50 protein-coding genes (2 of these 50 running past the window's edge) are annotated in these 55,719 nt (G+C 70.3%); 21 read left to right on the top strand and 29 right to left on the bottom strand.

Annotated elements, in window-relative coordinates; all coding sequences use genetic code 11:
• The 3 genes in view from egtB to egtD are tightly spaced (each overlapping or abutting the next) and all read left to right on the top strand, a layout consistent with a single transcriptional unit that may run on beyond the window.
• Positions 1-1,148, top strand: partial view of an ergothioneine biosynthesis protein EgtB gene (gene egtB, locus ACFU8W_RS01705; RefSeq protein WP_384031252.1) — the 3' portion only. The gene continues 187 nt to the left of window position 1, outside the view; the window shows 1,148 of its 1,335 coding nt (coding positions 188-1,335); the start codon falls outside the window, past its left edge; its stop codon occupies positions 1,146-1,148.
• Positions 1,148-1,903 carry an ergothioneine biosynthesis protein EgtC gene (gene egtC / locus ACFU8W_RS01700; protein ID WP_345519201.1) on the top strand — a complete coding sequence of 252 codons (756 nt, stop codon included), beginning with the start codon at positions 1,148-1,150 and terminating at the stop codon, positions 1,901-1,903. The genes egtB and egtC overlap by 1 nt, the downstream gene beginning before the upstream one ends.
• A complete protein-coding gene (gene egtD / locus ACFU8W_RS01695; protein WP_384031249.1) occupies positions 1,900-2,862 on the top strand; it encodes an L-histidine N(alpha)-methyltransferase in 963 nt (320 codons plus the stop codon). The genes egtC and egtD overlap by 4 nt, the downstream gene beginning before the upstream one ends.
• Here the strand turns inward: egtD and ACFU8W_RS01690 are convergent.
• From ACFU8W_RS01690 to ACFU8W_RS01680, 3 genes are all read right to left on the bottom strand, one after another.
• Positions 2,805-3,662 carry a lysophospholipid acyltransferase family protein gene (locus tag ACFU8W_RS01690; RefSeq protein ID WP_384031247.1) on the bottom strand — a complete coding sequence of 286 codons (858 nt, stop codon included), beginning with the start codon at positions 3,660-3,662 and terminating at the stop codon, positions 2,805-2,807. The two genes, egtD and ACFU8W_RS01690, sit on opposite strands and share 58 nt — an antisense overlap.
• On the bottom strand, positions 3,659-4,516 hold the full coding sequence (locus ACFU8W_RS01685; RefSeq protein ID WP_384032034.1) for a GNAT family N-acetyltransferase: 858 nt from the start codon (positions 4,514-4,516) through the stop codon (positions 3,659-3,661). The genes ACFU8W_RS01690 and ACFU8W_RS01685 overlap by 4 nt, the downstream gene beginning before the upstream one ends.
• A 199-nt stretch (positions 4,517-4,715) precedes the next feature.
• The gene (locus ACFU8W_RS01680) at positions 4,716-5,972 is read right to left on the bottom strand and encodes an extracellular solute-binding protein (RefSeq protein ID WP_384031245.1); all 1,257 of its coding nucleotides are present in this window, start codon (positions 5,970-5,972) and stop codon (positions 4,716-4,718) included.
• A gap of 199 nt (positions 5,973-6,171) precedes the next feature.
• Between ACFU8W_RS01680 and ACFU8W_RS01675 the strand changes: the two genes are divergently transcribed.
• The gene (locus ACFU8W_RS01675) at positions 6,172-6,387 is read left to right on the top strand and encodes a dodecin (RefSeq protein ID WP_266978241.1); all 216 of its coding nucleotides are present in this window, start codon (positions 6,172-6,174) and stop codon (positions 6,385-6,387) included.
• A 15-nt stretch (positions 6,388-6,402) separates the two neighbouring features.
• Here ACFU8W_RS01675 and ACFU8W_RS01670 read toward each other — a convergent pair whose 3' ends face one another.
• Together ACFU8W_RS01670 and ACFU8W_RS01665 are read right to left on the bottom strand one after the other, a co-directional pair.
• Positions 6,403-6,891, bottom strand: coding sequence for a hypothetical protein (locus ACFU8W_RS01670; protein ID WP_384031243.1), 489 nt, complete (start codon positions 6,889-6,891; stop codon positions 6,403-6,405).
• Between the two features lie 519 nt (positions 6,892-7,410).
• On the bottom strand, positions 7,411-8,034 hold the full coding sequence (locus tag ACFU8W_RS01665; RefSeq protein WP_384031241.1) for a TetR/AcrR family transcriptional regulator: 624 nt from the start codon (positions 8,032-8,034) through the stop codon (positions 7,411-7,413).
• A gap of 274 nt (positions 8,035-8,308) precedes the next feature.
• Here ACFU8W_RS01665 and ACFU8W_RS01660 point away from each other — a divergent pair, with 274 nt between their 5' ends.
• The 5 genes from ACFU8W_RS01660 to ACFU8W_RS01640 all read left to right on the top strand — a co-directional run bounded on the left by ACFU8W_RS01660 (position 8,309) and on the right by ACFU8W_RS01640 (position 17,381).
• Complete coding sequence (locus ACFU8W_RS01660; protein WP_384031239.1) at positions 8,309-9,364, top strand: aldo/keto reductase; 1,056 nt, start codon at positions 8,309-8,311, stop codon at positions 9,362-9,364.
• 301 nt (positions 9,365-9,665) lie between these two features.
• On the top strand, positions 9,666-11,078 hold the full coding sequence (locus ACFU8W_RS01655) for a polysaccharide pyruvyl transferase family protein (protein WP_384031237.1): 1,413 nt from the start codon (positions 9,666-9,668) through the stop codon (positions 11,076-11,078).
• A 247-nt stretch (positions 11,079-11,325) separates the two neighbouring features.
• Positions 11,326-13,749 (top strand): excinuclease ABC subunit UvrA, encoded by a 2,424-nt coding sequence (gene uvrA, locus ACFU8W_RS01650; protein WP_345519183.1) that lies wholly within the window; start codon positions 11,326-11,328, stop codon positions 13,747-13,749.
• 161 nt (positions 13,750-13,910) lie between these two features.
• Positions 13,911-14,087 carry a hypothetical protein gene (locus ACFU8W_RS01645; RefSeq protein ID WP_384031235.1) on the top strand — a complete coding sequence of 59 codons (177 nt, stop codon included), beginning with the start codon at positions 13,911-13,913 and terminating at the stop codon, positions 14,085-14,087.
• Between the two features lie 105 nt (positions 14,088-14,192).
• A complete protein-coding gene (locus ACFU8W_RS01640; RefSeq protein WP_384031233.1) occupies positions 14,193-17,381 on the top strand; it encodes a glycoside hydrolase N-terminal domain-containing protein in 3,189 nt (1,062 codons plus the stop codon).
• Between the two features lie 366 nt (positions 17,382-17,747).
• Here ACFU8W_RS01640 and ACFU8W_RS01635 read toward each other — a convergent pair whose 3' ends face one another.
• From ACFU8W_RS01635 to ACFU8W_RS01625, 3 genes are read right to left on the bottom strand one after another with little or no spacing between them, the layout of a single operon-like run.
• On the bottom strand, positions 17,748-18,494 hold the full coding sequence (locus ACFU8W_RS01635; RefSeq protein WP_345519177.1) for a succinate dehydrogenase/fumarate reductase iron-sulfur subunit: 747 nt from the start codon (positions 18,492-18,494) through the stop codon (positions 17,748-17,750).
• A complete protein-coding gene (locus ACFU8W_RS01630; RefSeq protein ID WP_384031231.1) occupies positions 18,491-20,440 on the bottom strand; it encodes a fumarate reductase/succinate dehydrogenase flavoprotein subunit in 1,950 nt (649 codons plus the stop codon). Before ACFU8W_RS01630 ends, ACFU8W_RS01635 begins: the two co-directional genes overlap by 4 nt.
• A gap of 1 nt (position 20,441) precedes the next feature.
• Complete coding sequence (locus ACFU8W_RS01625; protein WP_266978248.1) at positions 20,442-21,149, bottom strand: succinate dehydrogenase; 708 nt, start codon at positions 21,147-21,149, stop codon at positions 20,442-20,444.
• Positions 21,150-21,244: 95 nt separating this feature from the next.
• Here ACFU8W_RS01625 and ACFU8W_RS01620 point away from each other — a divergent pair, with 95 nt between their 5' ends.
• Complete coding sequence (locus tag ACFU8W_RS01620) at positions 21,245-22,165, top strand: LysR substrate-binding domain-containing protein (protein ID WP_345519171.1); 921 nt, start codon at positions 21,245-21,247, stop codon at positions 22,163-22,165.
• A gap of 28 nt (positions 22,166-22,193) precedes the next feature.
• Here ACFU8W_RS01620 and ACFU8W_RS01615 read toward each other — a convergent pair whose 3' ends face one another.
• The 3 genes from ACFU8W_RS01615 to ACFU8W_RS01605 all read right to left on the bottom strand — a co-directional run bounded on the left by ACFU8W_RS01615 (position 22,194) and on the right by ACFU8W_RS01605 (position 26,363).
• Positions 22,194-24,368 carry a putative bifunctional diguanylate cyclase/phosphodiesterase gene (locus ACFU8W_RS01615; protein ID WP_384031228.1) on the bottom strand — a complete coding sequence of 725 codons (2,175 nt, stop codon included), beginning with the start codon at positions 24,366-24,368 and terminating at the stop codon, positions 22,194-22,196.
• Complete coding sequence (locus ACFU8W_RS01610) at positions 24,365-25,183, bottom strand: SAM-dependent methyltransferase (protein WP_384031226.1); 819 nt, start codon at positions 25,181-25,183, stop codon at positions 24,365-24,367. The genes ACFU8W_RS01615 and ACFU8W_RS01610 overlap by 4 nt, the downstream gene beginning before the upstream one ends.
• A 202-nt stretch (positions 25,184-25,385) precedes the next feature.
• Positions 25,386-26,363: an SCO0930 family lipoprotein gene (locus tag ACFU8W_RS01605; protein ID WP_384031224.1), complete on the bottom strand. Its 978-nt coding sequence runs from the start codon at positions 26,361-26,363 to the stop codon at positions 25,386-25,388.
• 202 nt (positions 26,364-26,565) lie between these two features.
• On the opposite strand from ACFU8W_RS01605, the gene ACFU8W_RS01600 reads away from it, so the two are divergent.
• The 5 genes from ACFU8W_RS01600 to ACFU8W_RS01580 all read left to right on the top strand — a co-directional run bounded on the left by ACFU8W_RS01600 (position 26,566) and on the right by ACFU8W_RS01580 (position 30,211).
• Complete coding sequence (locus ACFU8W_RS01600) at positions 26,566-27,048, top strand: hypothetical protein (RefSeq protein WP_384032072.1); 483 nt, start codon at positions 26,566-26,568, stop codon at positions 27,046-27,048.
• 15 nt (positions 27,049-27,063) lie between these two features.
• A complete protein-coding gene (locus tag ACFU8W_RS01595) occupies positions 27,064-27,828 on the top strand; it encodes a hypothetical protein (RefSeq protein WP_384031222.1) in 765 nt (254 codons plus the stop codon).
• A gap of 228 nt (positions 27,829-28,056) precedes the next feature.
• The gene (locus ACFU8W_RS01590) at positions 28,057-28,587 is read left to right on the top strand and encodes a hypothetical protein (RefSeq protein WP_384031220.1); all 531 of its coding nucleotides are present in this window, start codon (positions 28,057-28,059) and stop codon (positions 28,585-28,587) included.
• 492 nt (positions 28,588-29,079) lie between these two features.
• Positions 29,080-29,505 carry a hypothetical protein gene (locus ACFU8W_RS01585; protein WP_384031218.1) on the top strand — a complete coding sequence of 142 codons (426 nt, stop codon included), beginning with the start codon at positions 29,080-29,082 and terminating at the stop codon, positions 29,503-29,505.
• A gap of 244 nt (positions 29,506-29,749) precedes the next feature.
• Positions 29,750-30,211, top strand: coding sequence for a universal stress protein (locus ACFU8W_RS01580; protein WP_266978258.1), 462 nt, complete (start codon positions 29,750-29,752; stop codon positions 30,209-30,211).
• A gap of 40 nt (positions 30,212-30,251) precedes the next feature.
• On the opposite strand, the gene ACFU8W_RS01575 is transcribed toward ACFU8W_RS01580, so the two are convergent.
• The 4 genes from ACFU8W_RS01575 to ACFU8W_RS01560 all read right to left on the bottom strand — a co-directional run bounded on the left by ACFU8W_RS01575 (position 30,252) and on the right by ACFU8W_RS01560 (position 35,096).
• A complete protein-coding gene (locus ACFU8W_RS01575; protein ID WP_384031216.1) occupies positions 30,252-31,892 on the bottom strand; it encodes a hypothetical protein in 1,641 nt (546 codons plus the stop codon).
• Between the two features lie 55 nt (positions 31,893-31,947).
• On the bottom strand, positions 31,948-32,868 hold the full coding sequence (locus tag ACFU8W_RS01570; protein ID WP_384031214.1) for a carbohydrate ABC transporter permease: 921 nt from the start codon (positions 32,866-32,868) through the stop codon (positions 31,948-31,950).
• Positions 32,865-33,734 (bottom strand): ABC transporter permease, encoded by an 870-nt coding sequence (locus ACFU8W_RS01565; RefSeq protein ID WP_384032032.1) that lies wholly within the window; start codon positions 33,732-33,734, stop codon positions 32,865-32,867. Before ACFU8W_RS01565 ends, ACFU8W_RS01570 begins: the two co-directional genes overlap by 4 nt.
• Positions 33,735-33,956: 222 nt before the next feature.
• Positions 33,957-35,096 carry an ROK family protein gene (locus tag ACFU8W_RS01560; protein ID WP_384031212.1) on the bottom strand — a complete coding sequence of 380 codons (1,140 nt, stop codon included), beginning with the start codon at positions 35,094-35,096 and terminating at the stop codon, positions 33,957-33,959.
• A 97-nt stretch (positions 35,097-35,193) separates the two neighbouring features.
• Here ACFU8W_RS01560 and ACFU8W_RS01555 point away from each other — a divergent pair, with 97 nt between their 5' ends.
• Both ACFU8W_RS01555 and ACFU8W_RS01550 read left to right on the top strand, forming a co-directional pair.
• Entirely contained in the window at positions 35,194-38,094 is a 2,901-nt protein-coding gene (locus ACFU8W_RS01555) for a glycoside hydrolase domain-containing protein (RefSeq protein WP_384031210.1), read from the top strand.
• Positions 38,095-38,338: 244 nt separating this feature from the next.
• The gene (locus ACFU8W_RS01550) at positions 38,339-38,905 is read left to right on the top strand and encodes a sigma-70 family RNA polymerase sigma factor (RefSeq protein WP_266978263.1); all 567 of its coding nucleotides are present in this window, start codon (positions 38,339-38,341) and stop codon (positions 38,903-38,905) included.
• Here the strand turns inward: ACFU8W_RS01550 and ACFU8W_RS01545 are convergent.
• Positions 38,839-39,036: a zf-HC2 domain-containing protein gene (locus ACFU8W_RS01545; protein WP_384031208.1), complete on the bottom strand. Its 198-nt coding sequence runs from the start codon at positions 39,034-39,036 to the stop codon at positions 38,839-38,841. The genes ACFU8W_RS01550 and ACFU8W_RS01545 overlap by 67 nt on opposite strands.
• 124 nt (positions 39,037-39,160) lie before the next feature.
• Here ACFU8W_RS01545 and ACFU8W_RS01540 point away from each other — a divergent pair, with 124 nt between their 5' ends.
• Positions 39,161-39,697, top strand: a complete 537-nt coding sequence (locus ACFU8W_RS01540; RefSeq protein WP_384031206.1) for a hypothetical protein — start codon at positions 39,161-39,163, stop codon at positions 39,695-39,697.
• Positions 39,698-39,704: 7 nt separating this feature from the next.
• Here the strand turns inward: ACFU8W_RS01540 and ACFU8W_RS01535 are convergent, their stop codons facing one another.
• From ACFU8W_RS01535 to ACFU8W_RS01520, 4 genes are all read right to left on the bottom strand, one after another.
• The gene (locus tag ACFU8W_RS01535; protein ID WP_345518609.1) at positions 39,705-40,895 is read right to left on the bottom strand and encodes a histidine kinase; all 1,191 of its coding nucleotides are present in this window, start codon (positions 40,893-40,895) and stop codon (positions 39,705-39,707) included.
• A complete protein-coding gene (locus ACFU8W_RS01530; protein ID WP_384031203.1) occupies positions 40,892-42,373 on the bottom strand; it encodes a cation acetate symporter in 1,482 nt (493 codons plus the stop codon). Before ACFU8W_RS01530 ends, ACFU8W_RS01535 begins: the two co-directional genes overlap by 4 nt.
• On the bottom strand, positions 42,370-42,732 hold the full coding sequence (locus ACFU8W_RS01525) for a hypothetical protein (RefSeq protein ID WP_266978268.1): 363 nt from the start codon (positions 42,730-42,732) through the stop codon (positions 42,370-42,372). Before ACFU8W_RS01525 ends, ACFU8W_RS01530 begins: the two co-directional genes overlap by 4 nt.
• Positions 42,733-42,795: 63 nt before the next feature.
• Complete coding sequence (locus ACFU8W_RS01520; RefSeq protein ID WP_345518603.1) at positions 42,796-43,548, bottom strand: LytTR family DNA-binding domain-containing protein; 753 nt, start codon at positions 43,546-43,548, stop codon at positions 42,796-42,798.
• A gap of 36 nt (positions 43,549-43,584) precedes the next feature.
• Here ACFU8W_RS01520 and ACFU8W_RS01515 point away from each other — a divergent pair, with 36 nt between their 5' ends.
• Positions 43,585-44,289: an anti-sigma factor family protein gene (locus ACFU8W_RS01515; RefSeq protein ID WP_384031200.1), complete on the top strand. Its 705-nt coding sequence runs from the start codon at positions 43,585-43,587 to the stop codon at positions 44,287-44,289.
• On the opposite strand, the gene ACFU8W_RS01510 is transcribed toward ACFU8W_RS01515, so the two are convergent.
• From ACFU8W_RS01510 to ACFU8W_RS01470, 9 genes are all read right to left on the bottom strand, one after another.
• Positions 44,282-45,142 carry an Fpg/Nei family DNA glycosylase gene (locus ACFU8W_RS01510; RefSeq protein ID WP_384031198.1) on the bottom strand — a complete coding sequence of 287 codons (861 nt, stop codon included), beginning with the start codon at positions 45,140-45,142 and terminating at the stop codon, positions 44,282-44,284. The genes ACFU8W_RS01515 and ACFU8W_RS01510 overlap by 8 nt on opposite strands.
• 42 nt (positions 45,143-45,184) lie before the next feature.
• A complete protein-coding gene (locus ACFU8W_RS01505; RefSeq protein WP_384031196.1) occupies positions 45,185-46,039 on the bottom strand; it encodes an amidohydrolase family protein in 855 nt (284 codons plus the stop codon).
• Between the two features lies 1 nt (position 46,040).
• Positions 46,041-46,352, bottom strand: coding sequence for an L-rhamnose mutarotase (locus ACFU8W_RS01500; RefSeq protein WP_358861331.1), 312 nt, complete (start codon positions 46,350-46,352; stop codon positions 46,041-46,043).
• The gene (locus tag ACFU8W_RS01495) at positions 46,349-47,338 is read right to left on the bottom strand and encodes an aldo/keto reductase (protein WP_384031194.1); all 990 of its coding nucleotides are present in this window, start codon (positions 47,336-47,338) and stop codon (positions 46,349-46,351) included. Before ACFU8W_RS01495 ends, ACFU8W_RS01500 begins: the two co-directional genes overlap by 4 nt.
• Positions 47,339-47,459: 121 nt before the next feature.
• Positions 47,460-48,869 (bottom strand): wax ester/triacylglycerol synthase family O-acyltransferase, encoded by a 1,410-nt coding sequence (locus ACFU8W_RS01490; RefSeq protein WP_345518593.1) that lies wholly within the window; start codon positions 48,867-48,869, stop codon positions 47,460-47,462.
• A 160-nt stretch (positions 48,870-49,029) separates the two neighbouring features.
• On the bottom strand, positions 49,030-51,096 hold the full coding sequence (locus ACFU8W_RS01485) for a SpoIIE family protein phosphatase (protein ID WP_384031191.1): 2,067 nt from the start codon (positions 51,094-51,096) through the stop codon (positions 49,030-49,032).
• 109 nt (positions 51,097-51,205) lie between these two features.
• A complete protein-coding gene (locus ACFU8W_RS01480) occupies positions 51,206-51,919 on the bottom strand; it encodes an FAD:protein FMN transferase (protein WP_384032030.1) in 714 nt (237 codons plus the stop codon).
• A 34-nt stretch (positions 51,920-51,953) separates the two neighbouring features.
• Complete coding sequence (locus tag ACFU8W_RS01475; protein WP_384031189.1) at positions 51,954-52,394, bottom strand: FMN-binding protein; 441 nt, start codon at positions 52,392-52,394, stop codon at positions 51,954-51,956.
• A 23-nt stretch (positions 52,395-52,417) separates the two neighbouring features.
• A complete protein-coding gene (locus ACFU8W_RS01470) occupies positions 52,418-53,770 on the bottom strand; it encodes a ferric reductase-like transmembrane domain-containing protein (protein ID WP_384031187.1) in 1,353 nt (450 codons plus the stop codon).
• 196 nt (positions 53,771-53,966) lie between these two features.
• Between ACFU8W_RS01470 and ACFU8W_RS01465 the strand changes: the two genes are divergently transcribed.
• Both ACFU8W_RS01465 and ACFU8W_RS01460 read left to right on the top strand, forming a co-directional pair.
• Positions 53,967-54,701 carry a response regulator transcription factor gene (locus ACFU8W_RS01465; protein WP_384031185.1) on the top strand — a complete coding sequence of 245 codons (735 nt, stop codon included), beginning with the start codon at positions 53,967-53,969 and terminating at the stop codon, positions 54,699-54,701.
• On the top strand, positions 54,698-55,719 hold the 5' portion of the coding sequence (locus tag ACFU8W_RS01460; protein WP_384031183.1) for a sensor histidine kinase. The gene runs 403 nt beyond the window's last position; 1,022 of the gene's 1,425 nt are visible here — the first part of the coding sequence; it begins with the start codon at positions 54,698-54,700; the stop codon falls past the right edge of the window. Before ACFU8W_RS01465 ends, ACFU8W_RS01460 begins: the two co-directional genes overlap by 4 nt.

Raw genomic sequence — 55,719 nt, 5'->3', positions numbered from 1 at the left:
GCAACCAGGAGGAGCTGTGGCTGTTGCGGGGCGTCGCCGGGCGGGAAGCGATGCGGCCCGAGATCGACGGGTTGTACGACGCCTTCGAACATCCGCGGGCGAGCCGTCCGTCCCTGCCGCTGCTGCCGCCGGCCGAGGCCCGCTCCTACGCGGCGGAGGTACGGGGCCGGGCCCTGGACATCCTCGACAGCACGACCCTGACCGGCGGCCGCCCGCTCGTGGACGCGGGTTTCGCCTTCGGGATGATCGCCCAGCATGAACAGCAGCACGACGAGACGATGCTGATCACTCATCAGCTGAGGTCGGGTCCGGCCGTACTCACCGCACCGGAACCGCCGCGACCCACCGAAGCGGCCTCCCTGCCCGCCGAGGTCCTGGTGACCGGCGGCCCGTTCACCATGGGAACGTCCACCGAACCCTGGGCCCTCGACAATGAGCGGCCCGCCCATGTGCGCGACGTCCCCGCGTTCCTCATCGACACGACACCGGTCACCTGCGGAGCGTACGAGCGCTTCATCGAGGACGGCGGCTACACCGAACGGCGCTGGTGGGCGCCGGAGGGATGGGCCATGGTCCGCGAGCACGAGCTGACCGCCCCGCTGTTCTGGCACCGGGACGCAGGGCAGTGGCTGCGCCGCCGGTTCGGGGTGACCGAGCCGGTGCCCGCCGACGAGCCGGTGCTCCATGTGAGCTGGTACGAGGCGGACGCGTACGCCCGCTGGGCGGGGCGCAGACTGCCCACCGAAGTCGAGTGGGAGAAGGCGGCGCGCCACGACCCGGGCTCGGGCCGCTCGCGCCGCTACCCGTGGGGCGACGAGGACCCGACCGCGGACCGGGCCAATCTGGGCCAGCGCCATCTGCGTCCGGCGCAGGCAGGCGCCTACGCTGCGGGCGAATCACCGCTCGGCGTACGCCAGTTGATCGGCGATGTGTGGGAGTGGACGTCGAGCGACTTCCTCCCCTATCCGGGCTTCGCGGCGTTCCCGTACCGGGAGTACTCGGAGGTGTTCTTCGGGCCCGACCACAAGGTCCTGCGCGGTGGTTCGTTCGCCGTGGACGCGGTGGCCTGCCGGGGCACGTTCCGCAACTGGGACCTGCCGGTGCGGCGCCAGATCTTCGCCGGATTCCGTACCGTGAGGGATCTCTGATGTGCCGTCATATTGCTTATGTCGGGCCGCCGGTTGCGCTCGGCACTGTGCTGGCGCAGCCGTCCCACGCGTTGGTCCGGCAGTCCTGGCAGCCCCGGCAGCAGAAGTACGGGACGGTCAACGCGGATGGTTTCGGGGTGGGCTGGTACGCGGACGGCGACCCGGTGCCCGGTCGCTACCGGCGCCAGGGGCCCATCTGGGCCGACCTGTCCTTCGCCGATCTGGCCAGAGTGGTGCGGAGCACGGCGCTGCTGGCCGCCGTACGCGACGCCACCGAGCCGGGGGCGGACGGCGAGGCGGCAGCCGCACCGTTCACCTCGGGCCGACTGCTGTTCAGCCACAACGGCGCGGTGAAGGGCTGGCCCGGGTCGCTGGCACCCCTCGCCGCCACGCTGCCCCCGGCCGAACTCCTCACCCTCACCGCCCGCTGCGACTCCGCCCTGGTCTGGGCACTCGTACAGCACAGGATCGCCCAGGGGGACGACATACCGCAGGCCGTCGCCGACACCGTGGGCGAGATCGCGGAGGCGGCGCCCGGTTCGCGACTGAACCTGCTGCTCACCGACGGCACCACCATCGTGGCGACGGCCTGGGGAGACACCCTCTGGTACCTCACCGAGCCGGGCCGCAGCGCGGTCGTGGCCTCGGAGCCCTACGACGACGATCCGCACTGGCGCACGGTCCCCGACCGCACTCTGCTCGTCGCGACCTGCACCGACGTTCTGCTCACCCCGCTCAAGGAGCCCACCGAGTGAGTCCCATTCAGCTGACCCGCACCCTGCCGGCGGACGCGACGGACGCGGCGCTGCGCGCCGATGTGCTGCACGGCCTGACCAGGCACCCGAAAACCCTGCCGCCCAAGTGGTTCTACGACGCACGCGGCAGTGAGCTGTTCGAGGAGATCACCCGGCTGCCCGAGTACTACCCGACTCGCGCCGAGCGGGAGATCCTGGTCGCCCGCGCGTCCGGGATCGCCGCGGCATCCCGGGCACAGACCCTGGTCGAACTGGGTTCCGGCTCGTCGGAGAAGACACGGCACCTGCTGGACGCGCTGCCCGCGCTGCACAGCTATGTGCCGGTCGACGTGAGCGAGAGCGCGCTGCGCGGCGCGGCCGAAACCCTGCTCGCGGAGCGGCCGGACCTTTCGATCCATGCGCTGATCGCCGACTTCACCGAGGGACTCACCCTGCCGGACACACCGGGGCCGCGGCTCGTCGTGTTCCTGGGCGGCACGATCGGCAATCTGCTGCCGGACGAGCGGGCGGTGTTCCTGAAGTCGGTACGGTCGCTGCTCTCGCCCGGCGACGCGCTGCTGCTCGGCACGGATCTGGTGAAGGACGAGGAGACGCTCGTCGCGGCGTACGACGACGCGGCCGGGGTGACAGCGGCGTTCAACAAGAACGTGCTGACGGTCGTCGACCGGGAGTTGGGAGCCGACTTCGACCCGGCGGACTTCGACCATGTGGCGCTGTGGGACCCGAAGCGGGAGTGGATCGAGATGCGTCTGCGGGCCCGCAGAGCTCTCACGGTGAAGATCCCGGAATTGGATCTGGTGGTGCCGTTCACGGCAGGTGAGGAACTGCGTACGGAAATCTCGGCGAAGTTCCGCAAGGAGGGGATCCGGGCCGAACTCGCTTCGGCCGGACTCACGTTGACTCAGTGGTGGACGGACTCCGCGGACCGGTTCGCGGTGTCGCTGGCCACGGCGGTCTGAGCGGTACGGGCGAGAGCACGGCGGCCGGGCCGGGCGCCCGCGGGGATCGGCGGCAGGACGCGGATCTCGGCGGTCAGCCCGGCCGCCGTGACCACCCGCCACAGCGAGGCGGCGAGCGGATCGTCACCGACGAACGCGGCGGCGCCGGCCGCGGTCCCGTCCGTCCGCGCGGTGCGGTAGGTGATGCGTACCGGGCGGACCTCGGCGCCCGCGTCGATCGCCGCCTGAAAGACAGCGGGCCGGAACCGGCCACCGGATCCACGCCCGCACCAGGTGCTGCCTTCGGGGAAGACCACCACCCGTGAGCCGCCGCGCAGTGCCCCCGCGATGGTGCGCACGGTCGTGGGCAGTGCCCGCAGCCGGTCGCGCTCGACGAACAGCGTGCCGCCGAGCACGGCGAGCGGGCCGAGCACCGGCCAGCCCCGGATCTCGCTCTTGGCGAGCATCCGGCCCGGGAACACGGCGGCGACGAGCGGGATGTCCAGCCATGAGATGTGGTTGGCGACGACCAGCGCGCCGGGGGCACCGGCGCGATCCGCCCCGGCCGTCGGCGCAGGGTCGCCGGTCACCTGAATCCGCACGCCGAACGCCCGCACGACCGCGTACGCCCACCACCGGATCAGCCGGTCGCGCTGCCCCGCGCCGAGGAGCAGCACGGGAGCGGCGCACAGCGCGCCGACGAGCACGAGGGTGCACCCGGCAAGCAGCAGGGCCGTGGCCGGAAGGGCGCCGCGCACCGGACCGTCGTGACCGGCGCATGTGTGTGGCGTGCAGGGCGCGGTGGGCAGCCAGGCGCTCATGTCAGCGGGGCGAGAGACAGGAAGTGGCGCAGGTAGCGCGGGTCGGTGCGGCGCAGCGACAGCAGGACGTAGAGGTCGGCGACGTTGAAGTCGGGGTCGTGCGCGGGCGCCCCGCAGACCCAGGCGCCGAGCCGGAGGTAGCCACGGAGCAGCGGCGGGAGGGCAGCGAGTCCGGTGCGCGCGGAGGTCCTGGCGGCTCGGCCGGCGCGGGTGGCGGCGTGGGGCTGCCAGAGGCGGTGCGGGGTGACCCAGTATTCCTCGGGGGCCAGGTACTTCGCCCGTACGGTGTCCCAGGTGTCGGCGGCCAGGACGCCGCCGTCGGCCAGGGGTATCGAGCAGCAGCCGGCCAGCCAGTTGTGCCCGCTGCGCTCCATGTAACGGGCGAGCCCCGCCCAGATCAGGGCGATGACGGCGCCGTCCCGGTGGGCCGGGTGGACGCAGGAGCGGCCCACCTCGATGAGGTCGTCGCGGATCGGTCCGAGCCGGCCGAGATCGAACTCGCTCTCCGCGTAGAGACGTCCGGCAACACGGGCCCGGTCGGGCGGCAGGAGGCGGTAGGTGGCGATGACGTCGCCGGTCGCCACCTCCCGTACCAGCAGGTGATCGCAGTACGCATCGAAGGCGTCGCTGTCCAGACCGGGTTCCGGCCCGTCCAGCCGGGCACCGAGTTCACCGGCGAATACCTGGTGGCGCAGCCGCTGGGCGGCCCGCACCTCGTCCTGGGTGACGGCGAGGGAGACGCGGTAGAGCGGCGGCGCGGGAGCTTCGGACCGTGCCGGGGCGGGCTGCTCCGGCACCAAGGAGGTGGAGGTGAGAGGGCCGGCGACGAGCGGTGGGGTGGGCAGCGCGTTCATGGCGGTCTCCGGGGACGGATCGGCAAGGGCGGCTGCCGGGCTGCCGCACTGCTGCGACATCCCGGCCCCTTACTTCTTCCGTGACCGGCTGGATTCGACATGACCGCTGCGGAGAGCCTGGATGTGCGACGGCTGAATCCCGAGGTGTTCGGGCAGTGGATCGGGCGGGCCCGGTGGCCCGTCCGGCGACCCGGCCCGGTCAGCTGCCCGCGAGCTCGGCGGTGATCCGTTCCGAAGCGGACTTCGCCTCGGCCAGCGGGTCACCGCCCAGCAGAACGGCCGACATGTAGGGCTTGATCGGGTTCTCGGCCTCGACCGCCGCCCACTGCGGCGAGTTGGGGGTCGCGCGACCGCGTCGGGCGCCCTCGGCCATGGCGGCGGTGCCCTCCTGGCCCTCGATGACATGTGCGAGGCTCGTCTTGTTCGGCACATAGCTCATGGTCCTGGCGAGGTCCGCCTGCCATTTCGCGCCCGCCAACGCCTTGATCACCTCGATACCGGCCGTAACGTTGTCCGCCTTCTCGGGAACGATCAGATCGGAACCGCCGGTGAAAACGGAACCCGGGTTCTTCGCGGTCTTGCCGGGTATCGGGAAGTAGCCGAGTTTTCCCTTGAGTTCGGGATTCTTCTGCTCGATGAGCTTGGCGCTGCCCGGCACGGAAATGATCTGCGCGACATCACCCTTGGCGAACACATCGGTCTGTGGAGGGTGCTCTTCGTCGGCGTTCTTCGGGCCGCTGCCGAACGACTGGATTTCCTTGTAGAAGTTCATGCCCTTGATCGCGGCGGGCGTGTCGAGGGTCCCCTCCCAGTCGCCGCCCTTGTCGGACGCCAGATCGCCGCCCTCGTCCCAGATGAACCCGGCGAGCACGTACCAGTTCTGGCCCGCGAGATAGATGCCCTGATTGCCGTTGCGGTTGAGCAGACGGCTGTCCTCGATCCACTCGTCCCGGGTCTTCGGCGGGCTCGTGATGCCCGCCTGCTCGAAGAGATCCTTGTTGTAGATCACCACACGGTTGGCCGCGTACCAGGGAATGCCGTACTGGGCGCCGTCGATGCTGCCCGGATCGGCGAGGCCGGGCAGCCATTCCTCGCTGCCGAGATCGCGCATCGATTCGAGGGTCAGATCGCGCAGTTCGCCGCTCTCCGCGTACTGGGCGACCTGGGTGTTGCCGACCTCGATGACATCCGGGGTGTCGTCCCCCTGCAGGGCCGCGGAGACCTTGGGGCCGATTCCACTCCAGCTCTGAATCTTGAACTCCAGTTCGATGGAAGGATGCTCCTCTTCATACGACTTCTTGAAACGGTCCAGGAAATCGGCGGAAACACTGTCCTTCATCAGCCAGATCGTCACCGTCTTGCCGCCGGGGCCACCCAAGCCCGGGAGGTAGCCACAGCCGCCCAGTGCAACGGTGGAAACGAGCGCGACGGCTCCGATGAGTACACGGTTCTTCACTGGGCCACCTTCTGCGAAACGGCACGACGAAATCAGGACCCGGTGTGGGGGACTGCGGGCAGCGCTCGCACGGGCGTGGCTGGATTTTGGTATGGACCAATCATTTGGTCAAGGGTCGTTCGCGCCACCTCCCTCCATTCGACCCCTCGCGTACCCGCGCCAAGTGGGGCACCGTGGTATGGACGAAAGGGGATAGAGGATGTCCAACAACACGTATCGGGTCACCGAAATCGTAGGAACCTCCCACGAGGGCGTGGACGACGCCATCCGCCGGGGCATCGCAAGGGCGGCGGAAACGTTGCACAATCTCGACTGGTTCGAGATCACCCAGGTGCGCGGGCAGATCGTGGACGGCCGGATCGAGCACTACCAGGTCGGCCTGAAAGTCGGCTTCCGGCTCGACGAGACCACCTGACCCGGTACGCCGCGGTCAGGTACGCCCCTCACGCCCCTGAGCGTCCTTCAACGCGGGCGAGGCCACTGCCCAGCGAGCCCGCACCACGGTGAAACCGGCCAGCTCGGCCGCGTCGCAGACCAGCTCGTCGTCATCGACCAGCATCCGCACGAGACGCTCCCGGCCCAGCCGCTTCAGGATCTCCAGCTTGGTGTGGCGGGCCGGGCGACGGTCGTCGTTGCGACGCATGTACACCCGCCCCTCGGGCAGGCCCTGCTCGGCAAGCCACGCCATGGTGTCCCGACGGCAGCGCTCCGGCCGTCCGGTGAGGTACCTGACCTCGCACTCCTCGGCGCTGCTCAGCACCAGCCGCACGCCCTCGTCGAGCGGCGGATCGTCCACCGCCGCGGCAAAGAAGCTCCCCCAGTCGCGCCGAGCCCCCTCAAGGAAGTGCTGCCGGTGCCCGCTGTCCGCGAGCGTGCCGTCCAGGTCGAATACGGCCAGCGGCCGGGCTTCATATGTCACGCGCCCAGCCTAAGAGGAGCTCACAAAATGAGGGGCGGTGACGCCTGCCGGCCGTGATGGACACCGAGTCCGCCACCGTCGTGCGCACCACCTCCGCCGCGACGCCGGCATGCCGACGCTCGCGGCACCGGGAGCGGCCCGGATCGCCTTGCTGGGCACGGGAGTTCAGGACGTCGCACAGATGGACCTGCCGGCCCACAGGACCCCGCGACCCCCGCGGTGGTCGGCGGCCGGGACCCCGGCCGGGCCAAGGCATTCGCCGCCCGGCACCCGCACGCCACCGCCGACAGACTCGAGGGCGCGGTGCGCGGATCGGACATCGTGCTCTGCTGCACCGGCGCGCCCGAGCCCGTGCTGCGCCGCACCTGGCTGACCGAAGGCGCGGCCGGCGGATCACGGCGGAGCCGGGGGAACGGGGCTCCCGCCGCCGGAGACCGGACCACCCCGGACGCGCGCGAGCGCAGCCGGTTGCAGGCGCCTCTCACCGGCGAAACGGACCGGGCCGCCCAGAAGGCGCTCTCAGCCGGTGACCGATTCGTCCGTCCCGGGGGTGTCTTTCCGTTCGTCGCCACCGACGGCGGAGTCGATCAACAGCAAGGCGACGGAACGAGCCGACGCCCCGGGGCGGTCGCTGTTGAGTGCCGTCCCACGGGCAACAGCACCGTCGAAGATCAGGGCCAACTGCTCGCCGAGGGCCTCGGGGTCCCGCGCCCCGGCCCGGCGTGCGAGAGTCGCGAGACGACGGGAGAATTCCCTCTTGTACGCGGCCGCCAGCCGGTGGACGGGGTGCGCCGGATCGGGCACCTCGACGGACGCGTTGAGGAACGGGCAGCCCCGGACCGGACCGGCGGTGTCCTGCGGCCGGTGGTCGAAAACGGCCAGCAGTTGCCGGCGGGGGTCGGGACCGGCCTCGATCGACGGCAGCAGACCGTCCTCGAGCTCCTGCAGATAGGCGTGGACGAGAGCGTCCTTGCTGTCGAAATGCGCATAGAGGGTGCGTTTTGACACACCTGCGACCGACGTCAGCTGCTCCATCCCGGTCGCATTGATCCCCTGGGCCGTGAACAGCTCGGTTGCCGCGGCGAGGATGCGCTCCCGGGCGCCCCGGCCGCGCCGTCCGCCCGAGGAAGAGGTTTCAGTCATGCCTCAAGGATACCGATCGTTTTACTTTGCGCCACGCCTGCCCTAAGCTCACCGAAATAAGTAAACCGATCGGTTTCCTTTTGGTGTGAGCGATGCGGCCCGGCGACAGGCCTGCTCGCCGTGGAAGACCTTCGGGGCCGACTCGGCGCCTGCACCCCATCGGAAGCGGTCGGGGCAACGGGTCCACCGGCCCCATAGCGCTCACCGACCGCCGATCCTGCTTCGGAGCGCAAGAACCGACCTGCGGAAGCACTCGATCTCCAAGGAGAACTCCATGCGATACACGACCTTCGGCCGCCGTACCGGACTGCGTGTCTCCCAGTACGCACTCGGCACCGGCAATTTCGGCACCGGCTGGGGCGCCGGCGCCGAGCCCGACGAGGCGCGCCGCATGTTCGACCGGTTCGCCGAGGCCGGCGGGAACTTCCTCGACACGGCGGACAGCTACCAGTTCGGCGAGTCGGAGAAGCTGCTGGGGCAGTTCCTCGGCGCAGACCGCGAGGACTTCGTCCTGGCCACGAAGTTCACCAACGGCGCCGCACCGCAGTCGGGCCTGTCCCGGACCGGCAACAGCCGGAAGAACATGCGCAACTCGGTCGAGGCGAGCCTGCGGCGCCTCGACACCGACTACGTCGACCTGCTCTGGGTGCACTTCCCTGACGACCTGACGCCGATCGAAGAGATCCTGCGCGGCCTCGACGACCTCGTCAGCCAGGGCAAGATCCTGCACGCGGCACTGTCCAACTTCCCCGCTTGGCGTGTCTCCCGCGCCGCAACGCTGGCGGACCTGAAGAACTGGGCGCCCGTCGCCGGAATCCAGGTCGAGTACAGCCTGGTCGAGCGGACCGCCGATCGTGAGCTGCTGCCGATGGCCGAGAGCCTCGGACTCGGCGCCGCCCTGTGGTCTCCGCTCGGCGGAGGGCTGCTGACCGGCAAGTACCGCGGCAGCACGGAAGGCCGACTCAGCGACCTGAAGACCCTGGTGCACACCGAGAGCAGCAATCAGAAGACCGCGATCGTCGACACCGTCCTCGCCATTGCCGAGGAGACCGGCGCGACCCCGGCCCAGGTCTCGGTCGCATGGATCAACGAGCGGGCCGCACGCGCGAGCACCTCGCACATCCCGATCATCGGCCCGCGCAGGCTGAACCAGCTCGACGACTATCTGGGCGCCCTCGACGTCGCCCTCACACCCGAGCAGTACGCCCGCCTCTCCGAGGTCAGTGCCGTTCCGCTGGGCGTACCGCACGAGGCGAGCGCAGGTGTCCGGGACGCCGTCCAGGGCGGGGACGCCTCGCTCTTCGCCGCGCCCGCTGTGCCCGTCGCCTGAGCGGTCGCCCCTCATCCCATGGTGCAGGTGAGGAGCGTGCCGAGGGGGCAGCCTGCGTGCCGGGGCCGGTCCGGAGGAAGAAGTGGCCGACCGGCACCGGGGCCGGGGCGCGCACCCTCAAGGGCACTTCATCCGGGCCGAGTTGGCTACCTGCGAGGTCACACAGGAAGGGCGGGCGCGGAGCCTTTTGCCCGATCCGCGACCGACGACCGGGTAGCCGGATGGTCACGTTCCGCGTTCATGGAAAAGGTTGTAGGGATCCAGATGGAAACTAAAACGTACGTAAAGCTAACCTTAATTCGTGGCATCTAACGTTACCGATGTGAAGCGAATACTCCTGCGCTCAGGGAAGAGCCCTTACGACGTCGTTCCTGTTGAGCGCGCCCTCCACGAGGACGTGTTCGCGACCAACTCAGGCAACCTGATCTTCAGCGATGCCGCGCACAAGATCCTTGAGACGCCGCGGACCAAGGTGGTCTCCAACGGCATCCGGACCAGGGTCGCCGCCGCCGAGCGGATCAACGAGGAGTACGACGCTTTCGTCATTCCGCTCGCCAATGCCTTCCGGCCGTCCTTCGAGCCCCAGCTCAAGCGGCTGACCCAGCTCATCTCGAAGCTGAAGATCCCGGTCATCGTGCCGGGCGTCGGCGCGCAGACCAGCACCAACTACTCCGCGGACCGGTTGCGGCCCATGGCGCCCACCGTGCACGCGTTCGTCTCCGCGGTGCTGGACCACAGCGCTTCCATCGGGGTGCGCGGTGAGTTCACCGAGCGCTACCTGCGGGACATGGGCTTCCGTGACGTGGAGGTCATCGGTTGTCCGTCGATGTTCATGGGCGGCCGCGATCTCTTCATCCGCGAGAACACCCGGCCACTGGGACCCGAGTCGCGGATCGCGATCAACGGATCGCACGACGCCGTGAAGAAGTACAAGCTCGGGCGGATCATCGACCACACCCATGCGCGCTATCCCCATCTGCGCTTCATCGGGCAGAACCTGTCCGATGCCCGCCAGCTGCACTGGCGTGACCTGAGCCACGTGAACGCCGCCGTCACCGACATCCCCACCCACCCCGACCACCCGATGTTCGCGGAGGGCAAGGTCAGGGTCTACATAGACCCCAAGACATGGGTGGACGACCTGCGGGGCTTCGACTTCTCGTTCGGCTCCCGGATCCACGGCAACATCGCGGCGCTGCTCGCCGGAACGCCGGCGACGGTGCTCTGCAGCGACTCGCGGACGTTGGAGCTGTGCCGCTACTTCGAGATTCCGCACCGGATGCTCGCCAAGGTGCCCGAGAACGTGGATCCCGCGGACCTGTATGCCGAGGCGGACTTCGGGCCTCTGATGCGCGGCCACCAGGAGCGGTTCGACCGGTTCATGAACTTCCTGGACAAGAACGGCCTGGAGAACACCTTCACCCACGGTGACGGGGGTGCGGCCTTCGAGTCCCGCATGAGCGAGCTGGCTTTCCCGGCGGGCGTCCGTCCCTGGACCGGCAGCGGCGTCTCCGAGATGAGCACTCGCCTCAACTGGCTCCAGTCCCAGATGACCGAGCTCACCGACCGGAACACCCTGCTGGAACGGCGCCTTGCGAAGGCCAGCAGGCTGCCCGTCCCGCGCGAGAGCGAGGGCCCCGAGCGGCGGCCGTACCAGCGTGCCCGCCGGGTGATCCCGGGCCCCATCAAGCGGGCGCTGCGCAACGCCCGCTAGAGCGTGCGCGCCAGGCGTCGCGGGGCAGGCGGGACTTCCGACACACGCCCTGGTGCCCCTCCCGGCAAGCTTTGCCGGTCACGGCACCGGTAGGGCTTTGTCCGGCGGTGTTCCCCTCCCTGACCTGAGGGATGTGGAGGGGAACATCGGCGTCGGCGTTGCGGACCCGGGCATCACCGACGCCTAGAATCCGACTGTTTGTCGCCATCTGTCGGCCCCGCCACCATCCGTACGGAGTTCCGCGCGCATGCCCACCCCCCACGATCCGTACGTCCGGGTGCGCGGCGCCCGTGAGCACAATCTGCAGGATGTCCACGTCGACATCCCGCGCGACACCCTCACCGTCTTCACGGGCGTCTCGGGCTCCGGGAAGTCCTCCCTCGCCTTCGGAACGATCTACGCCGAGGCCCAGCGCCGCTACTTCGAGTCCGTCGCCCCGTACGCCCGGCGGCTCATCCACCAGGTCGGCGCGCCGAAGGTCGGCGAGATCACCGGTCTGCCGCCCGCCGTCTCGCTGGAGCAGCGGCGTTCGGCGCCCGGCGCCCGTTCCTCGGTCGGTACGGTCACCACGCTGTCCAACTCGCTGCGGATGCTGTTCTCGCGCGCCGGGGAGTATCCGGCAGGGGCCGAGCGGCTGGACTCCGATGCGTTCTCGCCGAACACCGCCGCCGGAGCCTGCCCCGAGTGCCACGGTCTGGGGCGTATCCACCGCACCACCGAGGAGCTCCTCGTCCCGGACCCGTCGCTGTCGATCCGGGACGGCGCGATCGCCGCCTGGCCGGGCGCCTGGCAGGGCAAGAACCTGCGCGACGTCCTGGACACGCTGGGGTACGACATCGACCGGCCGTGGCGGGAGCTGGACGCGCAGGACCGGGAGTGGATCCTCTTCACCGACGATCAGCCGGTGGTGACGGTCCACCCGGTGCGGGAAGCGGGCCGCATCCAGCGCCCGTACCAGGGCACGTACATGAGTGCGCGGCGCTATGTGATGCACACCTTCGCGGACTCCAAGAGCCGCACCCTGCGGGCCAAGGCCGAGCGCTTCCTGACCAGCGCCCCCTGTCCGGTCTGTGGCGGCACTCGGCTGCGTCCGGAGGCGATGGCTGTCACCTTTGCCGGCCGTACGATCGCCGAGCTCACCTCGCTGCCCCTCGCGGGCCTCGCCGACGTGCTGTCGGCCGCGGGCGGCAATGACACCGCGCGGCTGCTGACGACGGATCTGCTGGCCCGGATCGGGACGGTGACGGAGCTGGGGCTCGGCTATCTCAGTCTCGACCGCACGGCTCCGACGCTGTCCTCCGGCGAGCTGCAGCGGCTGCGGCTCGCCACCCAGCTGCGCTCGGGACTCTTCGGGGTCGTCTATGTGCTGGACGAGCCGTCGGCCGGCCTGCACCCGGCGGACACCGCGTCGTTGCTCGCGGTCCTCGGCCGGCTGAAGGAGGCTGGGAACTCGGTCTTCGTCGTGGAGCACCAGATGGATGTGGTGCGGCAGGCGGACTGGCTGGTCGACGTGGGGCCGCTGGCCGGTGAGCACGGGGGCATGGTGCTGCACAGCGGGCCCCCGGCCGGACTCGCGGACGTCGCGGAGTCGGCGACGCGGCGGTTCCTCTTCGGCGGGGGTCCGGCGCCTGCCCGGGAGCCGCGTACGCCCTCCGGGTGGCTGAAGCTGATCGGTGTCGACCGGCACAATGTGCGCGGGGTGGACGCCGCGTTCCCGCTCGGGGTGTTCACCGCGGTCACCGGGGTCTCCGGCTCCGGAAAGTCGACTCTGGTCGGTCAGGTGCTCGCCGGGGTCCTCGCCGACCGGCAGGCGTCCGCCACCGCCGGCCTTCCCGCCGAGCAGCCCATGGCCGGCTGCGCATCGGCGCAGGGGCTGGAGGCGGTGGACCGTCTCGTCCAGGTCGACCAGAAGCCGATCGGCCGTACCCCGCGCTCCAATCTGGCCACGTACACCGGGCTCTTCGATGTCGTGCGGAAGCTGTTCACCGAGACCGGCGCGGCGCGCGAACGCGGCTACAGGGCGGGGCGGTTCTCGTTCAATGTGGCGGGCGGGCGATGCGAGACCTGTCAGGGCGAGGGGTTCGTCTCCGTCGAGCTGCTCTTCCTGCCGAGCACGTACGCGCCCTGCCCGGACTGCCACGGTGCGCGGTACAACCCGCAGACGCTGGAGGTCACCCTGCGCGGGCTGAACATCGCGCAGGTGCTGGATCTCACGGTGGAGTCGGCGGCCGGTTTCTTCGCCGGGACACCCGCCGCCGAGCGCAGTCTGCGGACACTGCTCGATGTGGGGCTCGGCTATCTGCGGCTGGGGCAGCCGGCGACGGAACTGTCCGGCGGTGAGGCCCAGCGGATCAAGCTCGCCACCGAGCTGCAGCGCACCCGCCGCGGCCACACCCTGTATCTGCTCGACGAACCGACGACAGGGCTGCATCCGGCCGATGTCGAGGTGCTGATGCGGCAGTTGCACGGACTGGTCGACGCGGGCAGCACGGTAGTGGTCGTGGAGCACGACATGGCCGTGGTCGCGGGTGCCGACTGGGTGATCGACCTCGGCCCCGGAGGCGGCGACCGGGGTGGCCGGATCGTCGCGGTGGGGACGCCCGCGGAGGTGGCCGGGGCGGCGGACAGCCGGACCGCGGCGTACCTGGCGGCCGCGCTCAGGTCGGCCTGACGGCCGATCAGGTCCAACTGGCCTGTTTCCCACGACTACGGTCCGGCGGAGAAGTTCACCATCGCCGTGAGCGCTTCGGCGTCCACGGCCCCCGGCACGTACAGGATCAGCGTGACGGGACCTCCGGCACGCCCACCCACTCGGCCCCCCTCACACTGACGGTGTCCGGTCCGGCCGGCGGTACGGGCGCCCTGGTGAACGGCGACGTCGAGACGGGTTCGCCCGCTCCGTGGAACTGGGAGAACGGCGGCGCGGTCGTCTCCAACCCGGCGCACGGCGGCGCGCACGCACTGGCGGCCGCGGCCACCGCGTGGCAGAGGCAGTGCCGCACACTCTAGACATCCGATCTGTCATCCGATGAAATGGCCTCGCCCTCGGCATACTTCAATACATCTCCCTCATCTCTCCATTAAAGAACCGATCAATGGGCCAGGAGCTCTCTCGTGACCAATGAACCCCAACCGCAGAGACGAAGCATCCTCAAGTTCGGCGGTGCCCTCGCCCTCACACCGCTGATCACTCAGCTGACCGGCGGAATCCCTGTGGGACAGGCCGTCGCCGCCGGGGCCGCCGCGCCGGCGTCCGTCCAGTGGCCGACCCTGTCGCGCAAGGCGCTGAAGTATTCGGTCCCCGCCGTGGACTGGCAGTCGCAGGCCCTGCCGATCGGCAACGGCCGGCTCGGCGCCATGCTCTTCGCCAACCCCTCCGAGGAGCGCGTCCAGTTCAACGAGCAGAGTCTCTGGGGTGGTGTCAACAACTACGACAACGCTCTTGCGGGGAAGCCGGACAGCGCATTCGACACCGGGATGACCGGCTTCGGCTCATACCGGAACTTCGGTGATGTCGTCGTCACCTTCGCCCGCCGTGCGAAGGTCACGGCCCCGGGGGGACCGTACCGTACCTCCTCGACCGAGGGCGTCGACAAGACGTACGACGGCAACTCGAGCACCAAGTGGTGCATCGAGGCGCCCGGCTCGAAGGTGCAGTGGCAGGTCGAGCTCCCCGACCCCGTCGAGGTCGCGTCCTACCGTCTGACGAGTGCCAACGACGTGCCGCAGCGCGACCCGCAGGAGTGGACGTTCTCCGGTTCCGCCGACGGCGCCACCTGGACCACGCTGGACAGCCGCACCCTGACGACGCCCTTCGAGAGCCGGTACCAGACGAAGGAATTCACCTGTGCCGACACCGCGGCCTACCGCTTCTACCGGTTCGACTTCGTTCCCAAAGCCGGGGTCAGCCACTTCCAGGTGAGCGAGATCGGCCTGTCGGGCGTCGACCTCAACGGGGGCGGCTCGATGTATCTGTCGTCGCCCAGCGGGCACTCCGAGGGATCCGGTCAGGCCACGGACATCTCGAGTTCGGTGGACCGCGATCCGGCCACGGTCTGGCGGGTCGATGCCGTCGCACCGACGGTCGTCTGGCAGGCCGACCTGTCCACCACGACCGCCGTCACCTCGTACACGCTGACGGCGGCCCCGGACCGTCCGCACGACGACCCCCGGCGATGGGCGCTCGAGGCGTCGCAGGACGGGCAGGCCTGGGTGACCCTCGACACCCAGAACCCCGGCGCGCCCTTCGCCGGCCGCGGCGAGTCCCGGACCTTCCGGATCACCAACAGCACGGCCTACCGCACCTACCGGCTCACGTTCACCCCCGGCGAGTCGTCCACCGGCTTCCAGATCGCGGAAGTCGTGCTGGAAGGCAAGGGGTTCGACACGCGCATGCAGTCCACGTTCGTCGACTACCAGCGCGCCCTGGACTTCTTCGAGGGTGTCCATGTCACCCGTTTCGGCGCGCCGGGGCGGCGCGTCCTGCGGGAGGCCTTCGCCAGCCGGGCCGCGGACGTCATGGTCTTCCGGTACACGTCGGACAGCGCCCGGGGACTCTCCGGAGCGATCTCGCTGACGTCCGGACAGGATCAGGCCCCGACGACCGTCGACGCCGACGCCCGGCGGATCGCCTTCAGCGGTGTCATGGGCAACGGCCTCAAGCACGCGTCCACCGTCCAGGTGGTACACACCGACGGCGACTTCAGCACCGACGGGTCGGTGCTCCGGTTCACCGGCTGCACGACCCTGACCCTGCTCCTCGACGCCCGCACCGACTACAAGCTCGACGCCGCCGCCGGGTGGCGCGGAGCCGATCCGGAGGCGGCTGTCGCCGCGGCGCTCGGCAAGGCGGCGGCCCGGTCCTACGACGAGATGCGCGCCGAGCACACCGCCGAGATACGCGCCGTCATGAACCGCGTCTCCGTCGCCTGGGGCACCTCCGACGACGCCGTCGTCGCCCTGCCGACCAACGCCCGGCTGGCGCGCTACGCGGCGGGCGAGGAGGACCCGACCCTCGAGCAGACGATGTTCGACTTCAGCCGATATCTGCTGATCAGTTCCTCGCGACCGAAGGGTCTGCCCGCCAACCTCCAGGGTCTGTGGAACGACAGCAACTCGCCGGCGTGGGCGTCCGACTACCACACCAACATCAATGTCCAGATGAACTACTGGGGAGCCGAGACGACGAACCTGCCGGAGTGCCACGAGGCACTCGTCGGGTTCATCAAGCAGGTGGCGGTGCCCAGCCGCGTGGCGACCCGCAACGCCTTCGGCAAGGACACGCGCGGCTGGACCGCCCGCACCAGCCAGAGCATCTTCGGCGGCAACGCATGGGAGTGGAACACCGTCGCGAGCGCCTGGTACGCACAGCACCTGTACGAGCACTGGGCGTTCACCCAGGACCTGGTCTACCTCCGCACCGTCGCCTACCCGATGATCAAGGAGATCTGCGAGTTCTGGGAGGACCGTCTCAAGGAGCGCGAGGACGGACTCCTCGTCTCGCCGGACGGCTGGTCCCCCGAGCACGGGCCACGCGAAGACGGCGTCATGTACGACCAACAGATCATCTGGGACCTGTTCCAGAACTACCTCGACTGCGAGGCGGCGCTCGAGGCGGATGCCGACTACCGGGCCAAGGTCAAGGACATGCAGGCGCGCCTCGCGCCGAACAAGATCGGCCGGTGGGGTCAGCTGCAGGAGTGGCAGGAGGACATCGACAGCCCCACCGACATCCACCGCCACACCTCGCACCTCTTCGCGGTCTACCCGGGCCGTCAGATCACCCCGAAGACGCCCGGCTTCGCGGCCGCCGCCCTGGTGTCGCTCAAGGCACGGTGCGGCGAGAAGGAGGGCGTCCCGTTCACGGCCGGGACGGTGTCGGGCGACAGCCGCCGCTCGTGGACCTGGCCCTGGCGGGCAGCCCTCTTCGCCCGCCTCGGTGACGGGCACCGCGCCCAGATCATGCTGCGCGGACTGCTGACCTACAACACGCTGCCCAACATGTTCTGCAACCACCCGCCCTTCCAGATGGACGGCAACTTCGGCATCTCGGGCGCCGTGGCGGAGATTCTCCTGCAGAGCCACGACGGCGCCATCCACCTGCTGCCCGCCCTGCCGGACGAGTGGAAGGCCAAGGGTTCCTTCACCGGGCTCCGCGCCCGCGGGGGCTACGAGGTCAGCTGTGAGTGGCGCGACGGGAAGGTCACGTCCTACAGGATCGTGGCCGACCGGGCGCGGAACCAGGGGAACGTCACCGTGCGGGTGAACGGCGTCGACACGAAGGTGAAGCCGATCAAGCCCTGACGTCGGCCGTCCGCCGGCCGAAGCGACGCGGCACGGATCGTCGGCACAGCCGGTCTCTTCACCGGCTGTGCCGACCGGCATCGGAACAGGCCCCAGTGCCCCTCCCGGCAGGCTTTGCCCCCGTCACGCCGCCCAGCACGCACGCACTGGACGACGCTCCTCATGGGACAAACATCGCCGGTCACGGCACGAGGGCGTGTGTCGGAAGTCCCGCCGTCCGCCCGAAGGGCGGGCCCGGCGGCGTCTGGTGCGTGCGATCGCAAGGCGGAGGGTCGTCCTCGTACTGGACGTACTTGGACGACCCCGACAACGCAGCGAGCGTGCGTGCCGGGCGTCGCGGGGCAGGCGGGACTTCCGACACACGCCCTAGCGTCGGACCTTCCGGGTCGCCCGCAGCCACTCCTTGTTCATCGCCGAGATCGACGGCAGCGGAATGCCCTTCGGGCAGGCCGTGGCGCACTCCCCGGTGAGCGTGCAGCCACCGAACCCCTCACTGTCCATCTGCCCGACCATGTCGAGCACCCGGGTCTCGCGCTCGGGGGCGCCCTGCGGCAGGACGTTGAGGTGGTTGATCTTCGCCGAGGTGAAGAGCATCGCCGAGCCGTTGGGGCAGGCGGCGACACAGGCGCCGCAGCCGATGCACTCGGCGTGCTCGAAGGCGAAGTCGGCGTCCGGCTTGGGCACCGGCGTGGCGTGCGCCTCGGGAGCGGTGCCGGTAGGGGCGGTGATGTAGCCGCCCGCCTGGATGATCCGGTCGAAGGCGGACCGGTCCACGACCAGGTCCTTGACGACCGGGAAAGCCGAGGCGCGCCACGGTTCGATGTCGATCGTGTCGCCGTCCTGGAAGGAGCGCATGTGGAGCTGACAGGTGGTGGTGCGTTCCGGGCCGTGCGCATCGCCGTTGATGACGAGGCTGCACGCGCCGCAGATGCCTTCGCGGCAGTCGTGGTCGAAGGCGACGGGGTCGTCACCGGCGAGGATGAGCTCCTCGTTGAGAGTGTCGAGCATCTCCAGGAACGACATGTCCTGCGAGATGCCGTCCACCTGGTAGGTGGACATGGCGCCGGGGGCGTCGGCGTTCTTCTGGCGCCAGACGCGCAGGGTGAGCTTCATGCGTAGCTCCGCTGAGTGGGGTGGACGTACTCGAAGACGAGGTCTTCCTTGTGCAGGACGGGGGCGTCGCCGGTGGCCGTGAACTCCCAGGCGGCGGCGTACGAGAACTCCTCGTCCCGGCGGGCGGCTTCGCCGTCCGGGGTCTGCGACTCCTCGCGGAAGTGGCCTCCGCAGGACTCGGCTCGGTGCAGTGCGTCGAGACACATGAGCTCGGCGAGCTCCAGGTAGTCGACGATGCGGTTGGCCTTCTCCAGCGACTGGTTGAACTCCTCGCCGGTGCCGGGGACCTTGATGCGGCGCCAGAACTCCTCGCGGATCTGCGGGATCCGGTCGAGCGCCTTGCGCAGACCCTCCTCGGTGCGGGCCATCCCGCAGTACTCCCACATGAGTTCGCCGATTTCGCGGTGGAAGGAGTCGGGGGTGCGGTCGCCGTCGACGGCGAGCAGCAGGTGCAGCCGGTCCTCGGTCTCCGCGACGGCTTCTTCCACGGCCGGGTGCGAGGCGTCGATCTCGCCGTGGTGCGGGTTGCGGGCCAGGTAGTCGTTGATGGTCGACGGGAGGACGAAGTAGCCGTCGGCGAGACCCTGCATCAGCGCCGAGGCGCCGAGCCGGTTGGCCCCGTGGTCGGAGAAGTTGGCCTCGCCGATCGCGAACAGGCCGGGGATCGTGGTCTGGAGGTCGTAGTCGACCCAGAGCCCGCCCATCGTGTAGTGCACGGCGGGGTAGATGCGCATCGGCGTCTCGTACGGGTTCTCCGCGGTGATCCGCGCGTACATGTCGAAGAGGTTGCCGTACTTCTCCTCGACCTTCGCCCTGCCCATGCGCTGGATGGCCTCCGCGAAGTCGAGGTAGACGCCCTGTCCGCCGGGGCCGACGCCGCGACCCTCGTCGCAGACGTTCTTCGCGGCGCGCGAGGCGATGTCGCGTGGCACGAGGTTGCCGAAGGCCGGGTAGATGCGCTCCAGGTAGTAGTCGCGCTCGTCCTCGGGGATCTCGTTGGCCGGTCGGTTGTCGCCCTTGGCCTTCGGGACCCAGATCCGGCCGTCGTTGCGCAGCGACTCGCTCATCAGCGTCAGCTTGGACTGGTGGTCGCCGGTGCGCGGGATGCAGGTGGGGTGGATCTGGGTGAAGCAGGGGTTGGCGAAGTACGCTCCGCGCCGGTGGGCGCGCCAGATGGCGGTGGCGTTGGAGTTCATGGCATTCGTCGACAGGTAGAAGACGTTGCCGTAGCCGCCGCTGGCCAGCACGACCGCGTCGGCGAAGTACGTGTCGATCTTCCCGGTGACGAGGTCGCGCGCGACGATGCCGCGGGCCTTGCCGTCGACGATGATCAGGTCGAGCATCTCGGTCCGGGCGTGCAGCTCGACGTTGCCCGCGGCGATCTGCCGGGACAGTGCCTGGTAGGCGCCGAGGAGCAGCTGCTGCCCGGTCTGGCCGCGGGCGTAGAACGTGCGGGAGACCTGGACACCGCCGAAGGAGCGGTTGTCGAGGAGGCCGCCGTACTCGCGGGCGAACGGGACGCCCTGCGCGACGCACTGGTCGATGATCTCGACGGAGATCTGGGCGAGCCGGTGGACATTGGACTCGCGGGCGCGGAAGTCGCCGCCCTTGACCGTGTCGTAGAAGAGCCGGTGGATCGAGTCGCCGTCGTTGCGGTAGTTCTTCGCGGCGTTGATGCCGCCCTGGGCAGCTACCGAGTGGGCGCGGCGGGGCGAGTCCTGGAAGCAGAACTGGACGACGTGGTAGCCCTGTTCGGCCAGCGTGGCCCCGGCCGATCCGCCGGCCAGGCCGGTGCCGACGACGATGACGGTGTGCTTGCGGCGGTTGGCCGGGTTGACGAGCTTGGCCTCGAAGCGGCGGGTGTCCCAGCGTTCGGCGACGGGGCCCTCGGGGGCCTTGGTGTCGACGACGGGTGCACCGGTCTCGTAGTGCGAGTAGTCGGTCATGTCAGCTCACGACTCCGGTCATGACGGCGACGGGTACGGAGATGAAGCCCACCGTCAGCACCAGTGCGAGGACGTTGGCGATGGTCTTGAGAACACGGTCACGGCTCGCCCTGCCCGCGCCGAGGGTCTGCGCGGCGCTCCAGAACCCGTGCTGGACGTGGAGTCCGAGAGCGAGCATGGCGACGATGTAGATGACGTTGCCGTACCAGGTGGAGAAGGTGTCGACGACGTTCTGGTAGGGGTGCCCCGACTGGAAGCCGCCCGAGTGGACGGTGCCGGTGGTCAGGTCGAGGACGTGCCAGACGATGAACAGGGCGAGGATGATCCCGCCCCAGCGCATGGTGCGGGTGGCGTAGCTCGCCCGGGGCTTCTTGTGGACGTACTTGCTGGGCCGCGCCTTGATGTCCCGGCGGCTCAGCTGGTACGCGGAGGTGGCGTGGGCCACGACGGCGACGACGAGCACGACACGGACGATCCAGAGGGCCCACTCGTAGTGCAGGAAGGGCTCACCCATGACCCGCAGCCAGTGGGCGTAGTGGTTGAACTCCCCCGGCCCGAAGAAGATCTTCAGGTTGCCGATCATGTGGACGACCAGGTAGCCGAGCATGATCAGGCCGCTCACGGCCATGACCGTCTTCTTGCCGACGGACGAGTCCCAGAGCGTACGCGTCATGGACGGCCGTCGGTCCGTCCGTGTTGCCAGTGCCATGGGCACGACGCTACGACCGAAGGGTCTCATCGGTCCAAGACATGACGCGGCTCATATCCATAGCCTCTGACTATGGAGCGGGCTAGGCTGGGTGTATGCAATTTCAGCAGCTCATGTACTTCGTGGCCGTCGCCGAGACACGGCACTTCACCCGCGCCGCGGAGGAGGTGCATGTCTCGCAGCCCTCGCTCTCCCAGCAGATCAGGGCGCTGGAGAGCGAGCTGGGGGCAGAGCTGTTCAGCCGGGCACGCGGCAACATCGCCCTGACCGACGCGGGCGAGGCGCTGCTGCCGCTGGCCCGCCGGATCCTGGCGGATGCCGATACCGCCCGGCACGAGGTGCAGGAGCTGGCCCAGCTGCGCCGGGGCCGGGTCAGGCTCGGGGCGACGCCGAGCCTGTGCACGGGGCTGCTGCCCGACGTCCTGCGCACATTCCACGACCAGCACCCGGGGATCCAGCTGCTGCTGGAGGAAGGCGGCTCGCACGACCTCGTACGGGAGCTGGCGCGGGGGGCGCTCGATCTCGCGCTGGTGGTCCTGCCGCTGCCGGCCGCGTCGCCGGCGCTGACCACGGTGGAGCTGCTCCAGGAGGACCTGGTGGTGGTGTCGGCGGCGGGGGCTCCGCGACCGGGGAAGGGCGGAAGCGTGCGGATCGCGGATCTGCAGGGCGAGCCGCTGGTGATGTTCCGGCACGGCTACGACCTGCGGGAGCTGACCGTGGCCGCGTGCCGGGCGGAGGGCTTCGAGCCGTCGTTCACGGTGGAGGGCGGCGAGATGGACGCGGTGCTCGGTTTCGTACGGGCGGGACTGGGCGTGGCGGTGGTGCCGAGCATGGTGGCGGGCCGGGCGGGGCACGACCTGCGGACGACACGGCTTGCCCCGCCGGGACTGCGGCGAACGATCGCGCTGGCGCACCGCAGTGACGTGGCGCCTCCACGGGCGGCGCGGGAGCTCCAACGGGTACTGCTGGCCAGCCGACCGGACGGGCTCGCGAAATCGAGCCCGTCCGGAAGCTGAGGACGAGGCCGGTGCCGGGCCTCCTCGCTCAGACCGCGTCGGCCAGCAGCAAGGCGTGGATCCGGTCAGGCGCCCCGGGCCGCGCGTAGTACCACCCCTGGGCCGTGTCGCAGCCGAGCTTCCGCAGCTGCTCCGCCTGGGCTCCCGTCTCGACACCCTCCACCGTGACCGCCAGGTCCAGGCTGTGCGCCAGTGAGACGATCCCCTCGACGATCTTCAGATCGACCGGGTCGGCCGGATGCTGCTGCATGCCCCGGGTGAAGGAACGGTCCAGCTTGAGCACGCTCACCGGCAGCCGACGCAGATTGGCCAGGTTCGAGTAGCCCGTACCGAAGTCGTCGAGCGCTATGTCGACACCCATCTCGGCCAATTGCCGCAGCGGCTTGAGCAGGTCGTCATCGGCTCCGATGAGCGCGGACTCGGTGACCTCCAGGCACAGCGCTCCCGGGTCGAGACCCGAGCGTTCCAGCACGTCGACGGTCTCGGCGACCAGGCGCGGATGGTGCAGCTGGGTCGGCGAGAGATTGACGTTGATCCGCAGCGGACCGCCGTCGCTGTGCCGCTCCTGCCAGAAGTTGGCCTGCCGTACGGACTCCTCCAGCACCCACCGCCCGAGCGGCACGATCAGCCCGGTGTGCTCGGCGAGCTGAATGAATCGGTCCGGCCCGAGCACCCCGTGCTGCGGATGGCACCAGCGCACCAGCGCCTCCGCGCCGTGGACCGTGCCGTCGCCGAGGTGCACGAGCGGCTGGTACTCGATGAAGAACTCGCCGCGCTCCAGGGCGGCGGGCAGCGCGGTGGTGAGCCCGTGCCGGGTGATGGCACGGGCGTCCGCCTCGGCGTCGGCTATTTCGAACCGGTTGCCGCCCGCCGACTTGGCCCGGTACATCGTGATGTCGGCGCTGCGCAGCACCTCGGCGGCGCTGCGTTCGCCCGCCGGTCCTTCGACGACGCCGATGGAGCCTCGTACGGTCAGTTCGCGGCCGTCGAGCCGGATCGGCGTGGCGAGCACACCGAGGATCCGGCAGGCCAGTTCGTCGACCTCCGACTCGGTGTGCGGGCCGGTGGTCAGCGCCACGAACTCGTCGCCGCCGAGCCGTGCCACCATCTCGCCCGGCGCGGTCGCACAGCTCTGCAGCCGGTCGGCGACCTCGACGAGCAGCCGGTCCCCTGCCGCGTGGCCCAGGCTGTCGTTGATCGCCTTGAAGCCGTCGAGGTCGAGATAGCAGAGCCCGAAGCGGCTGCCGTCGTCGGCGGAGAGCGCCTTCTCCAGGCGCTCGAAGAACAGCGTGCGGTTGGGCAGGCCGGTGAGCGCGTCGTGGGTGGCCTCGTACCGCAGCCGCAGATTCAGCAGCCTGCGCTCCGTGGTGTCCTCCATGAGCGCCAGCTGGTACTGCGGCCGGCCCTCGGGGTCGCGGAGCAGCGACACCGTGAGGTTGGTCCACAGGACGGTGCCGTCGTTGCGGTAATACGGCTTCTCGACGCGGTAGTGCTCGCGTTCGCCGCGTACCAGCTCCTCGTAGTACTTCCACACGTGCGGCGAGTCCTCGGGGTGGACCCACTCGTTGACCTTGTGGCTGCGGACATGGTGATCGAGGCCGCCGAACATCCGGGTCAGCGTGTCGTTGACCTCCAGCACATTGCCTTCCAGGTCGGCGATCCCGATGCCGATGGCGGCGTCCTTGAAGACGGCACGGAACCGCGCCTCGGTGGCGTGCAGCGCCTCCTCGGCGTTGGAGCGGGCGGTGAGCGCCGAACGGGCGATGGCCTCCTGTTCGGCCAGGGTCCGCTCGCGCAGCGCCTGGGTGAAGCCACCCGCCAGAGCGTGCTGCATGCGGGCACAGCGGGCCCTGCCGTCCTCGGTCGACAGGGTCACCGGGCCGTTGCCGCCGCAGTAGAGCACCAGGTACGAGTCGACGACGCCCAGCGTGGAGCTGAGCGCGTCCGGGTCCGTGCAGTGCGCGGCGACGAGCGCCGCTCCCACCTTGTTGGCGGGCGCGGGGTCGAAGGGACGCGCATGCAGGATGTCGCTCAACCTGCGGGCCAGCGGCAGCAGATGCTGTTCGAACTCCGGACGGGTCATGGATGTTGCCGTCGAGGGGAAGATGGCCCGGCTCCAGATGGTGGCGAATCTCCGGAGCCGGTCCTCGGCGTCGTCGGGCTCCGCGTCCGGTGCTCCGGGCGCCTGGGCGGGAATACTCACGCCTTGCGTCCCACTCCGCCGAAGCCCGAGAAGGCATATGGGTCTTCCTGCTCCGGCACCACGGGGGTGTCGGGACGCCAGTTGGGCATGGCCACGAGCCCGGGCTCGACCATCTCGTACCCGTCGAAGAACCGGCTGACCTCGTCGCGCGACCGCATGATCAGCGGGTTGCGGATGTTCCGGTAGACACCGACCGCACCGCCCGCCTCCTCCTGGGTGAGCGGGATGCCCTCGTACGACGCGTGGGTGATGACGAGCAGGCTGCCGGGGGCGAGTGACTCACTCAGCTCGGCCACGGCCGCCTGTGGTTCGTCGGCGTCCTCGATGAAGTGCAGGACGGCGACGAGCAGCAGCGCCACCGGGCGTTCCAGGTCGAGGAGTTCGCTCACCTCGGGGCTCTTCAGAATCTCCTGCGGGCGGCGCAGATCGCCGGTGGCGATGACCGCGCGGTCGTTTCCTTCGAGTACGGCCTGGCTGTGCGCGACCGCAACGGAATCGTGGTCCACATACGCCACCCGCGCCTCCGGGTCGGCGGCCTGGGCGACTTCGTGGACATTGCCGAAGGTCGGTATGCCGGAACCGATGTCCAGGAACTGAGTGATGCCTTCACTCACCGCATGACGCACCGCCCTGCGCATAAAGGCACGATTGGCCTGCATGATCTTGGGGAGTCCCGGCATGAACTCCATGGCCTTGCGGGCCGCTTCCCGGTCCACCTCGAAATTGTGCGATCCGCCCAGATAGAAGTCATACATGCGTGACACGCTCGGCACTGAAATGTCAATGCCTTGCGGTGCCCAGGCGGGACGCTCCATCGATGTCTCCAACAAGTCGCCACGGCGATCCGGCCATGTTCATGGTCAGTGTGGACCAGAGGCTACTGATTGACCGCCAGGAGAGCGAGCGGAAACGGAAATTAGCGGTCCGTTATTGGTCACACACCAGTGGCATGTGCATCCGGCCTGTCGCCAACGGTGACATTCAGCGACGGGCCGGTCCGGAACGGCTGTTGTGGGGCTACTTCGAGGCGCCGACGAGCTTTGCCTCGGGGGACACCACGTACCATGTGCCCCCGACACCCTGGCCGTTGGTGTCACCCGGCTTCGTATCACCGGAGAAGGTATAGATGGGCCAGCAATCGATGGCCTGCTGCTTGAGACCATCGGGGCGATTGAAGGTGACAAAGCCCTTGGTGGTGACGCCCTTCACGTCATTCTTGGCCAATGGGACGACAACCGGCCACTTCGAGAGGCAGGCTCCGGTGCAGGCCGACTTCATGGGCCATGCCGTGTCCTTCTTGAACCGGTATACCGTCATGCCGCGCTTGTCGACGACGATGTCTCCGAGTTTCGGGTCCTTGCGGACCGAAAGTCCCGCGAGATCGACCTGCTCACCACCGCTCGGACCGTCGGCGCTCACCGCAGCCTTCTTGCCGTCCGGCGCGGAGGCGAACCATGTACCGCCCACTCCCTGACCATTGGCGTCTCCGGGCTTGGTGTCCTTGGTATACCGGTACATCGGCCACCCCGCAATGGTGAGTTGCTGCGTGCCGTCCGCACGGGTGACTTTGCCGATCAGCGCTCCGTCGGTACCCGCGGCGGCCGTCACATTGCCCGCGGGAACGACCGGCCAGACCTTCGCGCAGTCGCCCTCGCAATTCGACTTCGGCGGGCTCGCGGTGTCCTTGTCGAAACGGTAGAGAGTGAATCCCTCGCTGTCCGTCACGACCTTGCCGAGTTTCTTGCTGTCCCACACCGCGAGCTGTCCTGCCTGCTTGGACGTGCCCGCCTGTGCCCCGGAACCGGATCCGTAGTCGCTGCCGGAGCCGTATCCGCTGTCGGCGTCGTAGCCGCTGCCCGCCTGACCGGCCGGACTGGCATTTCCGACGTTCTGACCGTTGGGCGAATCCGTGCCCTGCTCCTGACCGCACGCCGTCGTCAGCGCCAGCAGGGCCGCCGCGGTGACCGCGAGCGAGGCGTTCCGCCAGATGTTCATGTCAACTCCCGTGATTTTTCCGCCAGTTGTGACCAGACCGCGCCGTTCATGGCCCTAGGTACGGGCGGCGGGTGCTTCTCCGTTCAACGCGTTCGCAGAAATTTCCCGATCCGCAAACCCTCAGTGCCCCAGGTCCCCTCCATCAGGGGAATCAGGACCGCGGTCCGCGTGCCCTCCCACCGGCCGGAACATGCTCCCCGTCGTGTACGGATCCCTCTTCGGGCGGCTCACCGCAGCCGTCGCACTCAGCTGGCTCCTGGCCGCCCCGGTGCCCGCGGTGGCCGGCAACTGCTCGTACGCCTCGATCGGGGACGACGGCGGGAACTCGGCGGTCGCCACCTCGGGTGACGGTCATTGCCAGGCGGGCCCGGCGCCCAGGCCGACTCCGCGGCCGGCACCCCCACCACCGGCCCCGCCTCCCCCGCCTCCGCCACCCCCGCCGCCCCCACCTCCGCCACCACCCCCGGCACCGGCACCACCACCACCGACGCCCACACCGCCGTCTCCGGAGCCCACACCCTCGGTACGCCCCACGCCACCCCGGCCGAAGCCGGTGGCGATCCCCACCTACCGCAAGCCGCCGCGCAAGGTCCTCCAGCGCGGTCCCTCCCTGGTCACCCTCACCCTGCTGATCACCGCGCCTGCGGTGTTCGCCGTCGCCGTGCTACGACCCCGCTCCCGCTGACCCACGGAGAAGCCCATGTCGGAATGGCTCGTTCTCACCCTCGCCATGGCCGCGGTTTGCGCCGTCGTGCTCACCATCGCCGTCCTCAACCATCGCCGCGTCGGGGAGGACGACGACCCGTCCGAAACCCCTGACGTCATCGAATACATGACGATGATGATCGGCGTGGTGTACGCCATCGTGCTCGGCCTCGCCATCGCGGGCGTCTGGGAGGGGCGCAGCGCCGCCCAGGAGTACGTCCGTCAGGAGGCCCAGGCACTGCACGAGGTGAAAGCCCGCTCCTCGGTCTACCCGGCCGAGGTGCGTACCCGGATCCGCGCCGATGTCGACGCGTACGTCGGTCATGTCGTCCACGACGAGTGGAAGGCGATGGCAGAGCACGGCAGCCTCACCGACGAGGGCGCCGAACTCCTCGGCCGGGTACGTACCGACGTCACCGACTACCGGCCGAGGAACGACCACGACGGGCAGGCGTATCAGCCACTGGTCGACCAGGTCGCCGCGGCCGACGACGCGCGCAGTGCCCGCGCCCAGAGCGCCGGCGCCACCATGCCGGGCGTGGTCTGGTTCGGCCTGATCACCGGGGCGCTGGTGACCGTCGGGCTGATTTTCACCCTGCAGATCCGCCGAACCTTCCGGGAACTGCTGCTGGCCGGGCTGTTCAGCGTGCTCATCGCCTTCCTGCTCTTCCTGATCTGGGACTTCGACTCCCCCTTCGGCCGCGGCATCTCGGCCACGGCCGCGCCGTTCCTCGACCTCTTTCCCAACGTGTCGGGCTGACCGGCGCCCTGACGACCTGACGACCTGACGACCTGACGGCCCGACGGTGCGACGGTGCGCCAGCCCGACGGTGCGACGGTGCGCCGCCCGGGGGACACCTGTGCCCCATTCGCCCGCCCCCGATCGCGAGCGATATACAGCACTTCTAACGTTTCCTCCATCGAGGTGCATATCTGACACTTTGTGGATATTCGTTCCGCAGTTGCCCCTCGGGGAGGAGGATTCACCATGCGCGCCATAGGCGTCGCACCCGTCGCCCTGCTCGGCGCCGCCGCTATCGCCCTGACCACTCCGGCTGCGTCCGCGTACGCCGTGTCGTCGGGGGGCGCGCCGGGCGCGACCGGATACACCGTTGCTCCGTCGGTGATCGCGCCGGGCGGCCAGGTCACCCTGGCCGCACGGGGGTGCCCAACAACAGCAACGGCCAGCTCGGGCATCTTCGACAGCGTCACTATTCCCAGAGGAGGCAGCGCCTCGGCCACGGTCGACTGGGATGCAAAACCGGGCGCTTCCTATGAAGTGTCCTTCATTTGCAATACATCGCCGACCTACACGGCGGAGATCGGGCTCACGATCTCCGCCGGCACCCCCAGCACAGGCTCCACGGCGCTCGCGCCGAACGGTGTGCAGGGTGATCTCGGCGGCGGCATCGGCCGGATGAATGCCGCGCAACTGGTTGGCGGCACGGCAGTGGCCGTGGCCGCGACCACCGGCGCCGTCTTCGTGGTGCGTCGGCGCAACGAGAGGTACAGCCACTGACCGGCGCAGACCGTCGGTGGTACGCCCGTCGCCCCGGGTCCTGATCCAGGACCTGGGGCGACGGGCGTACCGGGCCGGTGGCCGCGTTCGGCCGGCCGGATCACCTGATGACGCATCCACCGAGGACGCACGGGAAACGCACCGCCACCGATTGCCGCCACGGCGGCCCGGGCCGGCCCCGACGCTCGGTTCCGTGAAGCCTGCGTCCGTCGATCGGTCGATCCGACGGGACACGGACACCCCCGGGCATGACGAACTCTCACCAGACCCTTGATCCACCGCTTTTCGGCACTGCTCCACCCCGGTGATCCGACCCACCGGGCCCCCGCCCGGCACATCTGACGGAAACGCAGGTCATGGGCAGTCAGAATCCACTGTCCGCTTATGCGCCGATCAGGTGGGCCTTTCCGGCGGCCACCCATTTACCCGTCCCCGATCGCCGCCGGGCCGCATCGCGCTTACCCTTCCCATCGTCACAACGAAGGGAGAACCATGAGTCGGGACCACTGGCGCCCCGAGCGGACCAGACCTTCGCCCTGGGGCGCGATCGCCCTGGTGATGCTCACCGGCGTCGCACTGATGCGGAACGGTCCGGAGCTCTTGCCCGGTCCACCGCAGCCCCTCGGCGCAGCATCGGCAGGCCGCCACCCGGTCTCCGCCGGGGCGCTTGTGGCCGGCGCCGCGGAGACACCGCGGGCGTGTGCCCCCGCCTCCCGCGTGGTCATCCCGTCGATCCGGGTCGATGCCCCGCTCGTGGAAGTGGCCCCGGACAGGAACGGCTGCATCGAGGCACCGGCCCCGCAGGACCCGACTCTCGCGGGCCGGAACCGGAACGGGGTCGCACCGGGACGGGTGGGCATGTCGGTTTTCGCCGGCGTCATGGCGCGACCGGCGGTCTCCACGGTCTCCGTTCGCTGAAGCAGGGCAGCCGCATCGAGGTGCCCCACCACGACGACAGGGGCCCATTCCGCGACGGGCGGACTCCGGTCACGCTCCGCGACCGACCGGTCGCGAACCGGTCGGTCCACCCCTCTCGACGACATGAGGTACGAAGGGGTTTGCACCCATTCCAGGGATCGCATGCGCGACATCCGGCGGCTCCGGTCAGGGCAGCGGGCAGCCCGGGCCGGGTGCGGCGCCGGGAGCGGCTAACCTCACTGCCGTGACAGACCAGCAGCCTCACCAGTTCGAACGTGGCACAGACGGTCCGAAAGTGATCGTCGCGGGCCTCGACGGGTCCGATTCCTCGATGCGTGCCGCCGCGTACGCCGCCGGGCTGGCCCGTCGACAGAACGCCATGCTCGCCCTCGTCTATGTCCAGCCGGTGATGCCCGCGGGCGCCGCGCTCGGCGCACCGGTCGCCGACACGACCGGCGAGGTCGCGGAGGGCCTGGTGAGCGAGATCAGGGCGGCCACGGAGCGGCTCAAGGACATATGGAATGTGCGCTGGGAGTTCCACACCTTCCGCGGTGATCCGTACAACGGCCTGGTCACAGCGGCAGACGAGTTGAAAGCGGATGCCGTCGTGGTGGGCGCTTCGGAGTCGGCGGGACACCGGTTCATCGGATCGGTGGCGATCCGGCTGGTGAAGGCGGGGCGCTGGCCCGTCACCGTCGTTCCGTGAACGGTGGACGACGTCGGCGCGGGCCCCGCCTCCGGGGCCGTCAGGCGTTCTTCTCGATGGACTTCTGGAACTCACGGGCCATCCGGTCCAGGCCCTGGGAGCGCCACTCGGTCCAGAACGACTTCCACTCGCCGGTCTTCCTGCGGCCGCTGACGATGTCGTTGACCAGGTCCGTGGCCTCGGTCGACATGCGCCCGTAGTGCTCGGTGTACGCGTCGGAGTAGTGGCCCACCGTCGGGTTGGTGATGGCGGTCTCGGTGAGCTTCTGCTCGACGGCGTAGATGTCCTTCACGTCCTGCGGGCCATGGGATCCCGCGAACGTGGAGGGCAGCAGTGCGAACGGGGCGGTGGTCGCGGTGGCCAGTCCGCTGTAGAACCCCTCGACCTGTTGCTTCCCCCGGTCGGTGCGCTGCGGGAAGCCCTGCTTGTCGTAGGTGAAGTCGACGCCCTCCGTGCCGAATTCCAGCAGCTCGCGCTCCTTGGTGCCGAAGGGCGCGGCGAGGTAGTCGAGGACGCCGAGCAGCATCCGTACCCGCTCCTCGCTGCCCTTCTTGATGGCGGTGTAGCCGATGGTGCCCAGGTGGTAGTGGTGGTTGGGCTGCCGACTGCCCGCGGCGAACGGGATCAGGATCTCGGCGGCGAGCGAGGGGTCGTTGGTACGGAGGTTGGCACGGGCACCCGACGGGTTGGCGAACACCGCGGCGCCGATGGAGCCCTGGGCCATCTTCAGATAGGCATCGGCCATCTTCGGGTCACCCGGGTAGAAGACCCCGGCCTTCTTGAGCTTCAGCACGAAGTCCAGCGCCGCCAGATACTCGTCGGTCTCCTGCCAGAAGGTGAGCGAGCCGTCCTTGTTCTGCCGCCACTTGTTCGGGGCTCCGAAGCACTGGCTCATCACGCTGACGGCATTGACGTAGATCGGTTCCAGCGCCCAGACCTTGCCGCCGGTGACCTCCTTGCACTTGGCCAGGAACTCGTCGGGGCTGCCGGCGGACAGGCCGCCCGCCTTCTCCCAGACCTCGGGGTTGCCGCCGTAGACCTGGCCGAACGCGGGGTAGGGACTGGGCGCACCCCAGATCTTGCCGTTGACCACGGCGGTCTTCCAGTGTGCGGGGGTCATCGCGGCGAGGTTCGGGTAGTCCTTGACCGCGTCGCCCGAGACGAGGTCGGTGATGTCGGCGCACTTGGATTCCAGCAGCTGGGCGACGTGCTGGATGCCCTGGTTGGGCGGTATCCACATCAGGTCGGGCAGGTCCCCGCCGGCGACCGTGGCGGAGAACTTCTCGTCGTATCCGGGGTCGGTGCCCAGGATGGCGGAGAGATCGACACCGAGCGCCTTGTTGACCTTCTGCCAGTGCTCGTTGGAGCCCTTGGGAAGCGGCGGCTGGGTCCAGATCTCGGTGAGCAGGGTGACCTTCGAACCGTCGCCGGGGGCCTTCGAAACGCTCTGGATCAACTCCTTGGGGTACGAGAGATAGCCCGCGGAGAGCCCCTTCGCGTTGGGCGGCAGATCGGGCTTGATGCTGGTGTTGGGAACGTACGAGGGAAGCTTCACCTTCCCCGAGGCGGCTTCGCCCTTGGCGGCGGTGGAGGAGCCACAGCCGGCGAGCGTGGTGGCGGCGGCGCCTGCCGCGACGGCGGTGCTCAGGCCGAGGAAGGTGCGTCGGGACATGCCGGTCATAGGGAATCTCCGCAACGGGGGGTGAGAAGGATGGGGACAGATGAGCGGGCGTGGGTCAGCCCTTGATGGCGCCGGTGAGCACGCCCTTGGTGAAGTACTTCTGCAGGAACGGGTAGAGCAGCAGAATCGGGATCAGCGCGAGCATGACGACCGCCATGGAGATCGACTGCTGGGGCGGCAGATGGGCCACACCGAGCTGGTCGGCCGCCATCTGCTTGTTCTGCACCACATAGGTGCGCAGCAGCAGCTGGATGGGCCATTTGCCGGAGTCGTTGAGGTAGAGCATCGCGTTGAAGAAGGCGTTCCAGTACGTCACCGCGTAGAAGAGCCCGACGACGGCGATGACGCCCTTGGAAAGCGGCAGCACGATCCTGGTGAGGATCCGCCAGTCGCCCGCTCCGTCGATCCGGGCGGCCTGGTACAGCTCCTCGGGGATGTTCATGAAGAACGCCCTCATCACCACCAGATTGAAGGCGTTGACCAGGCCCGGCAGGATCAGCGCCCAGTACGAGTCGAGCAGTCCGAGCTCCTTGACCAGGACGTACATCGGGATCATGCCGGGGGCGAAGAGCAGGGTGAACAGGACGAGCAGCAGAACGGGCCTGCTGCCGGGGACGCCGCGCTTGCTCAGGGCATAGGCCAGGGCGATGGTCGTCAGCAGGGAGAGCGCGGTGCCGATGCCGGTGATCAGGACGCTGACCGTGACGGCGCGGGTGACCAGTCCGCCCGAGAGGATGGTGCGGTACGCCTGCAGGGTGGGCTCGGTCGGGAAGAGTACGTATCCCCCGGCGGCCGTGACCTCCTCGCGGGAGGCGAGACTGGTGGAGAGGACGACCAGGAACGGCAGGGTCATCACGGCGACGATGACAGTGAGGACGACGGCTTTGGCAGCCGAGCCCAGCCGGGTCGGCGGCTCCTCCCAGGCGGCCCTGCGGTCGGCGGGCCGGGGCTTCAGCAGGGGCAGTCCGACGGTCATTTGCTGTACACCCCTTGCTCTCCGAATGCATGGGCGAGCCGGTTGGCGCCCCAGATCATCAGTGCGCCGACCACGCCCTTGACCAGGCCGGCGACGGCGCCGATGCCCCAGTCGCCGTAGACCACGCCGTGGTAGTACACGTAGGTGTCGAGGACCTCGGAGGCCCGGGCGCCGACCGCGTCGCGCTGGAGGAGGAACTGCTCGAAGCCGACGGACAGTACGTCGCCGAGGCGCAGTACCAGCAGCATGATCGTGACGCCTCGGACGGCGGGCAGGGTGACGTGCCACATGCGTCGCCAGGGTCCGGCACCGTCCACGGCAGCCGATTCGTACAGACTCTGGTCGACGTTGGCGAGCGCCGCCAGATAGATGATCATGCCCCAGCCGATGTCCTTCCAGATCACCTGTGCGGTGATCAGCATCGGGAAGGTGCTGGGATCGGTCATCACGTCGAGGGCCGAGAGCCCGTGGTCACGCAGGAAGTTGCTGATGAGTCCCGCGCCGCCGAGCACCTGCTGGAAGAGGGCGACGACCAGTACCCAGGAGATGAAGTGCGGGAGGTAGACGACGCTCTGCACGAACTTCTTCACGCGGCTGCTGACCAGGCTGTTGATGAGCAGCGCGAGGGCCAGCGGGGCGGGGAAGAAGAAGATCAGCTGCAGCGCGGCGAAGGCCAGCGTGTTGCGTACGGACTCCCAGAACGCCGGATCGGAGAAGAGCTCCTGGAAGTTGGCCAGGCCCACCCACGGGCTGCTCCTGAAGCCGATGAACGGCTGGTAGTCCTGGAAGGCAACGATGTTGCCCAGCATCGGCACGTAGAAGAACACGGCGAAGAAGAGCAGGCCCGGGGCCATCAGGGCGAGCATCACCCAGTTGTTCCGCAGCCGGATCCTCAGCGGTACGCGCCGCAGCGGGGGCCGGCCGGTCTTCGCCCTGGGCGCTGGTGGGGACGCCGCCCGGGGGCTGCGCGTTGTTGCAGGGGATGTCACACGTACTCCCTGGCCTGACGGAACGACGAATTTAGAAACCAACTTTCGGAAAAGAGTGGCCACATCATCGAAGCGTCGAACCGGTACGTCAACAGCCAATCAGTCCTGTGGAGTTGGACTTTTCTGCACCGTGTTCTCGATATGTTCCAGTACCAGCCGGGCTGCCCCGATCGCAGTTGACTCCTCGCCGAGCGAGGAGTTCTGGACATGCGGCGTGTTCGGGCAGAGGGCGGCGAGCGACGCGGCGAACGGCTCGCTGAGCAGCGCTCCCGCCCGGGAGATACCGCCGCCGAGTACGACCAGCTCGGGATCGAGGGCGGCGACATGGGGCGCCAGACAGGCGGCGAGCGACTCGGCGAAGGCGCGCAGCGCGTACCGTGCGCCGCCGTCCCCGGCCGCCGCAGCCCCGACCACGGCGCGGGCAGCGCTGTCCCGGGTGGGCAGCTCGGCGCCCTGGTGTCCGGCGGCCCAGTCCAGCAGTCGCCGATAGGCAGCCGACCAGCCGTCCGGGGGCAGCAGTTCGCCCGCGGCGCCGCCGTGGCCCCGGTGCAGCCGGCCGTGCAGCCACAGGCCGATGCCGGGGCGGTTGCCCACGTAGAGGTAGATGGCGTCCCGGACCCCGACGGCCACACCTCCGGCGCATTCGGCGAAGGTCGCCAGCTGGATGTCGTTGCCCACCAGTACCGGGCCCGGGGCGCTGTCCGCGAGCTCGCTCCCGAGGTCGAGTCCGGTCCAGCCGGGCAGCGCGGTGCTCCGCACCACCCGGCCCTCGAGGTCCACCATGCCACTGGTGCCGATGCCGGTGGCCAGCGGGCGCACCCCGGCGCTCTCCGGCCGGGCCAGGCACGCCTCGATCGCCCCGCGGACGGTGTCCAGCCGTTCCCGGGCGGTCAGGGCGGGGGTGACGGCGACCCGTTCCGCGGCGACGGTGCGACCGAGCAGGTCCACGGCGTGCACCAGCACCTTGTGCGCGCCGATGTCCACGCCGATGACATGTCCCGCCTCGGCCCGGAACCGGAAGCGGCGGGCCGGACGGCCCACGGAACCACTGTTGGCCTGCAGCTCCACCAGTCGGCCCTCGCGCAGCAGCTGCGCCGTGAGGTCCTGGGCGGTCGGCCGGGAGACCCCGATCAGCCCGGCGAGTTCCGGCACGGTGACCTCGTCGCGTTCGCGCATCACCCGCAGGGCAGCGGCCGTGTTCAGTCGGCGCAGCAGCGAGGCGTCCCCACCCCGGTCCATGACGTCTCCCTTGACAGCATGATCGTCGGATCTCCATGGTGTCCCATGGCAATTCAGCAACTTACCTAATAAATAGCGCCCTTGAGGGAGTGCGGACATGGGTGAGCAGGGCCATCCCGAGCTGCAGTGCGGGCTCGGTTCGTGGGACAGCGACATGTACGGCAATCACCGGATCCTGGTGCGCGCCCCCTCGGGCGGCCCCGTTTTCGGGGCGGAACTCCCGTGGCGGCGCAGGGATCCGGACCCCGGGGCGGTGGATGTCCTGGTCCTCGCCCCGTCCGGCCGCCGGGTACGGAACACGGTCCGGATCGAGGCGACGGCCGAGCGCGGCAGGATCGCGTTCGAGCCGGTGGAAGGTCCGGGCGACTACGCCGTGCACTATCTGCCCTACGCGCACACGGGCCGTCCCTACTATCCACAGGCCGCCTACCGGCATCCGACGCCGACCGCGGACCCCGACTGGGTGCACCGTTGCGGGCTGCAGCGGCCGGACGGGGTCTGGGCGTCGCTGCCGCGCGCGGAGGCGTTCCGGTACGAGGCCGTGAGCGCCGTCGACTCCTTCGCCCCGCTGGGGTTCGCGGCCACGGCCGACGAGTGTGCGGCGCTGACCGCTGCGCATCCGGACGAGCCGTTCCTGCTGTTCGGCGAGGACCGCGACCATCCACTGGGCCGGTACGACCGGCTGCCCGCCCCGTGGGCCCACGCCGTGCCGTCCGCGCCGTTCACGGGTGCGGCGTCGTGCGGCGAGTTCTACGTGCTGCAGGCCGGGGTGTACGCGGTGGAGGCGCTGACGGAGATCCGTACCGAGGTCCGGGGGCTGCCGTTCCCGGTCCGGTCGCTCAGTGCGGGCGGCACCGACGCACGCGGGGAGCCGTTCGAGAACCGGATCGATGTCGGCGCGGGGCATGTCCACGCGCTCTGGTTCGGCCTGGACATCCCGCAGGCCGCCGAACCCGGCACGTACGAGGGCGAGATCGCCGTACGCGCCCACGGCACCGGAGAGCGGGTGCTGCCGCTGCGGATCACCGTCGGCCCGCAGACCGTTGACGACCACGGCGCCGGGGACCCCGCCCGGCTGGCCCGGCTGCGCTGGCTGGACTCGACGCTCGGCCAGGACGACGAGATCGTCCCGCCGTTCACCCCGGTGAAGGTGGCCGGACACCGCCTGGAGATCCTCGGCCGGGCGGTGGAGATCGGCCCCGCCGGGCTGCCGCGGCGGCTCACCTCGTCGTTCACCTCCGGGGTGACGGGCACGGACGGTCCGGAACGCGATCTGCTCTCCGGACCGGTCGCGTTCACGGTCGGCCACCCGCTCGACCACGGTCCGCTCAGGCTCGACCGGACCGGACCGGCGCGCGTCCGCTGGTCCTGCGAGGCCACCGGCCCGGGTCTCCGGCTGCGCACCGAGGGAGCGTTGGAGGCCGACGGTTTCCTCGTCGTACGGACGACTGTCGAGGCGGTCGACGAGCTCGCCCTCGACGCGCGCCTGGACATGCCGGTCCGGGCGGACATCGCCCGGTACGCGATGGGTCTCGGGCTGCCGGGGCAGGTCTGCCCGGAGACGTACGACTGGCAGTGGGACACCCCCGCCCACAACCAGGACGCACTCTGGCTCGGCTCCCCCGCCGCGGGTGTCCAGCTCTCGCTGCGCGACGAGCACTACGCACGGCCGCTGAACACCAACTACTACCGCGAGAAGCCCCTGGTCACGCCTCGCTCCTGGGCCGGCGACAGCAGCGGCGGGGTCCGGCTGCGCACCGAGAACGGGGCGCGGACGGTGAGCGCGTACAGCGGTCCGCTGCGGATGGCCGCCGGGGAGAGCCGCTGCTTCGAACTGCGGCTGCTGCTCACTCCGTTCAAGCCGATCAGGCCCGGACTCCAGCTCGCCGAGCGCTACTTCCATGCGTACGCCGCCCCCGCCGAGGTCGCCGCGTACGGTGCGAACGTCGTCAACATCCATCACGCCACGCCACCCAACCCGTACATCAACGACCCGCTGCTGGCCGCCGATGTGCTGCGTGACTACACCACCGAGGCACACCGGCTCGGTATCCGCGTCAAGGTGTACGACACCGTGCGTGAACTGACCCGGCACAACCCTGAGCTGCCCGCCCTCGCCTCCCTGGGCAGCGAGGTCCTGGCGCCGGGGCCCGGCGGCGGACACGCCTGGCTGCGCGAGCATCTGGGCACGGACTACGTCCCCGGCTGGGTGGCGCCCGACGTCACCGATGTGGCTGTCGTGACCTCGGGCGACTCGCGCTGGCACAACTCCTATGTGTGCGGAATCGACCGGCTCCGCCGCCGGATCGGGGTCGACGGACTCTACCTCGACGACGTGGCGTACGACCGGACCACCATGAAGCGGGTCCGCAAGACACTGGCCCGGTCCGGCGACACCGCGCCACTGATCGATCTGCACTCCTGCAACCAGTACCGGGAGCCGGACGGCTTCGCGTCCAGCGCCAATCTGTACGCGGAGCTGATGCCGTACACCGACCGGCTCTGGCTGGGCGAGCTGTTCGACTACGAGGGGACCGACCCCGCGTACTGGCTGGTGGAGCTCTCCGGGATCCCGTTCGGGCTGATGGGCGAGATGCTGGAGGGTGGCGGCAACCCGTGGCGGGGCCTGGTCTTCGGGATGACGGCGCGCGCCCCGATGACCGATGTCCGGCCGCTGTGGCGGGCCTTCGACGCGTTGCGGCTGCCCGAGGCCGACTTCACGGGATGGTGGGCGGACGAGCCGCCCGTGGCGACCGGCCGGGCCGATGTCCTCGCCTCCAGCTGGCAGGGACCGGGCGGGACGGCGACCGCGGTCGCTTCGTGGGCATCGACGCCGGTGGAGTGCGTGCTGACCGGCTCCGGCGACCCGGTCGCGGCGTACGCACCCGCGATCGAGGGTTTCCAGCCGGAACGCTCGTTCGCCGCGGGCGAGCCGGTCCCGGTCGCGCCGGGCCGGGGGTGGCTGCTGTCCGTACGGCCGGCGCCCGCTCCCCGCTGACCGCCACCGACCCCGCACTCGGCCACGCCGCACGCCCGGCCGAGTGCGGCGTCGCGCGCCGCACGTCGCCCGCCCCCTGTCCGTTCACCGTCCGGCCGACCGTTCACCGCACCATTCGCCGCTCCGTGCGACCGCTCGTCGCACACCTCGGTGCATCTTCTGTTCGTCGCGGCCCCGATGCGTTCGTATACGGCGCAGGCAGCGGCAGGGCGGCAGGGGCCTCCGCGGGAAAGGGGCGTTCACCATGACCACGACGACCGATGAGCGGGCCCTCGCGGAGTTGCAGCGCGAACACGGTCCCGCGCTCCTCCACTTCCTGCTCGGTCTGACCTTCGGCGACCGGCAGCGCGCCGAGGATCTGCTCCAGGAGACGCTGGTACGCGCCTGGCAGCACCCTGAGGCGTTCGACAGTCCGTACGAATCGATGCGGCCCTGGCTCTTCACGGTCGCCCGGCGGCTGGCGATCGATGCGCGCAGGTCCCGTCAGGCCCGGCCGACGGAGGTCAGCGACCTCGTCCTGGAGAGCGCCCCTGGCCGGGAGGACACGGCGGAGGCGACCGTCGCCGCGCTCGATGTCCGCGAGGCGGTGCGGACGCTCAGCCCGGAGCACCGTGCGGTGCTGGTCCAGATCTACTTCCGCGGGCTGAGCGTGGGCGAGACGGCGCAGGTGCTGGGCATACCGGCAGGCACGGTCAAGTCCCGTTCCTACTACGCGCTGCGCCTGCTCTCCCGCAACCTGCCCGGCTACTCCAGCAGGTCCTCCTCGCTCAGCAGGCCGAGCAGGGACACCGTCTCCGCAACCTCCACATAGTCGGCGGCGCATCCGTCGCAGTCCTGCAGATGCTGCGAGACCAGCCGGGCCTCCCCGTCGTTGAGCGCATCGAGCACATACGCGCCGAGCAATTGCCGCATGTGCGGTCCCTCCCCGGGATCGATGGTCATCGCAACCTCGTGTCTGTGACGGATCGGGTCGGACGGATCCTGTCCTTCTGGCCACGCGGGGCGCGCTCCCCCGGTTCAATGCTGCGTGTGGCCCGGTGCCGAGATGAGGAAGAGGCGAGACGGGATGCGTCCGGAACGTACGGATGGAACCAGTGGGGGCGGGCTGCTGGTCCCGATGGCCTGGATGTACGCCGAGTACATCGCCGATGAACTGCTGCGGACCGGCGATCTGATGGAGCCGTCGACGCTGGAGTACCGCGCCGGGCGTGAGGCGCTCGCCCTGACCATCTTCCTCTCCGACGGGGCGGTGGCCGATGCGCTGCCCGCGACCAGGATGGACGAGCTGCGACTGCTCACGGCGTACGGGAGTGCCTGGCGCCGCTGGGTCTGCGAGCGGCTCGACGCGGCGGCGTCCGCGGTCCCTTCGCCGGACGGCGGCCGGAATGTTCCGGATCCCGATCTGGCGCTGGCCAGGCGTGCCTGGCGGTGGCTGGACGAGACGGAGCTGCTCGCCACCGATCTCGACGCGATCGGGCCCCCGCCGTGGGAGCCGCTCGGCACCGAGGACGACGAGGAGTGGGCGCAGGTGTCGGCCCAGGTGTGGACGCCCGCCTGGCAGCTGGGGCTGCCACTGGGGCATCTGGCGATCCATCTGTACTGAGAGGAGCTCACGAACCGTGCACCCCTGCGCGGTACTTCGGCAGCCGCACCGTGATCTTCATCCCGGCGCCGATGCCCGTCTCGATCACGAGCCCGTAGTCGTCGCCGTACACCTGGCGGAGCCGCTCGTCGACGTTGAGCAGTCCGATGCCGGTGGAGTGTCCTCCTTCGCCGCTCAGGATGTGCCGCAGCCGCTCCGGGTCCATTCCGGTGCCGTCGTCCTCGATGACGACTTCTGCCTCCGAGCCCGCGTCCAGCGCGCTGATGGTGATGCGGCTGCGGGTGACGGCGCCTTCGAGTCCGTGCTTGACGGCGTTCTCGACCAGGGGCTGGAGGCACAGGAACGGCAGGGCGACGGGCAGGACTTCGGGGGCGACCTGGAGGGTGACCGCGAGCCGTTCACCGAAGCGGGCCCGGACGAGGGCCAGATACTGGTCGATGGAGTGCAGCTCGTCGGCGAGGGTGGTGAAGTCGCCGTGGCTGCGGAACGAGTAGCGGGTGAAGTCGGCGAACTCCAGCAGCAGCTCGCGGGCCTGCTCGGGGTCGGTGCGGACGAACGAGGCGATGGCGGCGAGGGAGTTGAAGATGAAGTGCGGGGATATCTGGGCACGCAGGGCCCTGATCTCGGCCTCGATGAGCTGCGTGCGGGACCGGTCGAGTTCGGCGAGCTCGAGTTGTACGCAGACCCAGCGGGCCACCTCTCCGGCTGCCCTGGCCAGGACCGCCGACTCGCGCGGGGCGTAGGCGATCAGGGTGCCGAGGACTCGGTGGTCGACGGTCAACGGCACGGCGACGGCCCAGCGCAGCGGGCAGTCGAGGTCGTCGCAGTCGCTGTGGAAGGCGGTGTCGCGGCCGCTGGCGAGAAGCCCCTGCACCTGGTCCATGACGTGTCTGCCGTGGTGATCGCCCTCGCCGTCCCAGACGAGGACCCGGTCCCGGTCGGTGAGACAGAGCGCGTCGGTGCCGAGCAGGGAACGCAGTCTGCGGGCTGACTTGCGGGCGCTCTCCTCGGTGAGTCCGGCGCGCAGCGGCGGCGCGGCGAGCGACGCGGTGTGCAGCGTCTCGAAGGTGGCATGCTCGACGGGGGTGCCGACATCGCTGGGGCGGACGGTGCGGGCCGTGCGGCGGCCGAGCAGGAACCCGGCGCCGAGCAGGAGGAGCACGAACAGGACGAGGACGGCGTACGTGGGCCCTGTCATCGGTGCCTCCCGGGTATCAGGGCCTCCGGCAGATGGAAGCGGGTCATCGCGGCATTGGTGCCGACCGGTATGCGACCGGGCGTGGCGAGCGACACCAGGACCATCGCGAGGAAGCCGACCGGCACCGACCAGACGGCGGGCCAGGCGAGCAGGGTGTGCGGCCAGCCGGGCGGGCGCACCGCACCGCTGACGGTGATCGCGACGGACAGGAACGCGGAGCCGCCGCCGAGCACCAGTCCGGCGATCGCGCCCGGCGGGGTGAGCCGCCGCCACCAGATACCGAGGACCAGCAGCGGGCAGAAGGACGACGCTGATACGGCGAACGCCATCCCCACGGAGTCCGCCACCGGCACCCGGCTGACCATGAGCGACCCGGCCAGCGGCACACACATGGCGAGAACGGTGGCCAGCCGGAAGTGCCGTACGCCGCGCGAGGGCAGGACGTCCTGCGTGATGACGCCGGCGACAGCCATCGTGAGTCCGGATGCGGTCGACAGGAACGCGGCGAAGGCGCCGCCCGCGATGAGTGCGCCGAGCAGGTCCCCGCCGAGCCCGCTGACGACGCGTGCGGGCAGCAGCAGCACGGCGGCATCCGCGTCCCCGCCATGGATCAGCTCGGGGGCGTACAGCCTGCCCAGTGCCCCGTACACGGGCGGCAGCAGGTAGAACAGGCCGATCAGGGCGAGGACGGCGACGGTGGTGCGCCGGGCGTCGCGACCGTTCGGGCTGGTGTAGAAGCGGACGACGACGTGCGGCAGCCCCATCGTTCCGAGGAACGTCGCGATGATGAGACCGTAGGTCGCGTACAGCGGATGGTCGGCCCGGAAGACGGACAACTGCTCGTCGAAGGTGACCCGCGGCCGCCCGTCACCCTGCCAGGCCAGCACCAGGAAGATCGCCGGAACCAGAAGCGCCGTCAGTTTCAGCCAGTACTGGAAGACCTGGACGAAGGTGATGGACCGCATGCCGCCCGCCGCGACGGCGACCACGACGACGGATGCGACGAGCACATCGCCGAGCCAGCCGGGCGCCCCGGTCAGGATCTTCAGGGTGAGCCCGGCCCCCTGGAGCTGCGGTACGAGGTAGAGCCAGCCGGCCCCGACGACGAGCACGCTCACCAGCCTGCGCACCTGCCGCGATTCGAGCCGTCCCTCCGCGAAGTCGGGCAGGGTGTACGCCCCCGAACGGCGCAGCGGCGCGGCAACGAAGACCAGCAGCACCAGATAGCCGGCGGTGTAGCCGACCGGGTACCACAGCATGTCGGGGCCGTGCACGAGCACCAGGCCGGCGATGCCGAGGAAGGATGCGGCGGAGAGATACTCGCCGCTGATCGCAGCGGCGTTGAGCCGGGGGCGCACGGTACGGGAGGCGACGTAGAAGTCCGAGGTGGTACGGGAGATGCGCAGCCCGAAACCGCCGACGAGGACGGTGGCGAGAACGACGGCGGCGACGGCCACCACCGCGTACGTGCGGCTCACTGTGCGGGTCGGCCTTCCACGAGCCGGGCGAAGTCGCGCTCGTTGCGCTCGGCCCGCCGCACGTACCACCAGGCGATCAGGGTCAGCGGCGGGTAGGCGGCGAAGCCGAGGACCGCCCAGACGACGGCGGCGCTGTGCAGGGCGGCGAAGACCAACGGCAGCGTGCCGGCGACGACGGCGAGGACGGTGAACGCGGTGAGTCCGGCGCGCAGCTGGCTTCGCATCAGCGAGCGGACGTAGGCGCCGCCGAGCGCGGTCTGCTCGTCGATCTCCGACTGGGTGCGGTAGCGGGGCAGCGGGCGCACCCGCCGGGGCTCCCCCGTCACCACTTCACGCCGGGGCGTCGACTCTGCGGACATGGGCCCGGAGTGTACGCAGCCGAGGACCCCTCTGGGAAGCTTTCGGACCTGGGTAGTCCCTGGTCAGCGGCCGGTCTGCCGCATGAGCAGATCACGCAGGGCGCGGGTGTGTCGGCGGCTCACGGCAAGCGACGCGGTGCCGATGCGGACGCTCATGCTGCCCGCGTCGAGCCGCAGTTCGTCGATCCGGCCGAGGGCGACGAGATGGCGGCGATGAATGCGGACGAAGCCCCGCGAGCGCCAGCGTTCCTCCAGGGTGGTGAGGGGGATCCGGACGAGGTGGCTGCCGCCCGCGGTGTGCAGCCGGGCGTAGTCGCCCTGCGCCTCCGCGTACGCGATGTCGTCGATCGGGATGAACCGGATCACTCCGCCCAGTTCGACGGCTATCTGATCGGCTGCGGTGTCCTGGAGGGAAGCGGAGCGGTCGCCGACCTGTTCGGCGACGCGGCGGACGGCTTCGGCCAGACGTTCGCGACGGACGGGCTTGAGGACGTAGTCGACGGCCTTGAGGTCGAAGGCGTGGACGGCGAACCCTTCGTGGGCGGTGACGAAGACGATGAGCGGGGGCGCTGCGAACCCGGCCAGCAGCTGGGCGACATCGAGTCCGGTGAGGCCCGCCATGTGAATGTCGAGGAAGACGACATCGATGGCGGACGGGTCGTCGGGACCGGCGTCGACGGCGCTGCCGATCCGGCGCAGCGCCTCGGTGGCCCCGGTGGCGCCTTCGGCGCTGCGGATGCGAGGGTCGGCACGCAGGAGGTAGAGCAGCTCCTCCAGGGCGGGTGCTTCGTCGTCGACGGCGAGTACGCGCAGCATGAGGCCGGAGTGTAGAGCGTGTCCGGTGGTGTTGGCTTGAGTGATTCACGGGTGCGTTCCGTACCGGACTGCATGCGCACCCCGGAACCTCATCGCCATGTCGGCGCCTATGCACTGGGCGTGCTGAGCGCTGCCGATGCCTTCCGCTTCGAGGAGCATCTGGCGCAGTGCCCGTTGTGCGAGATACGGGCGGCGGAGTTCCGCGCGGTGACGGCCGTGCTCGGGGAGTACGCCCGGCGGACGCCGCCGGGGGTGGATCCGGTGGTTCGGGCGGGTCCCGAGCTGGTGCGGCGGGCGGTGGGCGCGGTGGTGGCCGAACGGCGCAGGAGCCGCCGCAGACGTCTGGCGCTGGTGGCCGCCGCGGTGGTCCTGGCGGTGGGCGCGCCGCTCGGGGTGATCGGCGCATCGGCTGGGCCTGCCGGAACGGTGCAGGCGCAGCGATGGGCGGCGACGGACCGGGCCACGGGGATGGCGGCCGTGGTCACGGCCAGGGCGAAGGAGTGGGGCACGGACGTCGGTCTGGAGGTGGCGCGGGGGCCGGAGGCGGGGGTGTGCGCGCTGGTGGCGGTCGGGCGGGACGGCAGCGAGGAGACGGTCACCACCTGGTCGGTGACCGGGCCGGACGAGGAGACTCTGACGGTGCACGGCGGGGCCGCGTTGCGCCCGGCGGCCATCGACCGTTTCGAGGTGCGTGCCGCGGACGGGCGGCAGCTGCTGGCACTCACCCGCCGCCCTATTTGAGGAGTCGGGAGAGGCGACGGTCGGCCAGTGGTCTGCCGCCGGTCTGACAGGTCGGGCAGTACTGGAGCGAGAAGTCGCTGAACGAGACCTCCCGGATGATGTCCCCGCAGACGGGGCACGGTTCGCCCGTGCGGCCGTGGACACGCAGCCCGCTCTTCTTCTCCGCCTTGAGCTTCCCGGCCGCCACTCCGCTGGAGCGTGCGACGGCGTCGCGGAGGGTGGTGCGCAGGGCCGTGTACACCCGGGTGATGTCGTCGTCGGTGAGGCTCGCGGCGAGTGTGAACGGAGACATCCTCGCGGCGTGCAGGATCTCGTCGCTGTAGGCGTTGCCGATGCCCGCGATCAGGGACTGGTCGCGGAGGGCGCCCTTGATCCGGCGCCGTTCCCCGGCGAGCAGTGCGGCGAACGCGTCCCGGTCGAAGGAGGCGTCGAGCGGGTCGGGTCCGAGGCGGGCGATGCCGGGCACCTCGCCGGGGTCGTGCACGAGGTGGACGGCGAGGCGTTTGGTGGTACCTGCCTCGGTGAGGTCGAAGCCGTCCCCGCCGGTGAGTACGGTACGCAGCGCCAGAGGGCCCTTGCCCGGGCGCGGCAGGGCGGCGGGGAAGCTGTCCTTCCAGTGCAGCCAGCCCGCCCGGGCCAGATGGGTGATCAGATGCAGCGGGCCGACGCCGATGTCCAGGAACTTGCCGCGCCGGGCGACGCCGGTGACCGTGCCGCCTTCCAGGGCGGTGAGCGGTGGGTCGTACGTCTTGAGCACACTGACGGCGAGCGGCAGGACGCGGGCAATCTCCTTGCCGGTCAGGTTCTCGTCGAGAAAGACCCGCAGCGCCTCGACCTCCGGTAGTTCAGGCATGGCTCCCAGGATGCCGCAGCCCGCTGCGCCCTGCCACCGCCCTCAGAGGCCGTAGGTCCGCTCCGCGGTGGTCGCGAAGACCGCCGACCGCTCGTCCGCGCCCAGTCCCTCGGTGAGGGCGCGTGCGGCGTCGACGACCTCCGTATAACTCGCCGCGAGCCGGCAGACCGGCCAGTCGGAGCCGAACATCAGGCGGTCGGGCCCGAAGGCGTCGAGGACGGTGTCGGCGTACGGGCGGAGGTCGTGGACCGTCCAGGAGTGCAGGTCGGCCTCGGTCACCAGGCCGGAGAGTTTGCAGACGGTGTTGGGCCGGTCGGCCAGCGCCCGGACGTCTTCCGCCCAGGGGTGCAGGCTCCGGGTGGCGATGGGCGGCTTGCCCGCATGGTCGAGCACGAAGGTGAGTTCCGGCAGCAGCGCGGCGGCCCTGACGGTTGCGGGCAGCTGGTGGGGCTGGACGACCAGGTCGTAGACGAGTCCGGCGGCGGCCACGGCGGACAGTCCGCGCTGCACCTCGGGGCGCAGCAGCCACTCGGGGTCGGGCTCGCCCTGGACCTGGTGGCGGATGCCTACGAGCCGGTCACCACCGGGGAGTTCGCGCAGGGCGGCGAGGGTGTCGGCAATGCCGGGCGCGGTGAGGTCGGTCCAGCCGACGACCCCCGCGACGAGGTCGTTGCCGTCGGCGAGGGCGAGGAACTCGGGGGTCTCCTCGGGGACGGTGACGGTCTGGACGAGGACCGTGGCGTACACCCCGGCGGCGCGGGCCTCGGGCTCCAGGTCGGTCAGGGTGAAGGTGCGCCGGAGCGGGGCCAGTTCCTCGCCGGTGATCCACTCCTGGTCGCGCACCGACAGGTCCCACACGTGGTGGTGGGCGTCGAGGATCCGTTGCCGGCCGGTCATGTCACAGCTCCCAGGCGACGGGGAGACCGGCTTCGACGCCGTCCGACGAGTAGTCGTGGGCCACGTCGAGGAGTTCGTCCATCCGGGCCTGCCAGGCGACGTTGACGGGCAGCTGCTCGAGCTCGGCGAGAAGCCGGGCGTAGTCCTCGCACTCGATGACGTGGAACAGCTCGGTGCCGCTGCGCCAGATCGTCCAGGAGGTGGCGCCCGCAGCGCGGATTGCCGCGGTGAGCTCCGTGGGAACTTCGCGGTGCGCGGCCTCGTACTCCTCGATCCGGTCGGCGCGGACCTTGGTGTGCAGGGCGATTCTCATGGCCGGTGTCCGTCCTCGGTGAGCAGGCCCTCGGCGCGCAGTTCGTCCCAGAGGGCGTCGGGGATCTCGCGGGAGAGCAGGTCGGCGGCGTCGCGCATCTCGTCGGGCGAGCGGGTGCCGACGAGCACCGTGGCGACGGCGGGGTGGGCGAGCGGGTAGTGCAGGGCGGCGGCGCGCAGCGGTACGCCGTGGCCCTCGGCGACGGCCTTGATGCGCAGGGCCCGGTCGAGAAGGGTCAGCGGGGCGGCCGCGTAGTCGTAGGTCGCACCGGGGCGCGGGTCGGCGAGCAGTCCGGAGTTGAAGACTCCGCCGACGACGACGCTGCGGCCGCGTGCGGTCGCCTCGGGCAGCAGCTCGGCGAGCGCGGACTGGTCGAGCAGGGTGTAGCGCCCCGCGCAGAGGACGGTGTCCACGTCGGTGTCGCGGAGGAAGCGGGTGAGCATCGCGGTCTGGTTCATGCCCGCGCCGATGGCTCCGACGACGCCTTCCGAGCGCAGCTTCTCCAGGGCCGGGTAGGCCTCACGAAAGGCGGCTTCGGCGTGGTCGTCCGGGTCGTGCAGATAGGCGATGTCGATGCGGTCGAGACCGAGCCGTTCGAGGCTGTCCTCGATGCTGCGGCGTACGCCGTCGGCGCTGAAGTCCCAGCGGCGGCGGTGGGTGGCGGGCACGGCGAAGCCTTCGGAGAGGCCGTCGTACGAGGCGATCGGGTCGGCCGGGACGGGGTCGAGCAGCCGGCCGACCTTGGTGGAGACGACGTAGGAGTCGCGCGGCCGCTGACGCAGGGCCGCGCCCAGCCTGCGTTCGGAGAGGCCGAGCCCGTAGTGCGGTGCCGTGTCGAAGTAGCGGACACCCTCGTCCCAGGCGGCGTCCACGGCGGCCGCGGCCTGGGCGGGGTCGACCTCACGGAAGAGATTGCCGATGGCGGCGGCCCCGAAGGACAGCTCGGTCACCTCGACCGCACTGGTTCCCAGCCTGTTTCGCCGCATGCCGCTGCCACCCTCACCGATGATCGTTAATTCCTGCACAACGAATATTCATCGGATCACTTCGGCACGTCAACACCCTCGGCCCCACGAACTACCGCGCCGCCGCCAAAATCTGTCCGATCTATCGGGCCCGTTGGGAGGGTTGACCGACCGGCAGCAGGGCGAGCAGCTCGCGCAGCTCGTCCTCAGCACAACGGGCCAGCCGCTCCAGGTCGGGGACCGCCTTGCCGTCGGCCACCAGGCCGATCTGCACCCGGCCGCCGTACGTGGACAGGGCGATGGCCAGTGACTGCCCGCGCGCCAGCGGCGCCATCGGGTAGACGGCCCGCAGCGGGCAGCCGCCCAGCGAGAGCGCCGAGCGTGGCAGGGGCACGCTGGTGACCAGCACGTCGAAGAGCATCCTGGCGGCGCCGCCGGCGAGCGGGGCGCCGAAGCGGTGGGCCAGTGAGGGCAGTTGATCGGCGAGCACCGCGACGGCGCCCGCACCCCGCAGCGGTCCGGCGGCCTTGTTGCGGTCCATGGCGGTGCGGACGATGCGCAGCCGCTCCCAGGGGTCCGACTCGGAGACGGGGAGCCCGAGCAGATAGGCGGAGAGCCGGTTCCCGGAGGCCGCACCGGTGCCGGGCCTGCGCCGGGAGACCGGCACGAGGGCGCGCGGGTCGGCGGCCGGCAGCTGCTCGCCGCGCTCCACCATCCAGCGGCGGAGCGCTCCGGCGACGACGCCGAGCAGGACGTCGTTGGTGGTCCCTCCCGCGACCCGGCGGATCCGGTGGACGGACTCGCCGTCCAACTCCGCGGTGGCCAGCCGCCGGGTGCCGCTGGAGATCGCGGTGAGCGCGGGGGCGCCGCGCAGATCGAGGCGGCTGGCCCGCACGACGGAGGCACCGACCCCGAACGCCCGCGAGAGGTCCTCGATCCGGCCCAGCGCGAATCCTGCCACCTGGCGCGGCCCCGGCATCCACGAGCGGGGCGGGACCGGGCGCGCCCGGCGGGCGCTCGCACCACCGCGGGCGCGGGCTCCGAGGGAGGCGATCTCGTCGAAGATCCCGGCGCCGATGGCGACGGCGCGCATGCCGTCGGCGAGCGCGTGGTGAAGCTTGACGAGCACGGCGAAGGGACCCTCGTCGGCGCCGGAGATGACGTACATCTCCCAGGGCGGCAGCCCCCGCTCCAGCGGCCGCTCCATCAGCTCGCCGGCGAGCCGGGTGGCCCCGGCCATGAAGCCGCCGTCCGGCGACTCGTCGTCCCGGGGCAGCAGCACACGCTGGACGTGACGGAAGACGTCGAAGTCCTTGTCGGCGGACCAGGCGGCGCCGCCGACCGGCAGCAGGACGTCCCGTACGCGCATCCGCAGCCGTGGGATCGCCGCGGCGCGGGCCCCGAGCAGCTCCACCACGGCATCCGCGGTGACGCCCGGCGCCGGGGCGGGCGCCGGCGAGAAGACGGCGAGCGCGCCGAGGTGCATGGGGTGCGCATCGGTTTCGAGGTGCCAGAAAGCCAGATCGAGAGGTGCCAGTAGTTCAGTGCCCAACGGTTCCTCATGTCATCGAAGACAAAGATTGCCGGAGTCAACGACTGCCGCAGTCGCAGTCAATCGCCCGCGATCGGTTACGGTCAAGTACATACATGTTACTTTCTGTTACTGTCGGGTAGTCCGCATCACGCCCGTCGGCGTCAACCCTCGCCACATGTCACTCGCCCCTCGGGACGATGAACTCGCACCACACGCACTTGCCGCTGCCGCGGGACTCCACCCCCCAGGCGTCCGCCAGCCGGTCCACCAGCATCAGCCCACGCCCGGAGACGCCGGACACCCCCGCGTCGCGAGGGCGCGGCAGCGCGCTCGACCGGTCCTCGACATCGACCCTCAGCCGCCGACCGGGCCCGGCGAGCACCCGGACGGTGACAATCGCCCCGCCGTCGGTGTGCATCAGCGCGTTGGTGATCAGTTCATCGGCGGCCAGCTCGACCTCGTCCGCCCGGACCTTCGCACCCCAGGCCCGCACCGCCGCGCGGATCATGTGCCGGGCCGAGCTCAGCGCCTCCGGATCGTTCTGGGCGACATGCTGCTGGAGCCGGCCGCCGGGCTGCGGTGCGTAGGCGGCTTCGCGGCGCAGCAGCAGGACCGCCACGTCGTCCTCGCCGCCCCGCTCGTCGACCGTTTCGCACAGCTGGTCGGCCAGTCTCTGGAGGTCCTGCGACCCGCCCCGGATCACGGAGGTCAGCAGCTGCATGCCCTCGTCGAGATCGGCGCCCGGCAGCTCCACCAAGCCGTCGGTGTACAGCACCATCGTCTGGTCGGGGTCCAGCTCGACGGTGCTGACCGGGTATTCGAGCCGGCCGAACTCGGCCGAGAGCCCCAGCGGCAGCCCTCCCTCGGCGGGCAGCCTGCGGCAGCTGCCGTCGACGTCGCGTACCAGCGGCTCGACATGCCCCGCCCGAACGAGCTGCACCACCCCGGTGGTCAGGTCGACCTCGGCGTAGGTGCAGGTCGCGAAGCGGTCGGTGTCGAGCTCATGGAGGAAGACGGAGGCGCGGGCCATGACGGTGGCCGGGCTGTGCCCCTCGGCGGCGTAGGCGCGCAGGACGATGCGCAGCTGTCCCATGATCGCTGCCGCGTCCGTGTCGTGGCCCTGGACGTCGCCTATGACGGCGCCCACCCGGCCACCGGGCAGCGGAATGACGTCGTACCAGTCGCCCCCGATGTCCCGCCCGAGTCTCGCCGAGCGGTACCTGACGGCGATCTGCGCGCCGGGCACATCCGGGACCCGCCGCGGCAGCATGGCCTGCTGGAGCCCCTCGGCGAGGTCGTGCTCCTGCTCGTAGAGCATGGCCCGCTGCAGGCTCTGGGCGATGGAGCTGCCGAGGGCGACCAGCAGATTGCGTTCGTCGCCGGTGAAGCCGTCCTTGTCGCCGTAGAGGAGTCCGAGGGCGCCGATGGGGCGGGCCTGGGCGATCAGCGGCAGATAGGCGGCGGAGGTGATGCCGAGGTCACTGATGTGCGGCCACAGGATCGGGTACGAGGTGGCGAAGTCCTCGGCGGACTCGATGAAGCGGGGCGCGAGGGTGCGGACCACTTCACTCATCGGGTACGGCTCGTCCGTACGGGTGTACCGGGTGCCCGGCACGAAGGACCCCTCGGGCCCGTCGGCCACCAGATGGATGCGCCCTGCCTCGATCAACCCCATGACGAGGCTGGTGGCTCCGAGCAGGACCAGCCCCTGGGAGTGCTTGAGCACGTCGATGACGTCCCTGACGGTGCGGGCGTGGGCCAGGGCGGCCGTGGCGCCCTCCACCAGCCTCGTGCGCCGGCGCCGCTCCTCGTCCTGCTCGTGGCGGACGGTGGAATCGGCCAGCTCCTGGGTGGCGTCCCTGACTATGCCGATGATCCGGCGCGGGCGGCCGGTCTCGTCACGGCGGATGAAGCCCTGGGTGTGGGTCCAGCGCATCGCGCCGTCGCGCCGCAGGATCCGGAAGTACGCGCCGTAGTTGCTCTCCCCGCTCTTGAGTGCCTGCGAGACCAGTGCATCGATGCGCACTCTCTCGTCCGGCGGCACACGGGGGGAGAGGCTCTCCGGCCGGTTGTCGTATTCATCGGCCCGCAGCTCGAACACGTCGAGCGCGGGCCGGTCCATGTGCATGAGTCCGCTGTCGAGGTCCCAGTCGAAGCTGCCCATACGGTTCAGGGCGAGGCTGAGATCCGGGTGGGCGGGCCAGTCATCCGGGAGTGACAGGGCACCCGCTACCCGATCGTCCATATGCGACACTTTGCCATTGATTGCCCGATTCCTCGAATGATCCCGTCCGCCGGACGGCGGGGCGAAGCCCTTCCGTGAGCAGGTCTGGACCCACGAGTGGTTGTCGCGGCTACCAGCCGAATCCGCTGGTGCGCCACTCCCGGCCGTCGGGTGTGACGGCGAGCGCCTCGTACCCGTCCAGCGACTCCAGCCAGCCGCGTGCTCCACCTCCCATGGCGAACGCAGCCGTGGCAAAGGCGTCCGTCAGGGTCAGCGCCTGCCCGACCACGGTGATCGACGCGAGGCCCAGGGCCGGTGTACCGGTGTGCGGGTCGAGGATGTGCGCGCCGCGTTCGGCCGTTCCGGAGGTGGCGACGGCCAGATCACGCCCGGTCACCACGGTGGCCAGCGCCCCGCGGCGCAGGGGGTGGGCGACACCGACCCGCCAAGGAGCGCCGGGGGCGGCCTCGCCACGCAGCTGAAGGTCGCCGCCGCCGTTCACACAGGTGTTGTGCGCGCCGCTCTCGTACAGCAGCTGCGAGGCGGCCTCGACCGCCCACCCCTTGACCAGCCCGGAGGGATCGAGGACACCGCCGGGTGTGGCACTGAACCAGCCCCGGCTGACCCGGCTGACATCGCCGCACAGGTCCAGGACCTCACGGACCTCAGCCGGACACGTGGTGAGCCGGGACTCACCGCGGCCGAGCCGGCTGATGGCACTGTCCGGACGGTAGGTGGAGAACACCGCGTCGATGTGGTGCAGCCCGCGCACCGCATCGTCCAGGGCGCGACGGATCGCAGGGGTGGGCCGGTCCCTGATGTCGAAGGAGAACACCGTGCCCATCACGTGCTCGACATGGCGCAACCCGTACGCACGATCAGCCACCGGCCCGGTCCAATGCGCTCTGCAGGGACTCCATGTAGCCCTGACTGGTGTAGCTGGCTCCGGAGACGGAGTCGATGTCCGCGCTCTGGGCACCGAGCGCCTCCTGGGTGAGCCGGGGCAGCGCGAACGCGGCGATCTCCTGGTCGCGGCCGTTCTCATCGGGCGCCCGGAGCACCCGCACGGCGGTGAGCTTCCCCTTGACGAGGGTGGCGGCGACCTGCACCGGTCCGTACCGCGTGTCGACCGGATCGCCGTTGAACGTGCCCGTCGCGGTGGTGGCGCCGGGCGGAGCACCGGTCGACGTGCGTGGGGAGACCGTGGTCGCCGCGCGCCTGCTCGCATCGAGGAGACCGGGAGCCTGATGCGGTTTCAGGGACAGCAGGACCACGACCAGGGCACTGGTGCCGGTGGTGGTGAGGACGGCTCGGCGCATGCTGGTTCTCCTCGGGGCACTCATCAGAACGCGAACGACTCGTGGTGGATGCGGCGGCGGGGCACTCCGGCGTCGCGCAGGGCTCGGATCGCCGTCTCGGTCATGCCGGGCGGACCGCAGAGGTAGACGTCGTGCGCGGCCAGGCCGGGGACCAGACGGCTGAGAGCCGGTGCGGTCAAGGGGGTATCCCCGTCTACGACGTAGTGGACCGTGGTGCGGCGGTGTGCGGCGATGGCGTCGAGTTCGGCGCGCAGCGCCAGGTCCTCGGTCCGTCGCGCGCGGTAGACGAGGGTCACCGGTCCGGGCAGCGTCTCGAACAGGGTCCGCAGCGGAGTGATGCCGACTCCGCCGGCCAGCAGCAGCACCTGGCGGGCGGTACGACGACGCGCGGTGAAGCTCCCGTACGGCCCCTCGGCCCAGACCCGGGTGCCGGGTGCGAGACGCGCCAGCGCGGCGCTGTGGGCGCCGCCGACCTTGACGGTGATCCGCAGATGGCGGGGGTGGGCGGGCGCGGAGAGCGAGTACGGGTTGGCGGTCCACCACAGGCCTCGGGTGAGGAAGCGCCAGCGGAAGAACTGCCCCGGCTCCGCTCCCAGCTCGTCCAGGCGCTCGCCGGTGAGGTGTACGGAGACGACGCCGGGGGCTTCGGTGTGGACGGCGGTCACCGTCAGCCGGTGCCTCAGTCCGCGGCGTACCGGGACCACGAACCGGTACCAGACGACCAGGGCGGCGGCGCCCAGGTAGAGGGCGTACCACGCCAGCTGCGCGGGTCGGTCGCCGACGAAGTCGGCGCCGTCGGAGAGCTGGTGTCCGAAGGCGAGGAAGATCGCCAGATAGGTGGCGAAGTGGAGGTAGTGCCAGGTCTCGTAACTCATCCTGCGGCGGGCGGCGCGGGCGGAGACGGCACCGGTGAGGAGCAGGAGCAGAAAGCCCGCGGTGCCCTTGAGGAGGTCCGGGTAGTGCAGGACCAGGACGGAGGTCTGGCTCACCACGTCCGTGTGGGCGCTGACGGAGTAGCCCCAGATGACGAGAAGGGTGTGGGCCAGGACCAGGGAGACGGTCCACCGGCCGCCGGCGGCGTGCAGGCGCGCCAGCCGGTCGGTGCCGATGCTGTGGTCCAGCAGGGGGACACGGGCCATCAGAACCACCAGGACCGCGCACGCATACCCGGCCAGCAGCCCGGTGATGCGCCCGGCGTTGGTCAGCCGGCCCGCCGCGCCGACGACGGCGGACGTGTCGATCCACCACAGGGCGAGGACTGCTGCGGCCCCCGCGCAGATGACGGCGGACACAAGATGCGGGGCGAGGCTGCGCGGCGGGCGGCGGTGACGTGTGCCCTGGCTCGCGTACGGCGAGGCGGGGGCTGTGGTGGTCATGGGGCTCCCCTCGTAACGGACCGCTTCGGCGGTCGACAGCGGCAAGCCTCGCAGCGCATCCTCTGCGTACCTTCTGAATGGGCGGCGGCCGCCCCGGTCCGCCGGGATTCCAGAGGGAATGCAGAGGCAACTCAGAGGGAACTCAGAGGCTCCCGGCGGCCCGCCGCCGTCCGCGCCGGGGGATGCTGGACAGATCATGGACAACCACCGCGCACACCCGCCCCTGCACCGCCCCGACGGAGGCCCGGTGCGGGTGCTGGTCATCGACGACGAACCCGATCTGACCGAGGTGCTGGCCGGAGCACTGAGCGGCGAGGGCTGGCAGGTCCGTACGGCCGCGGACGGCGCCTCCGCCCTGGCCACGGCGCGCGAGTTCCGGCCGGACGCCGTCGTGCCGGACTGGATGCTGCCCGACATGGACGGGCTGCGCGTGCTGAGGGAGCTGCGCCGCGAGGCCCGTGAGGTGTGCGTGTTGTTCCTGACCGCCCGCGATGCGGTGGAGGACCGTATCGCCGGGATCACGGCGGGCGGCGACGACTACGTGACCAAGCCGTTCAGCCTGGAGGAGGTCCTCGCCCGGCTGCGCGGGCTGCTGCGGCGGGCGGGGATGGCCAGTGCACCGGGCCGGCACCGGCTGACGGTCGGCGAGCTCACCATGGACGAGGAGGCCAGGGAGGTCCGACGCGGTGGCGCCGTCGTCGAGCTGTCCCGTACCGAGTTCGAGCTGCTGCGCTTCCTGATGCGCAATCCTCGCCGGGTGCTGTCCAAGGAACAGATCCTCGACCGGGTCTGGGCTTACGATTTCGGCGGCCGTGCCCATGTCGTCGAGCTGTACATCAGCTATCTCCGCAAGAAGATCGACGCGGGCCGCACTCCCATGATCCATACGGTGCGCGGACTGGGGTACGTCCTGAAACCGGATCCGTCATGAGGCGGCCGCCCCCGCACACGCTGCGCGGGCAGCTCACCACCGGGCTCGTCCTGCTGCTCGCCGCCGCATGTCTCGCGGTCGGACTCACCACCGTCTTCGCCCTCCAGGGCTTCCTGGTGCGCCGACTGGACCAGCAACTGACGGCATCCGGCGGCAGGTTCCCCGCCAGCCTGGAGCACGAAGCCGCGCGGGACGCCGACAACCGCCCCGACTCGCGGGGCCAGGCCGACTCCACCTTCGGCGCCAGGCTGCTGAACGGCCGGGTGACCCAGGCCGCCGTGGTCGATGAGCAGAACGTCCGCAAGGTGCCGTTGACCGCCGACGACCGACGCACGCTCGCGGCCGTGCCCGACGACGGGGAGGGCCGGAGCGTACGGCTCTCCGCGCTCGGTGGCTACCGGATCGCGGCCGTCACCGGCGACGACCGGGATGTGCTGATCACCGGACTGCCGCTGCACCCCGTGGAAGAGACCCTGCACCGGCTCGAAGCGGTCGAGGGGGTCGTGTTCGGCGCGGCCCTGCTCGCCACCGGGGTCGCCGGAGCCCTGTGGGTGCGGGTCTCCCTGCGCCCCCTGCAACGCGTCACGAAGCAGGCGGTCGGCGTGGCCCGGCTACCGCTGGCCAGCGGCGAGGTCGCCATGCCCGACCCGCTGCCCGTCACCGATCCTCGCACCGAGGTCGGGCAGGTCGGCACCGCGTTGAACCGCATGCTCGGACATATCGGGGACGCGCTCGCCCGGCGGCAGGCGAGCGAGGAACGGCTGCGGCACTTCGCCGCCGACGCCAGCCACGAGCTGCGCACACCCGTCGCCAACATCCGTGGCCACGCCGAACTCGCCCTGCGCCACCACGGCCCCGTGCCCGCCGGGGTCCGGCACGCCCTGGAACGTATTCAGTCGGAGTCCGGGCGGATGAGCCACCTGGTCGACGATCTGCTGCTGCTCGCCCGCCTCGACGCGGGGCGCCCCCTCGACCACGAACCGGTCGATCTGACCCTCCTCGTCCTCGACGCGACCGA

The organism is Streptomyces sp. NPDC057565, assembly GCF_042801455.1.
GTDB classification, from domain to species: domain Bacteria; phylum Actinomycetota; class Actinomycetes; order Streptomycetales; family Streptomycetaceae; genus Streptomyces; species Streptomyces yanii.
Note: the sequence above shows the minus strand (reverse complement) of the source record. Positions and strands in the feature narration are given on the sequence as shown.

Excerpts from the sequence above, each read along its gene's own strand:
- ACFU8W_RS01625 (WP_266978248.1), bottom strand. The coding sequence starts at position 21,149 with ATGGCACTGGCAACACGGACGGACCGACGGCCGTCCATGACGCGTACG.
- ACFU8W_RS01620 (WP_345519171.1), top strand. The coding sequence starts at position 21,245 with ATGCAATTTCAGCAGCTCATGTACTTCGTGGCCGTCGCCGAGACACGG.
- ACFU8W_RS01505 (WP_384031196.1), bottom strand. The coding sequence starts at position 46,039 with ATGACCGGCCGGCAACGGATCCTCGACGCCCACCACCACGTGTGGGAC.
- ACFU8W_RS01525 (WP_266978268.1), bottom strand. The coding sequence starts at position 42,732 with ATGTCCGCAGAGTCGACGCCCCGGCGTGAAGTGGTGACGGGGGAGCCC.
- ACFU8W_RS01470 (WP_384031187.1), bottom strand. The coding sequence starts at position 53,770 with ATGACCACCACAGCCCCCGCCTCGCCGTACGCGAGCCAGGGCACACGT.
- ACFU8W_RS01595 (WP_384031222.1), top strand. The coding sequence starts at position 27,064 with ATGTCGGAATGGCTCGTTCTCACCCTCGCCATGGCCGCGGTTTGCGCC.
- ACFU8W_RS01545 (WP_384031208.1), bottom strand. The coding sequence starts at position 39,036 with ATGACCATCGATCCCGGGGAGGGACCGCACATGCGGCAATTGCTCGGC.
- ACFU8W_RS01480 (WP_384032030.1), bottom strand. The coding sequence starts at position 51,919 with ATGGGCACGGTGTTCTCCTTCGACATCAGGGACCGGCCCACCCCTGCG.
- ACFU8W_RS01675 (WP_266978241.1), top strand. The coding sequence starts at position 6,172 with ATGTCCAACAACACGTATCGGGTCACCGAAATCGTAGGAACCTCCCAC.
- ACFU8W_RS01485 (WP_384031191.1), bottom strand. The coding sequence starts at position 51,096 with ATGGACGATCGGGTAGCGGGTGCCCTGTCACTCCCGGATGACTGGCCC.
- ACFU8W_RS01665 (WP_384031241.1), bottom strand. The coding sequence starts at position 8,034 with ATGACTGAAACCTCTTCCTCGGGCGGACGGCGCGGCCGGGGCGCCCGG.
- ACFU8W_RS01475 (WP_384031189.1), bottom strand. The coding sequence starts at position 52,394 with ATGCGCCGAGCCGTCCTCACCACCACCGGCACCAGTGCCCTGGTCGTG.
- ACFU8W_RS01510 (WP_384031198.1), bottom strand. The coding sequence starts at position 45,142 with ATGCCTGAACTACCGGAGGTCGAGGCGCTGCGGGTCTTTCTCGACGAG.
- ACFU8W_RS01535 (WP_345518609.1), bottom strand. The coding sequence starts at position 40,895 with ATGACAGGGCCCACGTACGCCGTCCTCGTCCTGTTCGTGCTCCTCCTG.
- ACFU8W_RS01465 (WP_384031185.1), top strand. The coding sequence starts at position 53,967 with ATGGACAACCACCGCGCACACCCGCCCCTGCACCGCCCCGACGGAGGC.
- ACFU8W_RS01585 (WP_384031218.1), top strand. The coding sequence starts at position 29,080 with ATGAGTCGGGACCACTGGCGCCCCGAGCGGACCAGACCTTCGCCCTGG.
- ACFU8W_RS01550 (WP_266978263.1), top strand. The coding sequence starts at position 38,339 with ATGACCACGACGACCGATGAGCGGGCCCTCGCGGAGTTGCAGCGCGAA.
- ACFU8W_RS01565 (WP_384032032.1), bottom strand. The coding sequence starts at position 33,734 with ATGCTCGCCCTGATGGCCCCGGGCCTGCTCTTCTTCGCCGTGTTCTTC.
- egtC (WP_345519201.1), top strand. The coding sequence starts at position 1,148 with ATGTGCCGTCATATTGCTTATGTCGGGCCGCCGGTTGCGCTCGGCACT.
- ACFU8W_RS01520 (WP_345518603.1), bottom strand. The coding sequence starts at position 43,548 with ATGCTGCGCGTACTCGCCGTCGACGACGAAGCACCCGCCCTGGAGGAG.
- ACFU8W_RS01605 (WP_384031224.1), bottom strand. The coding sequence starts at position 26,363 with ATGAACATCTGGCGGAACGCCTCGCTCGCGGTCACCGCGGCGGCCCTG.
- ACFU8W_RS01555 (WP_384031210.1), top strand. The coding sequence starts at position 35,194 with ATGGGTGAGCAGGGCCATCCCGAGCTGCAGTGCGGGCTCGGTTCGTGG.
- ACFU8W_RS01495 (WP_384031194.1), bottom strand. The coding sequence starts at position 47,338 with ATGCGGCGAAACAGGCTGGGAACCAGTGCGGTCGAGGTGACCGAGCTG.
- ACFU8W_RS01570 (WP_384031214.1), bottom strand. The coding sequence starts at position 32,868 with ATGACCGTCGGACTGCCCCTGCTGAAGCCCCGGCCCGCCGACCGCAGG.
- ACFU8W_RS01590 (WP_384031220.1), top strand. The coding sequence starts at position 28,057 with ATGCGCGCCATAGGCGTCGCACCCGTCGCCCTGCTCGGCGCCGCCGCT.
- ACFU8W_RS01685 (WP_384032034.1), bottom strand. The coding sequence starts at position 4,516 with ATGAACGCGCTGCCCACCCCACCGCTCGTCGCCGGCCCTCTCACCTCC.
- ACFU8W_RS01560 (WP_384031212.1), bottom strand. The coding sequence starts at position 35,096 with ATGGACCGGGGTGGGGACGCCTCGCTGCTGCGCCGACTGAACACGGCC.
- ACFU8W_RS01610 (WP_384031226.1), bottom strand. The coding sequence starts at position 25,183 with ATGGAGCGTCCCGCCTGGGCACCGCAAGGCATTGACATTTCAGTGCCG.
- ACFU8W_RS01690 (WP_384031247.1), bottom strand. The coding sequence starts at position 3,662 with ATGAGCGCCTGGCTGCCCACCGCGCCCTGCACGCCACACACATGCGCC.
- ACFU8W_RS01500 (WP_358861331.1), bottom strand. The coding sequence starts at position 46,352 with ATGAGAATCGCCCTGCACACCAAGGTCCGCGCCGACCGGATCGAGGAG.
- ACFU8W_RS01660 (WP_384031239.1), top strand. The coding sequence starts at position 8,309 with ATGCGATACACGACCTTCGGCCGCCGTACCGGACTGCGTGTCTCCCAG.
- ACFU8W_RS01540 (WP_384031206.1), top strand. The coding sequence starts at position 39,161 with ATGCGTCCGGAACGTACGGATGGAACCAGTGGGGGCGGGCTGCTGGTC.
- uvrA (WP_345519183.1), top strand. The coding sequence starts at position 11,326 with ATGCCCACCCCCCACGATCCGTACGTCCGGGTGCGCGGCGCCCGTGAG.
- ACFU8W_RS01575 (WP_384031216.1), bottom strand. The coding sequence starts at position 31,892 with ATGACCGGCATGTCCCGACGCACCTTCCTCGGCCTGAGCACCGCCGTC.
- ACFU8W_RS01635 (WP_345519177.1), bottom strand. The coding sequence starts at position 18,494 with ATGAAGCTCACCCTGCGCGTCTGGCGCCAGAAGAACGCCGACGCCCCC.
- ACFU8W_RS01630 (WP_384031231.1), bottom strand. The coding sequence starts at position 20,440 with ATGACCGACTACTCGCACTACGAGACCGGTGCACCCGTCGTCGACACC.